General features: G+C 69.5%; 44 protein-coding genes and 1 pseudogene (1 of these 45 running past the window's edge). 22 read left to right on the forward strand and 23 right to left on the reverse strand.

Annotated features, from left to right (window positions below; all coding sequences use genetic code 11):
- Positions 1-357: hypothetical protein (locus tag VGL85_RS16620; RefSeq protein WP_331590095.1), on the forward strand; the 357-nt coding region annotated here is incomplete at its 5' end.
- 192 nt (positions 358-549) lie between these two features.
- On the opposite strand, the gene VGL85_RS16625 is transcribed toward VGL85_RS16620, so the two are convergent.
- On the reverse strand, positions 550-1,620 hold the full coding sequence (locus VGL85_RS16625) for a hypothetical protein (RefSeq protein ID WP_331590096.1): 1,071 nt from the start codon (positions 1,618-1,620) through the stop codon (positions 550-552).
- Positions 1,621-1,708: 88 nt separating this feature from the next.
- Here VGL85_RS16625 and VGL85_RS16630 point away from each other — a divergent pair, with 88 nt between their 5' ends.
- Positions 1,709-2,281 carry a TetR/AcrR family transcriptional regulator C-terminal domain-containing protein gene (locus VGL85_RS16630; protein ID WP_331590097.1) on the forward strand — a complete coding sequence of 191 codons (573 nt, stop codon included), beginning with the start codon at positions 1,709-1,711 and terminating at the stop codon, positions 2,279-2,281.
- On the opposite strand, the gene VGL85_RS16635 is transcribed toward VGL85_RS16630, so the two are convergent.
- The 3 genes from VGL85_RS16635 to VGL85_RS16645 are packed head-to-tail and all read right to left on the reverse strand — an operon-like array spanning position 2,278 to position 4,658.
- Entirely contained in the window at positions 2,278-2,709 is a 432-nt protein-coding gene (locus tag VGL85_RS16635) for a hypothetical protein (RefSeq protein WP_331590098.1), read from the reverse strand. The two genes, VGL85_RS16630 and VGL85_RS16635, sit on opposite strands and share 4 nt — an antisense overlap.
- A 53-nt stretch (positions 2,710-2,762) precedes the next feature.
- Entirely contained in the window at positions 2,763-3,242 is a 480-nt protein-coding gene (gene greA, locus VGL85_RS16640; protein WP_331590099.1) for a transcription elongation factor GreA, read from the reverse strand.
- 9 nt (positions 3,243-3,251) lie between these two features.
- Complete coding sequence (locus VGL85_RS16645; RefSeq protein ID WP_331590100.1) at positions 3,252-4,658, reverse strand: cytochrome P450; 1,407 nt, start codon at positions 4,656-4,658, stop codon at positions 3,252-3,254.
- A 69-nt stretch (positions 4,659-4,727) separates the two neighbouring features.
- On the opposite strand from VGL85_RS16645, the gene VGL85_RS16650 reads away from it, so the two are divergent.
- Together VGL85_RS16650 and VGL85_RS16655 are read left to right on the forward strand one after the other, a co-directional pair.
- The gene (locus VGL85_RS16650; RefSeq protein WP_331590101.1) at positions 4,728-5,336 is read left to right on the forward strand and encodes a TetR/AcrR family transcriptional regulator; all 609 of its coding nucleotides are present in this window, start codon (positions 4,728-4,730) and stop codon (positions 5,334-5,336) included.
- Positions 5,337-5,405: 69 nt separating this feature from the next.
- Complete coding sequence (locus VGL85_RS16655) at positions 5,406-6,911, forward strand: amidase (RefSeq protein ID WP_331590102.1); 1,506 nt, start codon at positions 5,406-5,408, stop codon at positions 6,909-6,911.
- Positions 6,912-6,920: 9 nt separating this feature from the next.
- Here the strand turns inward: VGL85_RS16655 and VGL85_RS16660 are convergent, their stop codons facing one another.
- On the reverse strand, positions 6,921-8,006 hold the full coding sequence (locus VGL85_RS16660; protein WP_331590103.1) for an acyl-CoA dehydrogenase family protein: 1,086 nt from the start codon (positions 8,004-8,006) through the stop codon (positions 6,921-6,923).
- 3 nt (positions 8,007-8,009) lie between these two features.
- A complete protein-coding gene (locus tag VGL85_RS16665; RefSeq protein ID WP_331590104.1) occupies positions 8,010-9,188 on the reverse strand; it encodes an acyl-CoA dehydrogenase family protein in 1,179 nt (392 codons plus the stop codon).
- A gap of 81 nt (positions 9,189-9,269) precedes the next feature.
- On the opposite strand from VGL85_RS16665, the gene VGL85_RS16670 reads away from it, so the two are divergent.
- From VGL85_RS16670 to VGL85_RS16680, 3 genes are all read left to right on the forward strand, one after another.
- Positions 9,270-10,616, forward strand: coding sequence for a sorbosone dehydrogenase family protein (locus VGL85_RS16670; RefSeq protein ID WP_331590105.1), 1,347 nt, complete (start codon positions 9,270-9,272; stop codon positions 10,614-10,616).
- A gap of 87 nt (positions 10,617-10,703) precedes the next feature.
- Positions 10,704-13,109: a penicillin acylase family protein gene (locus VGL85_RS16675; RefSeq protein ID WP_331590106.1), complete on the forward strand. Its 2,406-nt coding sequence runs from the start codon at positions 10,704-10,706 to the stop codon at positions 13,107-13,109.
- A gap of 162 nt (positions 13,110-13,271) precedes the next feature.
- The gene (locus VGL85_RS16680; protein WP_331590107.1) at positions 13,272-14,738 is read left to right on the forward strand and encodes a tetratricopeptide repeat protein; all 1,467 of its coding nucleotides are present in this window, start codon (positions 13,272-13,274) and stop codon (positions 14,736-14,738) included.
- 6 nt (positions 14,739-14,744) lie between these two features.
- On the opposite strand, the gene VGL85_RS16685 is transcribed toward VGL85_RS16680, so the two are convergent.
- Complete coding sequence (locus VGL85_RS16685) at positions 14,745-15,437, reverse strand: SDR family NAD(P)-dependent oxidoreductase (protein ID WP_331590108.1); 693 nt, start codon at positions 15,435-15,437, stop codon at positions 14,745-14,747.
- Between the two features lie 131 nt (positions 15,438-15,568).
- Positions 15,569-16,750, reverse strand: coding sequence for an acetyl-CoA C-acetyltransferase (locus VGL85_RS16690; RefSeq protein WP_331590109.1), 1,182 nt, complete (start codon positions 16,748-16,750; stop codon positions 15,569-15,571).
- 135 nt (positions 16,751-16,885) lie between these two features.
- On the opposite strand from VGL85_RS16690, the gene VGL85_RS16695 reads away from it, so the two are divergent.
- The gene (locus VGL85_RS16695; RefSeq protein ID WP_331590111.1) at positions 16,886-17,449 is read left to right on the forward strand and encodes a class I SAM-dependent methyltransferase; all 564 of its coding nucleotides are present in this window, start codon (positions 16,886-16,888) and stop codon (positions 17,447-17,449) included.
- On the opposite strand, the gene VGL85_RS16700 is transcribed toward VGL85_RS16695, so the two are convergent.
- Entirely contained in the window at positions 17,446-17,943 is a 498-nt protein-coding gene (locus tag VGL85_RS16700; protein WP_331590112.1) for a GAF domain-containing protein, read from the reverse strand. The two genes, VGL85_RS16695 and VGL85_RS16700, sit on opposite strands and share 4 nt — an antisense overlap.
- Positions 17,944-18,029: 86 nt before the next feature.
- Here VGL85_RS16700 and VGL85_RS16705 point away from each other — a divergent pair, with 86 nt between their 5' ends.
- Together VGL85_RS16705 and VGL85_RS16710 are read left to right on the forward strand one after the other, a co-directional pair.
- On the forward strand, positions 18,030-20,087 hold the full coding sequence (locus VGL85_RS16705; RefSeq protein WP_331590113.1) for a S9 family peptidase: 2,058 nt from the start codon (positions 18,030-18,032) through the stop codon (positions 20,085-20,087).
- Positions 20,084-21,643, forward strand: coding sequence for a M28 family peptidase (locus VGL85_RS16710; RefSeq protein WP_331590114.1), 1,560 nt, complete (start codon positions 20,084-20,086; stop codon positions 21,641-21,643). Before VGL85_RS16705 ends, VGL85_RS16710 begins: the two co-directional genes overlap by 4 nt.
- A 4-nt stretch (positions 21,644-21,647) precedes the next feature.
- On the opposite strand, the gene VGL85_RS16715 is transcribed toward VGL85_RS16710, so the two are convergent.
- The 5 genes from VGL85_RS16715 to VGL85_RS16735 form a co-directional block, all read right to left on the reverse strand.
- Positions 21,648-23,450, reverse strand: a complete 1,803-nt coding sequence (locus VGL85_RS16715; RefSeq protein WP_331590115.1) for an ATP-binding protein — start codon at positions 23,448-23,450, stop codon at positions 21,648-21,650.
- A gap of 78 nt (positions 23,451-23,528) precedes the next feature.
- Positions 23,529-24,731 carry a c-type cytochrome biogenesis protein CcmI gene (gene ccmI, locus VGL85_RS16720; RefSeq protein WP_331590116.1) on the reverse strand — a complete coding sequence of 401 codons (1,203 nt, stop codon included), beginning with the start codon at positions 24,729-24,731 and terminating at the stop codon, positions 23,529-23,531.
- Positions 24,731-25,201 (reverse strand): cytochrome c-type biogenesis protein, encoded by a 471-nt coding sequence (locus tag VGL85_RS16725; protein ID WP_331590117.1) that lies wholly within the window; start codon positions 25,199-25,201, stop codon positions 24,731-24,733. Before VGL85_RS16725 ends, ccmI begins: the two co-directional genes overlap by 1 nt.
- A gap of 8 nt (positions 25,202-25,209) precedes the next feature.
- Positions 25,210-25,743 (reverse strand): DsbE family thiol:disulfide interchange protein, encoded by a 534-nt coding sequence (locus tag VGL85_RS16730; RefSeq protein WP_331590118.1) that lies wholly within the window; start codon positions 25,741-25,743, stop codon positions 25,210-25,212.
- Positions 25,740-27,710: a heme lyase CcmF/NrfE family subunit gene (locus tag VGL85_RS16735; RefSeq protein WP_331590119.1), complete on the reverse strand. Its 1,971-nt coding sequence runs from the start codon at positions 27,708-27,710 to the stop codon at positions 25,740-25,742. Before VGL85_RS16735 ends, VGL85_RS16730 begins: the two co-directional genes overlap by 4 nt.
- 158 nt (positions 27,711-27,868) lie before the next feature.
- On the opposite strand from VGL85_RS16735, the gene VGL85_RS16740 reads away from it, so the two are divergent.
- From VGL85_RS16740 to VGL85_RS16750, 3 genes are read left to right on the forward strand one after another with little or no spacing between them, the layout of a single operon-like run.
- Complete coding sequence (locus VGL85_RS16740; protein ID WP_331590120.1) at positions 27,869-30,310, forward strand: cyclic nucleotide-binding domain-containing protein; 2,442 nt, start codon at positions 27,869-27,871, stop codon at positions 30,308-30,310.
- 9 nt (positions 30,311-30,319) lie between these two features.
- Positions 30,320-31,198: a hypothetical protein gene (locus tag VGL85_RS16745; RefSeq protein ID WP_331590121.1), complete on the forward strand. Its 879-nt coding sequence runs from the start codon at positions 30,320-30,322 to the stop codon at positions 31,196-31,198.
- Position 31,199: 1 nt separating this feature from the next.
- Positions 31,200-33,038, forward strand: coding sequence for a hypothetical protein (locus tag VGL85_RS16750; protein WP_331590122.1), 1,839 nt, complete (start codon positions 31,200-31,202; stop codon positions 33,036-33,038).
- A 196-nt stretch (positions 33,039-33,234) separates the two neighbouring features.
- Here VGL85_RS16750 and VGL85_RS16755 read toward each other — a convergent pair whose 3' ends face one another.
- Entirely contained in the window at positions 33,235-33,828 is a 594-nt protein-coding gene (locus VGL85_RS16755; RefSeq protein ID WP_331590123.1) for a hypothetical protein, read from the reverse strand.
- A 156-nt stretch (positions 33,829-33,984) separates the two neighbouring features.
- Here VGL85_RS16755 and VGL85_RS16760 point away from each other — a divergent pair, with 156 nt between their 5' ends.
- The 4 genes from VGL85_RS16760 (at position 33,985) to VGL85_RS16775 (ending at position 37,570) form a co-directional block, all read left to right on the forward strand.
- Positions 33,985-34,581, forward strand: coding sequence for a hypothetical protein (locus tag VGL85_RS16760; protein WP_331590124.1), 597 nt, complete (start codon positions 33,985-33,987; stop codon positions 34,579-34,581).
- A 137-nt stretch (positions 34,582-34,718) separates the two neighbouring features.
- Positions 34,719-35,750 carry an alpha/beta hydrolase gene (locus VGL85_RS16765; RefSeq protein ID WP_331590125.1) on the forward strand — a complete coding sequence of 344 codons (1,032 nt, stop codon included), beginning with the start codon at positions 34,719-34,721 and terminating at the stop codon, positions 35,748-35,750.
- Positions 35,751-36,066: 316 nt separating this feature from the next.
- Complete coding sequence (locus VGL85_RS16770) at positions 36,067-37,026, forward strand: hypothetical protein (RefSeq protein ID WP_331590126.1); 960 nt, start codon at positions 36,067-36,069, stop codon at positions 37,024-37,026.
- 112 nt (positions 37,027-37,138) lie between these two features.
- Entirely contained in the window at positions 37,139-37,570 is a 432-nt protein-coding gene (locus tag VGL85_RS16775) for a DUF1801 domain-containing protein (protein ID WP_331590127.1), read from the forward strand.
- A gap of 22 nt (positions 37,571-37,592) precedes the next feature.
- Here VGL85_RS16775 and VGL85_RS16780 read toward each other — a convergent pair whose 3' ends face one another.
- Entirely contained in the window at positions 37,593-38,330 is a 738-nt protein-coding gene (locus tag VGL85_RS16780) for a haloacid dehalogenase type II (RefSeq protein WP_414695294.1), read from the reverse strand.
- Complete coding sequence (gene gdhA, locus VGL85_RS16785; protein ID WP_331590128.1) at positions 38,327-39,685, reverse strand: NADP-specific glutamate dehydrogenase; 1,359 nt, start codon at positions 39,683-39,685, stop codon at positions 38,327-38,329. Before gdhA ends, VGL85_RS16780 begins: the two co-directional genes overlap by 4 nt.
- Before the next feature lie 214 nt (positions 39,686-39,899).
- Here gdhA and VGL85_RS16790 point away from each other — a divergent pair, with 214 nt between their 5' ends.
- The 5 genes from VGL85_RS16790 to VGL85_RS16810 all read left to right on the forward strand — a co-directional run bounded on the left by VGL85_RS16790 (position 39,900) and on the right by VGL85_RS16810 (position 48,052).
- On the forward strand, positions 39,900-41,546 hold the full coding sequence (locus tag VGL85_RS16790) for an acetolactate synthase large subunit (protein ID WP_331590129.1): 1,647 nt from the start codon (positions 39,900-39,902) through the stop codon (positions 41,544-41,546).
- 25 nt (positions 41,547-41,571) lie between these two features.
- Positions 41,572-43,020, forward strand: coding sequence for an aldehyde dehydrogenase family protein (locus tag VGL85_RS16795; protein ID WP_331590130.1), 1,449 nt, complete (start codon positions 41,572-41,574; stop codon positions 43,018-43,020).
- Between the two features lie 59 nt (positions 43,021-43,079).
- Positions 43,080-43,913: a metallophosphoesterase gene (locus VGL85_RS16800; RefSeq protein WP_331590132.1), complete on the forward strand. Its 834-nt coding sequence runs from the start codon at positions 43,080-43,082 to the stop codon at positions 43,911-43,913.
- A gap of 2 nt (positions 43,914-43,915) precedes the next feature.
- A complete protein-coding gene (locus VGL85_RS16805) occupies positions 43,916-45,757 on the forward strand; it encodes a CHASE2 domain-containing protein (protein WP_331590134.1) in 1,842 nt (613 codons plus the stop codon).
- A gap of 111 nt (positions 45,758-45,868) precedes the next feature.
- Positions 45,869-48,052 carry a TonB-dependent receptor domain-containing protein gene (locus VGL85_RS16810; protein WP_331590135.1) on the forward strand — a complete coding sequence of 728 codons (2,184 nt, stop codon included), beginning with the start codon at positions 45,869-45,871 and terminating at the stop codon, positions 48,050-48,052.
- Between the two features lie 21 nt (positions 48,053-48,073).
- Here the strand turns inward: VGL85_RS16810 and VGL85_RS16815 are convergent, their stop codons facing one another.
- The 6 genes and pseudogenes from VGL85_RS16815 to VGL85_RS16840 form a co-directional block, all read right to left on the reverse strand.
- On the reverse strand, positions 48,074-49,669 hold the full coding sequence (locus VGL85_RS16815; protein WP_331590136.1) for a carboxylesterase/lipase family protein: 1,596 nt from the start codon (positions 49,667-49,669) through the stop codon (positions 48,074-48,076).
- 81 nt (positions 49,670-49,750) lie between these two features.
- A pseudogene (locus VGL85_RS22190) lies at positions 49,751-49,852 on the reverse strand (hypothetical protein); the annotation flags it as partial.
- A complete protein-coding gene (locus tag VGL85_RS16825) occupies positions 49,836-50,963 on the reverse strand; it encodes an alpha/beta hydrolase (protein WP_331590137.1) in 1,128 nt (375 codons plus the stop codon). The gene VGL85_RS16825 and the pseudogene VGL85_RS22190, both read right to left, overlap by 17 nt.
- Positions 50,964-50,968: 5 nt before the next feature.
- The gene (locus tag VGL85_RS16830; RefSeq protein WP_331590138.1) at positions 50,969-54,883 is read right to left on the reverse strand and encodes a hypothetical protein; all 3,915 of its coding nucleotides are present in this window, start codon (positions 54,881-54,883) and stop codon (positions 50,969-50,971) included.
- Positions 54,884-54,890: 7 nt separating this feature from the next.
- Positions 54,891-56,759: a hypothetical protein gene (locus tag VGL85_RS16835; protein ID WP_331590139.1), complete on the reverse strand. Its 1,869-nt coding sequence runs from the start codon at positions 56,757-56,759 to the stop codon at positions 54,891-54,893.
- Positions 56,760-56,763: 4 nt separating this feature from the next.
- Positions 56,764-57,671, reverse strand: partial view of a heme-binding protein gene (locus VGL85_RS16840; RefSeq protein ID WP_331590140.1) — the 3' portion only. 1,069 nt of this gene lie beyond the right edge of the window; the window shows 908 of its 1,977 coding nt (coding positions 1,070-1,977); the start codon falls outside the window, past its right edge; its stop codon occupies positions 56,764-56,766.

The following is a 57,671-nucleotide window of genomic DNA, read 5'->3' on the forward strand; positions in this document are numbered from 1 at the left end:
CAGGCCCCGGCCCAGTTGGTCGTCTCCGACAAAGGGCCGGGCGCCGTGAAGACCAAGCTGCCCGACCCGATCATCGAGGAGGCGCGGGTGCTGGAAGCCTCGGCCCAGGCGATCGCCAAGGCCGCGCTGGCCAAGTTGAAGGCGCAGCACAAGACCAATCCCGACGCCGACGAGGAACAGGCCGAGCTGGAGAAGGGCCAGAAGGACTTCACCGCCGCGTCCAAGGAGATCTACGGCGACACCGGCATGCCCAGCAGCGGCTCTTCGGCGCCCGACAGCTCCGCCGGCTACGCCTCAGACGGCGCCGCTGCGCCGGCCGCCGCGCCCGCCCCGCCGCTGGTCTCGATCCAGGCCTAGGCTGAATACTCAATCAGAGGGTTGATTTTATTATCTTGCGTCATGGCCGGGCTTGTCCCGGCCACCCATACGCGCTGATCGCGCAGACCTAGGCGCAGCGTCGACATAGCCACCCCACCTGCAACCAGCGGTATTCATGGATGGCCGGGACAGGCCCGGCCATGACGGCTGAAAAATGATTGAGCATTCAGCCTAGGACTTCGCCCCGCTGATCTTGCCGCCCGGCGCGCTCACCATCAGCTTGACGATCGCCTCGGTGACATGCGGCTCCAGGCCTTCGGTGTGGCCCTTGTCGAGCCGTTCCACATCGGCCACCACGCGACCGCCCTTGCACTTGGGATAGATCCAGACGTGTGCCGTCCCCGGCCGCGCCTTCATGCCCCAGACCTTATAGCCCTGGCGCGCGTAGTCCCAGACGTAGCCCGGCTGCTCGTCGACCACGTCCTTCTCTTCCACCCGCGGCGCACAGCCGAACTCGTCGGCCAGGGGCGAGGTCGAAGGCAGGCTGACGATCTCATGCTCGCCGGTTTCGAAGATGTGGCTGAACTGGCAGGCCGGCAGGTTGGCGCCGCCCAGCAGGCCGCCGCCGGCGCCGGCCGGCCGCGGATCGGGCGGGCTGCCGTCGGCCTTCGGCGGGCCGAAGCGCGGATTGATCTCGGCGCGGCCGACCCGGCCGCCGGACAGGCTCAGGAGGCCGTCCACCTTGTCCTTGAAGAAGTCGGAGCAGACGATCCGGTGCGACGTCGCCCCGCCCTGGCTGTGGCCGGCCAGCCAGAAGGACTTGATGTTCTTGGCGCCGAAGGCGTCGACCACCTCGGTGGTGACGTTCTGCAGGAAGGCGTCGTCCTCGGCCGGGACCCAGACCCGCACGCCGGGCTGGCCCGCGACGCGGCTCGGCGAGGTCGCCGCGGTCGGCGTCGCCACCACCAGCTTGTATTTGTCCTTGTAGTCGAAGGCCGGGAAGTAGTGGCGCTGCCACTGGCCGATCGAGCCGGCGCCGTGGATGTTCAGGATGAACACCACCTTGTCGCCCGGCTTCAGGTCGCAGGGATAGTCCAGCCAGTACTTGCGCCCGGTCTTCGGATCGACCGCCGTTCCGGGATCGCCCAGCACCGCCTGGCAGGCCTCGCCCGAGCAGTGCTCCGGCGGCGGGCTCTTGCAGGCCACGCCCAGATAGTCCTTGGCGCTCGCCGCGCTGGCGGCGGCGAGACCTGCGACGGCCGCGATCCCGGCGGCCAAGATCAGTCCGAATCTGCGCTGCATTGTTGTCCCTCCCGGCCGCGTCCATCCTGACGCCTAGGCTGGCGAACCCTAGCAGTGCTAGACAAGGCTGGCGAGTAGGAGAGTCCCGATGGCGCTGGAGCGCCGCCAGATCGTCGAACGCGCGCTCGCCCTGCTGGACGAGGTCGGGATGGACGGGCTGTCGACCCGCAGGCTGGCCGCCGAATTGGGCGTGAAGGGCCCCTCGCTCTACTGGCACTTCCGCAACATGCGCGAGCTGTTCAACCACATGGCCGAGGCGCTGCTGGAGACCGCGCTTCCCGCGCCCGGGGCGTTCCCGCATGACTGGCAGGCCTGGCTGGCGGACGGCGCCCGAGGCATCCGCCGCGCGGCGCTGTCGCACCGCGACGGCGCGCGGTTGCTGGCGGGATCGGTCCCCACCGGCCAGAGCCTGATCCTCGACTTCGAGGCCATGCGCGGGCGGCTGGAGGCCGAGGGCTTCCGCCGCGGCGAGGCGCACGCCGCCCTGATGGTGCTGGGCCGCTACGCCATGGGCTGGGCGCTCTACGAGCAGCTCACGCCCACCTTGCCGCCCTATTCCGACAAGAGCTTTGAATACGGCCTGCAGGCGATGATCCAGGGCATCGCGGACAAGACGCCGGCGGCGAGCCGGCCCCGCGCCGAGCAGCTGCGGCCGGCCTAGAAGGCGAAGCTGAGTTTCGCGCCCACGAAACGGCCGTGCGGATCGACGCCATAGGCCGCCGCGCCGCCGGTGTCGCCGCCGCCCTGCTGGCGGCCGCAGAGGAAGCCGGCCGAAGCCGTGAGGCCGCTCTCGCTCTTGCCGAAATGGCGATCGACCGAGGTCTTGGCGAACACCGCGTCGCTCAGCGGATCCACCACCAGCTTGGGCCGCGCCTGCGGGGCGAGCGGATCGGCGATGTCGGGCGTCGGCTTGGCCGGCGCACCCGCCAGGGTCACCGGCGCTTGCGGAGCCTGGCCCGTGAAGCCCGGCAGGCTGAGATCGAGCCGGGGCGCTGTCTCGGCGCGCGCCGCGCCGGCCATGCCTACCGCGACGCTGGCCGCCAGGAACAGGGCGCCGGCGATCATCATCGGGCGGAACGGATGGTCCATGCGGCGTCTCCCCGGCTGATACTAACCTATTCGGTCCGCGAGCGGCGCCGGTTTCAGCGGACGCCGACGATCTCCACCTCGGCCCCGTTCACGACCGCCACATCGCCCAGGCGCTTGCCCAGCAGGCCGCGGGCCAGGGGCGAGACGTAGGAGACGCTGCCGTGGGTGGGGTCGGCCTCGTCCTCGCCGGTGATGCGGAAGATCTGATTGCGGCCGTCCTCGCGCTCGATCTCCACGGTGCGGCCGAACTGCACCCTGCCCGCTTCCGGCTCAGGCTCGGTGAGCTGGGCGCTTGCGCGGCGCGCGGACCAGTAGCGAAGGTCGCGGGTGGCCCGCGCCATGGCGGTGCGGTCGGCGGAAACCCCGCCTTCGACCTGGGCGGCGGCATAGGCGGCCCGCGCTTCGGCCAGGGCGTCCTCGATGGCGGCCAGGCCGCTGGCGGTCACCAGGTTCGCGTGCGGCGAGATCGGCCGGTCCGGCAGATCGGCGGCGCGGGACTCGTAGTCCTCCTCGCGGGTGAAGGCGACGGCCATCCCACAGAGTTAGGCGCCCGTGCTCCGATGCGCCAGCGTCATCTTCAACCCGCCGATGGGCGCCAGCGTGATCCGCGCCCTAAGTTTCACGTCCTGCGGCCGGTCCATGCTGAGGCTGACCTTCTGGGCCAGGGCCGCCAGGATCAGGGTCGCTTCGGTCATGGCGAAGTTGGCGCCGATACAGACCCTGGGCCCGCCGCCGAACGGCATATAGGCGAACCTGGGCCGCCCCTCGCTGCGCTCGGCCGAGAAGCGGTCGGGATCGAAGGTCTCCGGCTGGTCCCAATAGGCGCGATGGCGGTGCATCACCCAGGAGGAGATGAGGATCTGGTCGCCCTTCTTCACGGGATAGCCGCAGATTTCGTCGGGCCCCGCCGCGACCCGGCCGGTCACCGCCGGCGCCGGCGGATAGAGGCGCATCGCCTCCTCGACCACGCGGCGCGTGTAGACCAGCTTCGGCAGGTCGTCGGCCGTGGGCGCGCCGCCGCCCAGCACCGCGTCCAGCTCGGCGTGCAGCTTCGCCGCCTGCACCGGATGCGCCGACAACAGGTAGAAGGTGAAGGTCATGGCCACGGCCGTGGTCTCGTGGCCGGCCTCGAAGATGGTGATCACCTCGTCACGGATCTCCTGCGCCGACAGGCCGGAACCGTCGTCCGGATCGCGGGCGGCCAGCAGGCGGGTGAGCAGGTCGTTGGGCGCACGCTCGAGGTTCGCCCGGCGCGTCTCGATCATCCGGTAGATGGCGCCGTCCATGGCGCTGAAATCGGCCTGGATGCGCGCCTTCTTGGCCTTCATCCGCATCGGACCGATCACCGGCAGGATGTCGAGGATCGAGAAGTCCAGGGCGTCGCTGGTGAAACCCAGCGCCGTGCCGGCCAGGCCGATCAGCTCCTCCGCATCGTCTGAGAACATGGTCTGGCAGATGATCCGCAGCGTCAGCGCTTTCATCGCCTCGGCCACGTCGATCTCCGTACCGTCGGGCAGCTGCGCCCAGCGTTGGGCGTAGGCCTTGGCTTCGGCGGCCATGACGGGCGCATAGGCCGCCACGCTGCGCGGGTCGAAGGCGCCGGCCATGATCTTGCGGTGGCGCTTCCACTTCTCGGGCGCCGCGCTCAGCAGGCCCTCGCCGAACATGGCGGTGAAGAATTCGTCGGAGAGCTTCTCCTTCGGATAGTTGGCGACGTTGTCCAGCAGCACCCGGCGGATGCCGTCGGGATCATGCACGAACAGCAGCGGCGCCCGCCCCTTCCGATGGATCGGCTGCTCGAACACCACCCGCGGCAGCAGTTCGAAGACGTTGCCCTTCGAGGCGGCCAGCTGGGCGAAAACCGACGACGCCTTCTCCGGCGGCGGGTCCAGGCCCACGAGGCGCGCCGGCGGCGGAGCCTCGGCAGTCATTTGAGCGGTCGCGGACATCAGGCGTCTCTCTAGGTTTGCCCAAGAATATACTATAAGTATTTTCTACTGACGGTATATTCTCTGAATATGACCGATGCAAGCGCTGATTCAGATGCGGGCAAGCCGGGCGGCAAGCGGGAGCGCACCCGCGCCGCCCTGATCGCCGCCACCCTGGAGGTGGTGACCGAGCGGGGTTTCGCCGGCGCCAGCCTGGACGAGATCGCCGCCCGCGCGGGCATGACCAAGGGGGCGATCTATTCGAACTTCGGCGGCAAGGGCGACCTGATGCTGGCGGCCATGGTCTCCAAGGACCTGAGCGTGCCCGGGCCCACCGACCCCACCGCCCCGCTCGTGGACCAGTTCCGCGAGATCGGCCATCAGCTCGTCGCCATGCTGGACCGGGCTCTGGGCGACGCGGCCCTCCAGACCGAATTCCAGCTCTACGCCCTGACCGACCCTGACATGCGGCGCGCCCTGGCCGACCTCTACGCCCGGTCCTTCGACGGCAGCGCCGGCTTCCTGGCCCAGGCGCGCGACCTGCGGCCGGACTTCCCGCCGCGTGACCTGGCCATCGCCCTGCAGGCCGTGATGATGGGCTTCTTCGTGCAGTCGTTCCTGAGCCCCGACGAGATCAGCGAGGCCGTGATGGTCGAGGCCCTCGTCGCTTTGGCCAAGGGCGCCAGCATCCAAAACTGAAGCTCGGAGCCTCTCCATTGCAGAACCGGGCCGATGCATTCCAAGCTCGGCCCAGATGCGGAGGCGACCTTGACCGAGATCACCCGACGCGCGCTCGCAGCCGCGCCCTTGGCGCTCGCCGCCGCGCCCGCGCTCGCCGCGCCGAAGCCCGCGCCGCCGGCCGCTCCGGTCGCGCCGCCCTCGCCCTGGCCGGACGCCACCGGCCTGGCCGCCGCCATCAAGCGCGGCGACCTGTCGGCCGCGGAGGCGGTGGAGACTGCGATCCGCCGCTGCGAAGCCCTGCAAGGCACGCTGAACTTCATCGTCAATTCGGACTTCGACCGGGCGCTCAGCAAGGCCAAGGCCGGACCCACGGGCCCGTTCGCCGGGGTGCCGTTCCTCATCAAGGACCTGGTCGACTACCGGGGCCTGCCGACCCGCGCTGGCTCGCAATCGACCCGCCCATTGCCCCCGGCGACCGTGCAGGCCCCCAACTGCGACGCCTTCGACCGCGCCGGCCTGATCGTGCTCGGCAAGTCGGCGACGCCGGAAGGCGGCCTCCTGCCGAGCACGGAGCCGGTCGCCACCGGCCTGACGCACAATCCCTGGGACCTGACCCGCTCTCCCGGCGGCTCCTCAGGCGGCTCGTCGGTCGCGGTGGCGGCGGGCATCGTGCCGGCGGCCCACGCCACCGACGGCGGCGGCTCGATCCGTATCCCAGCCAGCCACTGCGGCCTGTTCGGGCTGAAGCCCTCGCGCGGCCGGGTGGACGACTTCGAGGGCAAGACCGGCATTACCGCCTTCGGTGTCGAGCACGTGGTGACCCGCAGCGTGCGCGACAGCGCCGCCCTGCTGGCCCTGACCGAGGACCACAAGCCCGACGCCAACTATCCGCCGGTGGGCCTGGTGAGCGGCCCGAATCCGAAGCGCCTGCGGATCGGCGTCATGCTGGCCAACGGCATGGGCCATTCGCCGACACCCGACGTGGTCGCCGCCACCGACCATGCGGCCAAGCTGGTCGCGAGCCTCGGCCACCACGTGGACTACGTCCGCCTGCCCTATGACGGCCGGCAGTTCATCGACGACTTCCTGCTGTTCTGGGCCAGCGGCGCCGCCCGCAGCGCCCAGAACGTGGCCAAGGCCTATGGCCGCAAGCCCGACGACACCCTGATGGAGCCCTTCACCCTGGGGCTGGTGGAGATGGCGGCCCGCGCCAAGCCACAGGATCTGGCCCAGGTCCTCAAGCGGCTGGAGGGCGACGTCGCGGCCTACGATACCTGGTTCGCCGCCTATCAGTTCGACGTGGTGCTCTCGCCGGTGCTCTCGTCCGGGCCGCCGAAGCTGGGCGAGATCGGCCCGCTGGTTCCCTTCGACACCCTGGTGGCGCGGCTGGTCGAGTATGTGGGCTACACGCCCATCCACAATCTCGCCGGCGCGCCGGCGATGAGCGTCCCGCTCTACTGGACAAGCGAAGGCCTGCCGATCGGGACCATGTTCGCCGCCCGCGCCGGCCAGGAGCGGATGCTGTTCGAACTGGCCTACGAACTGGAAGCCGCGTCTCCCTGGGCGCATCGCATCCCGCCGGTGCATGTCTAGGCAGCGCCCTCAAGCGGCGGACAGCCCCTGCATCCGCGCCGCCAGCTCGCGCACTCGTTCGGGGCCACCCAGCAGCTGGCGGTTCAGGCCCAGGCGCTTGAACCAGAAGTGCAGGCCGAGCAGGTCGGTGATGCCCATGCCGCCGTGCACCTCGGTGGCCGTGCGGGCCACAAAGCGGCCGACCTCGCTGGTCAGCGCCTTGGCGTGGGCGGCCATCAGCGAGGCCTCGGCCGGGGCGGCGTCGAAGGCGTAGGCCGCGTACCAGACCAGCGAGCGGCACGGCTCCAGCTCCGCCGCCATTTCGGCGCACAGGTGCTTCACCGCCTGGAACGAGCCGATCACCCGGTCGAACTGGCGGCGCTCCTTGGCGTAGGCCACCGCCTTGTCGAGCATCACCTGAGCCGCCCCCAGGCTGTCGGCCGCCACCAGCACCCAGCCGGCGTCGCGCAGGGCCGTTAGCAATTCCGGCCCGCCGCTCAGCGGTTCCGCTTCCACGCCGTCGAAGTCCAGCTCGGCCAGCCGCCGCGTCTCGTCGATCCCGGGCATCAGATGGCGTCTCAGCCCCGCCGCATCACCACGCACCAGGTGCAGGCCGCCTTCGGTGTCGGCGACGATCAGCAGGCCCGCCGCCATCCCGCCCGGCACGAACAGTCCCTTGCCGGCGAGTTTCCCGTTCGACGCCCTTATCCCAGCCCCGTCGCGCGCGCCGGCCACGCCTTCGGAGATCACCGCGGCCGCCATCACCTGCCCGGCCGCCAGCTTCGGCAGCCACTCGGCCTGCTGCTCGGCCGTTCCGCCGCGCAACAGGGCGATCGGCGCCAGCACCACGCCCATGAACGGCACGGGCGACACCGCCGCGCCCAGGGCTTCCGACGCCAGGGCGGCGTCCAGCAGGCCGAGGCCCAGGCCGCCATGCTCCTCCGGCACGCAGATCCCGGCCAGGCCGAACTCCACCAGCGCCTGCCAGACGTCGCCGCCCTTGTCGCTGAGGTCGCCGGCGAATTTCCGCACGCGGTCCAGCGACGAGGCTTCGGCGAGCGTGCGGACCAGGCTCTCCTGCATCAGGCGCTGGTCCTGGGTGAGGGCGAAATCCATCGCCTACGCCGCCGCCGGCTTGGGTTCGCGCGGCATGCCCAGGCCGCGCTCGGAGATGATGTTCTTCTGGATCTGGGCGGTGCCGCCGCCGATGATCAGGCCGAGATCGAACATGTAGCTGCGCTGCCAGCCGCCCTTGGCGCGCAGGTGCGGCCCGTCGGTGTAGAGCACGCCGAGCTCGCCCAGGGCGTCGATCGCCAGGGCCGCGATCTGGTGGTTCAGCTCACAGCCCTGCAGCTTGACGATCAGCCCGGCGATCCCCGCCGGCTCTCCGGTAAGCTGTGAGGTCAGCAGCCGAAGCCCGTTGAATTTCATGGCGAACACCCGGCCCTGCAACTGCATCAGCCGGTCGCGGAAGATGGGATTGTCGACGATCCGCTGGCCGTCCACGGTCTCGGTGGTCATCAGATGGACCAGGCTGTTCAGCCGCGCCTCGGCGGCGTTGGGGTCGCCCAGCATGCCGCGCTCGTGCTTAAGCGTGGTGTTGGCCACGAACCAGCCGCGCCCACGTCCGCCCACCACCTGATCCTGCGGCACCCGCACGTCGGTGAAGAACACCTCGTTGAACTCCGAGGCGCCGGTCATGGTCTTCAGCGGCCGCACTTCGATCCCCGGCGTGTCCATCGGGATCAGCACGTAAGAGATGCCTTCGTGCTTGGCGGCCTGCGGCTCCGTGCGGACCAGACAGAACATCATCTGGGCCAGGTGCGCCGTACTCGTCCAGATCTTCGACCCGGAGATTATGAAGTCTTTTCCATCTTCTACGGCCTTTGTTTGAAGGTTCGCGAGATCGGAGCCGGCGCCCGGTTCGGAGTAGCCCTGGCACCAGATGATGTCGCCGTTCAGCGTGGGCTCGATCCAGCGGGCCTTCTGCTCTTCCGAGCCCACTTCGAGCAGGGTCGGCACCAGCATGGAGATGCCCTGGCCGGCCATGCCGCGCGGGGCCGCGGCGGCGATGAACTCCTCGGCGATGATCCGCGACTTCAGGATGTCGGGCTCCGCGCCATAGCCGCCGTACGCCTTGGGAATGGTGCGCGCCGCGTAGCCGTTGGCGATCAGCAGCTTCTGCCAGGCTTTCAGGTCCTTGGCGGCGCCGGCCTCGAACTCGGCCTTGTGGGCGGCGAGGAAGCCCCTCACTTCGCCCCGGAACGCCGCCATTTCGGCCGTTTCGCTCAGGTCCATCGTCACACTCCCTGCCGCCAGCTTGGACGCCTTTCGCGGCGGCACGCAACACGGGTTATGGTGCCGCCAGGGAGACAGATCATGACCCGAGCCGCCCTCACCGCGACCGCCGGCCTGCTGGCCGCGCTCGGCCTTAGCGCCTGCATTCCCAAGGGCTCGGCGGACCATTGGGCCGGCTACGGCCCGAACCCGCCGCTGCCGGCGCCGCAGCACGCGATCATCCCCACGGTCGGTATCCCCAAGGTGGTGGGCTGGCCGGAAGGCGTGACGCCCAAGGCCCCGCCCGGCTTCACCGTCGTCCGCTACGCCGACGGTCTCGATCACCCGCGCTGGCTCTACGTCCTGCCGAACGGCGACGTGCTGGTCTCGGAGTCGTCGTCGGAGCCCAGCGCGGCCGATAAGACCAATCAGGGGATCAAGGGCTGGTTCCAGAAGCACCTGATGAAGAGCGTCGGGTCCTCCAAGCCCAGCCCCAACAAGATCTTCCTGTTGCGCGACGCCGACGGCGACGGGATCGCCGAGAGCCGCATGCTGTTCGCCCAGGGGCTGAAGCAGCCGTTCGGCATGACCCTGGTCGGCAATACGCTCTACGTCGCCAACAGCGACGGAGTGGTGAGCTTCCCCTACGCCGATGGCCAGACCAGCGCGAGCGGCGCCGGGCAGAAGGTGTTCGACCTGCCCGGCGGGCCGATCAACCACCACTGGACCAAGAACGTCGTCGCCAGCCCCGACAAGACCAAGCTCTACGCCACCGTCGGCTCCAACTCGAACGTCGGCGAGAACGGCATGGAGAACGAGACCGGCCGCGCGGCGATCTGGGAATACGACCTCGCCACCGGCAAGACCCGCATCTTCGCCAGCGGCATCCGCAATCCCAACGGCATCGACTTCGAGCCCGTCACCCACGTCATGTGGACGGTCTCCAACGAGCGCGACGAGATCGGCAACGACCTGCCGCCCGACTTCCTCACCAGCGTCAGGGACGGCGGCTTCTATGGCTGGCCCTACAGCTACTACGGGCCGCACGTGGACGATCGGATCAAGCCCGCGCGGCCGGACCTGGTGGCCAAGGCCATCGCGCCGGACTTCGGCCTGGGCGCGCACACCGCCTCGCTGGGCCTGACCTTCTACACCGGCGCGGCCTTTCCGATGGCCTACCGCGGCGGGGCGTTCATCGGGCAGCATGGCTCGTGGAACAGGAAGCCGCTGAACGGCTACCAGGTGGTGTTCATCCCCTTCGCGAACGGGCGGCCGCAGAACGCGCCGCAGGCCTTCCTGACCGGCTTCCTGGACAAGAACGACAAGATCCAGGGCCGCCCGGTCGGCGTCGCCGTCGACCGCACCGGCGCCCTGCTGGTCGCCGACGACGTGGGCGGCGTCGTCTGGCGGGTGACCCCGACGCCGGCGGGGGCCAAGGCCACGAAGTAGCACAGACCGGGAGGCGGCCAAGGCCGCGTGGACGAAAGCCGCGATCTGTCGTCAACTCCTCGCGGACACGGGCTGGGGAGCGGCGGAATGGGCAGGATCGGCATGGGCGTTTCGAGCGTCGTGGCGGCCATGGCCCTCGCAGGCGCGGCCACGGCGCAATCGACCGCGGTCAAGCACGAGGCCTGGAGCGTCTCGGGGCTCACCGCGCCGGCCAGGATGGTGGTCGACCACTGGGGAATCCCGCACATCTTCGCGGCTAACACCCACGACGCCTTCTTCCTCCAAGGCTACAACGCCGCGCGCGACCGGCTCTGGCAGATCGACCTGTGGCGCAAGCGGGGCCTGGGTCGCCTGTCCGCCAGTTTCGGCCCCGCCTATGTGGCCCAGGACCGGGCTGCGCGGCTCTTCCTCTACCGCGGCGACATGGCCGCCGAATGGGCGGCCTACGATCCGCAGTCGCGCCAGGCGGTGGAGGCGTTCGCGGCCGGGGTGAACGCCTATGTGGGCGAGGTGAAGGCCGGCAAGCGGCCGCTGCCCGTGGAGTTCAAGCTCACCGCCAGCCAGCCGGAAACCTGGGCGGCGGAAGACATCCTGCGGATCCGCAGCCACGCCCTGGTCTCCAACGTCACCTCGGAGGTCGCCCGCGCCCAGGTGGCCTGCAAGGGCGGGCTCGCCGCCGACGCCCTGCGCCGCAAGCTCGAGCCGCCGCATGAGACCGTGGTTCCGAAGGGCCTCGACCCCTGCATCGTGCCGGCCGACGTGCTGAAGGACTATCTGCTCGCCACCGAGGCCGTGAACTTCGAGGTGCTGGCGACCGGCGGGCGCCAGGCGCAGGCCGCGCCGCCCAAGCCGCCCCAGGTCCAGCTCGCCGAGGCCATGGAGGCCTATCAGGCCGAGGGCTCCAACAACTGGGTGATCGCGCCCTCGCGCACCGCGACCGGCCGCCCGATCCTGGCCAACGATCCGCACCGGACCGTGACCGTGCCCTCGCTGCGCTACATCGTCCACCTGAACGCGCCGGACCTGGACATCATCGGCGCGGGCGAGCCGGCGCTGCCCGGCGTCTCCTTCGGCCACAACGGCCAGGTCGCCTGGGGCCTGACTATCTTCTACATCGATCAGGAGGACCTCTACGTCTACGACACCCCAAACTCCGGCAAGGATGGGGGCGACGCCTATCGCTACAAGGGCAAGCTGGAGCCCATGAAGGTGGTCCACGAGTCCATCGCGGTGAAGGGCGAGGCGCCGCGCGAGGTGACCCTGAAGTTCACCCGCCACGGCCCGGTGATCGACGAAATACCCGGCCACGCCTTCGCCATGAAGACCGTCTGGGCCGAGCCGGGCGCCAGCGGCTATTTCGGCTCCTCGCGCCTGTGGCGGGCGAAGTCCTGGGCAGACTTCAAGGCCGGCCAGGAGCACTGGGGCGTGCCGCCGCTGAACCTGGTCTTCGCCGACGCCTCGGGCGACATCGGCTGGTCGGCGGCGGGCCTGACGCCGATCCGGCCCAACTGGGACGGGCTGATGCCGGTGCCGGGCGACGGCCGCTACGAGTGGGCGGGCCTGCGCCCCGAGGCCGAGCTGCCCAACCTCCACAACCCGGCCGAGGGCTTCTTCGCCACCGCCAACGAGATGAACCTGCCGCCCGGCGACAAGGCGCCCACCAGCTACGAATGGGCCGACCGCTCGCGGATCACCCGGATCAAGGAGGTGCTGGCCGGCCAGCCCAAGGCGACCATCGCCGACTCCATGGCCCTGCAGACCGACGCGCATGACACCCTGTCGCGCCGCACCATCGCGCTCCTGAAACCGCTCGCCTCACCCGACCCACAGGTCGCCCGGGCGCTGGCGCTGCTGAAGGCCTGGGACAACGACGAGACCACCGGCAGCACGGCGGCCGCCATCTACCAGGTCTGGGTGGCCAGCCACCTGGGCCATACGGTGGTGCAGGCGCAGACGCCCGAGGCCGCGCGCAGCCTGGTGGGCTCCGGCTCCCTCGACGCGGTGGTGACCTGGCTGGAGTCGCCGCAGGCGGCTGGCAAGCGCGACACCCTTCTGCTGGAGAGCCTCACCGCCGCGGTGCGCGACCTGGAGCGCGGCCTCGGCCCCGACATGGCGACCTGGAGCTGGGGCCGGCTGCATCACGCCGACTTCACGCCGGCCGCCGGCGTCCTGGCCGACCGCCAGCTCGCCCGGCAGATGGAGACCGGCCCGCTGGAGGTTCCGGGCTCCGCCTCGACCCCGCGCGCGGCCACCTATCGCCCGAGCGACTTCACCCAGACGGCCGGCGCATCGGTCCGGCTGGTGATGGACGTCGGCGCCTGGGACAATTCGGTGGCCATGAACACGCCGGGCCAGTCGGGCGACCCGTTCAACGTCCACTACCGCGACCTCTTCCCGCTGTGGGCCTCCGGGGCCTACGTCCCGCTCGATTTCAGTCGCGCCGCCATCGACCGCGACGCCGAGCTGGTCGTCAGCCTGACGCCCGCGCGGTGACGACCCTGCGCTCCTATGCCCCGTCGATCCTGGCCTGCGCCGCTGGACTTCCGCCGTGCGCCGGTAGACCGTAGGCGCGGGCTTTTTGGGGTGAAGCCGAACGTAGCGGACGTACGCCGGCCGCTTCCCCGGAGCTCGCGGAAGCCTAACCGGACAGGTCCGATGAGCCGTCGAATCCCCGTCGCCGTTGTCGCCACGAGCCTGAGCCTGCTTGCCGCCTCAGCCTTCGCCCAGGCTATGCAGGTCGCCTCGCCGCCCACCGAGGGCGGCGGCAACGCCGAGCGGGCCATGTGCGGTTCGGGCGGCTCCGACCGGGCCATCGCGGCCTGCCTGCGGCTCCTGCTGAACCCCGGTCTCAGCGACGACCAGCGGGCGGTGGCCCTGCGGAATGTCGGCTTCTACGACCAGGTGCGCGGCGACCTCGAGCACGCCATCGCCAACTACACCGCGGCGATCAACCTGGGGGCCGGGCCGATGGGCGGGCCGCAGGCGCTGGCCAAGACCTATGGCAATCGCGGCCAGGCGTTCGCCAGCCTGGGCGACGACGAGCACGCCATGGCCGACTACAACGCCGCCATCAAGCTCGACCCGAAGCTGAGCTCCGCCTACCTGAACCGGGCCGCGCTTTCCGCCCAGCACGGAAACCGCCAGCAGGCCCTGGCCGATCTCGACCTCGCCGCCAGCCTCGACCCGAAGGACGCCGCCAGCCTGGTGACCCGCGGCGCGCTCTACGCCCGCGGGGGCGACAACACCCGCGCGGTCCGCGACTTCACCGCCGCCATCGCGTTGGAGCCCACCGACGCCGTCGCCTGGCGCAACCGCGCCATCGCCTATCGCGCTCAGGGCGAAGAGGAAAAGGCCAAGGCCGACGACGCCGAGGCCGAGCGGCTGAACCCCCGTGGCGCGATCGACCACGAGGCCAAGGCCCGCCAGGCCCAGGCCAGCGGCCACGACGCCGAGGCCGTGGCGGAGTTCGACAGGGCCATCCAGGCCAACCCGATGAACGCCGGCCTGCTGAAGGCCCGGGGCGACAGCCACCTCTATCAGGGCGAATGGGACCTCGCGATCGCCGACTATTCGCGGGCCATCGCGCTGAACCCGGATTTCGGCGAGGCCTTCGTCAACCGCGGCGTGGCTTACATCTCGAAGGCCGACTGGCCCCGGGCCGGCGCGGACCTCGACCGGGCGATCGCGCTCAAGCCCGACGACGCCGTCGCCCTGTTGAACAGGGGCCAGACCTTCATCGCCCGGGGCGAGCACGCCAAGGCGGTCCATGATTTCGACAACCTGATCCGCGTCGCCCCGGCGCGCGAAGAGGCCTGGCGCGACCGCGGCTTCGCACGCCATGCCCTGGGCGACGACGCCGGTTCGGCGACGGACTACGCCAAGGCCATCGCCATGGACCCGAGCGACCAGGAGGCCTGGCGCGGCCGTGGCCTGGCCAGGATCGGGCTCGGCAAGCCGGACGACGCCATCGCCGACCTCACCCAGGCGATCGCCATGAACGCCAAGGACGGCATGGCCTATCATTTCCGCTCCCAGGCCTGGGCAGCCAAGAAGGACCTCGCCCGCGCCCAGCAGGACGACGCCATGGCGGTCCGGCTGGAGCCGAAGCTGGCGAAGCGCTGAGCCGGCCTAGACCCGACCGGTCACCGGGATCAGGGCGCCGGTCACGCCGCTGGCCTGTTCGGAGGCCAGGAACAGCATCACCGCCGCCAGCTCCGCCGGCCGCACCCAGGCGGTGAAATCGGCCTTGGGCATGTCGGCCCGGTTGGCCGGGGTGTCGATGATCGAGGGCAGCACGGCGTTGACCGTCACCCCGTCGGCCTTCAGCTCCTCGGCCAGGGCCTGGGTCAGGCTGTGAACGCCGGCCTTGGACGCCGCATAGGCGCCCATGCCCGCCGAGGCCTTCAGCGCCGCGTTGGCGCCGACGCTGACGATCCGCCCGGCCGCGGAGCGCTTCAGGTGCGGGATGGCCGCGCGGCAGGCGTTGGCCGCCGTCTGGACGTTGAGCCGGAACATCTTGCTCCAGGTCTCCGAGGCGCCGCCCTCGTGCTTCTCCCAGGCGAAGCCGCCGGCGATGTTCAACAGAGCGTCGATCCCGCCGAACGAAGTCGCGATTTGATCTATCGCCCGCGTCGCGGCATCTGGATCGGTGAGGTCGACGCCTCCCAGGGCGACCGACGTCATCACACCCTTCGGAAGATTGTCTGGATCAGCCTCAGCGAAGTCGATCAGGCCAAGGTTGATGCCTTGTACAGCCGCCGCTTGCGCGACCGCCGAGCCCAAGGCGCCGGACGCGCCGGTGATGACGAGGACGCGCGACATCCAACTTCTCCGACCGTCATGGCCGGGCTTGTCCCGGCCATCCATAGACCCGGGCGCCGCCGGCGTTCATCCGGAAGCCTTGGCGCGTATGGATCCCCGGGACAAGCCCGGGGATGACGATCAGGAGAGGATCAGAGCCGCTCGACGATGGTCACGTTGGCCAGGCCGCCGCCTTCGCACATGGTCTGCAGGCCCCAGGTCTTGCCCCTCGCCTTCAGCGCATGCAGCAGGGTGGTCATCAGCTTGGTGCCCGAGGCGCCCAGCGGGTGGCCCAGCGCGATGGCCCCGCCGTTGACGTTCATCTTGGCCGGATCCGCGCCCGTGGTCTTCAGCCAGGCCACCGGCACCGAGGCGAAGGCCTCGTTGACTTCGAACAGGTCGATGTCGTCGATCGACATGCCGGCCTTCTTCAGCGCCCGCTCGGTGGCCGGCAGCGGGGCTTCCAGCATGATCACCGGGTCGTGGCCGATGAGCGTCAGGTTGTGGATGCGGGCCATCGGCGTCAGGCCGTGCTCCTTCAGCGCCTTTTCCGAGACGATCATCACGCCCGAAGCGCCGTCGCAGATCTGGCTGGAGGTGGCCGCGGTGATGAAGCCGCCTTCGCGCAGCAGCTTCACGCCCTTGATGGCGTCAAGGCTGGAGTCGTAGCGGATGCCCTCGTCGCTGTCGTGGCGGACCTTGGAGCCTTCGTCGCCCTTGCCGTCCTTGCCGTCGATGGCGACGATCTCGTCCTTGAAGGCGCCGCCCTGCGTCGCGGCGATGGCGCGCTGGTGACTGCTGTAGGCGAACTCGTCCAGCTGGTCCTTCGTCAGGCCGTACTTCTGGGCCATCATCTCGGCGCCCATGAACTGGCTGAACTGGATGTTCGGATAGCGCTTCTGCTGGGCCGGGCTCATCGGGTTGCCGAAGCCTTCCTTGGCCGGCAGGGCCACCGACAGGCCCATGGGCACGCGGGTCATGCTCTCGACGCCCGAGGCGATCACCACGTCCATGGTGCCGCTCATCACCGCCTGGGCGGCGAAGTGCAGGGCCTGCTGGGACGAGCCGCACTGGCGGTCGACGCTGGTGGCCGGCACGCTTTCCGGCAGCTTGGAGGACAGCACGGCGCCGCGCGCGACGTTGGTGGCCTGCTCGCCCACCTGCATGACGCAGCCCATGACCACGTCCTCGATCACCGCCGGATCGATGCCGGTGCGCTCGACCAGGTCGTTCAGCACCACCCCGCCAAGGTCGGCCGGATGCCATTCGCGCAGTCGTCCGCCCTTGCGCCCGCCGGCGGTCCGCGTCGCGGCTACGATATAGGCTTCGGCCATGGCCGTGCTCCCTCTGTAAGTTCCTGGCGTCCTATAGGCGCGTCAAAACGACTGTATGAAGGCGCCGCAGCGTAAGACAAGCGTGTTGACGTTAACGGCAACCGACGCCCTGGGGCGTGGCGAAAGGCGGACGCGATGAAGCTCAACCTCGGCTGCGGCTTCGACAAGCGCGAGGGTTGGCTGAACCTCGACAAGTTCGCGGCCTGCGAGCCGGACCGGCTGCTCGACATCGAGGCCACGCCTTGGGACCTGCCGGCGAACGGCTTCGATCATGTCCTGATGAAGCATGTGCTGGAGCATGTCGGCGCGGAGTTCGCGGTCTTCGCCGCGGTGATGGGCGAGCTCTACCGCATCCTGGAGCCGGGCGGCCTGCTGGAGATCCATGTGCCGCATGTGCGCCACGACAGTTTCTGGGCGGACCCGACCCACGTGCGCGCCTTCACGCCGCTGACCTTCCAGATGATGTCCAAGGCCCGGAACCGCCAATGGATGGCGGCGGGCGAGAACTACACCATGCTGGCCTTCGTCATGGAGGTGGACTTCGAAATCGAGAGCGTCTCGCAGCATTACGAGGCCGGCTGGGCCGAGCGGGTCCGCAATGGCGAGCTCACCATCGAGACGCTACGCGACATCGCCAACGCCCAGTGGAACGTGGCGCAGGAACTCCAGGTGCGCCTGCGCGCGGTGAAGGAAACCTAGGCCGCGAAGGTGTCCTGCAGGATGCGCTCCAGCCACTGGGCGTCGGTGTCGTCGAAGGCCGCGGGAACCTCGGCGTCCACGTCGAAGACCGCCAGCAGGCGGCCGTCCGCGTCGACCACCGGGACGACGATCTCGCTCTTCGATCGGCTGTCGCAGGCGATGTGGCCGGGGAAGGCTTCGATGTCGGCGACGATCTGGGTCTTGCGCTCGCGCGCCGCGGTCCCACAGACGCCGCGGCCGAAGGCGATGCGCAGGCAGCCCAGCGTGCCCTGGTAGGGGCCGACCACCAGCTCCTCGCGCTTGTCCGGATCGACCACGTAGAACCCTGTCCAGAAGTAGGTCTCGAAGGTGGCGGCCAGCATCGAGGCCACCGTCGCCATGCGGGCGGTGAGGTTGGGCTCGCCGGCCAGCACCGCGGCGATCTCCTCAGCCACCGCGGCGTAGCGCTGGGCCTTTTCCGCGGGCAGGACCTTGTCGTTGAAAGCTTCGGCCATGGAAGGACCATGTAGCGATCCGCCGGCCGCTGGACAAACCTTCCTGGTATGGCGTTTGTAGGCGCCTTCAAGTTTCGGGGAATCTCATGCGCCTAGCCTTGTTCGTCTCCGCGCTGGCCGTCGCCAGCGTGACCTGCGCCGTCGCGCCGGCTTTCGCCCAGCAGGTGGCCGAGGGGCCGAACCGGCTGTTCACCGGCCGCGACATCTTCGGCCTGCGCGCGGCGGGCGATCCGCAGGTGCGGCCCGACGGCGGGGCGATCGCCTATGTGCGCACCACCCAGGACATCATGAGCGACAACGGCCACCCGTCGATCTGGCTGGTGGACCCGGCGACCGGCGCCCAGACGCCCATCGCCGACGACGAGCGGGCCAATGTGCGCCCGGTCTGGTCGCCGGACGGCTCCAAGCTGGCCTATGTCTCGGCCGGCCCCGGCGGCGCCCAGCTCTACGTGCGCTGGATGGCCACCGGCCGCTCGGCCAAGGTCGCCAACCTGTTGCAGGCGCCGAGCTCGGTGGCCTGGTCGCCCGACGGCAAGACGCTCGCCTTCATCATGCTGGTCCCCGCCCCGCCGCAGCCGCTGGGCCAGCCCATGGCCCCACCGCCGGGCGCCAAGTGGGCCGAGCCGCTGAAGGTCATCGACCGGGTGACCTACCGCCGCGACGGCGCGGGCTACATCCGCCCCGGCTACCGTCACATCTTCACCGTTTCGGCCGACGGCGGCACGCCGCGCGAGCTCACCTTCGGCAAGTTCGACGAGGGCGGCCAGCTCGCCTTCTCGCCCGACGGCAAGACGCTCTACTTCGCCTCCAACCGCCAGCCGAACTGGGAGCGCGAGGCGCAGGAGACCGACATCTATTCCATGTCGGTCGAGGGCGGGACGCTGACCCGGCTCACCACCCGCGACGGGCCCGACCAGGCGCCGACGCCTTCGCCGGACGGGGCCAGGATCGCCTACGTCGGTTTCGACAACCACGGCTACCGCGGCTACGAGAACGTCCGCCTCTATGTCATGGATCGCGACGGCAAGAACAGCCACGTGATCACCGGCGGGCTGGACCGCAGCGTGGGCGCGCCGACCTGGGCCGCCGACGGCAAGAGCCTCTACGTCGACTACGCCGACCACGGGATCACCAAGGTCGCCCGCGTGACCCTCGACGGCAAGCTGACCGATGTCGCCACCGGCCTGACCAGCGGGGCTGAGATGGACCGGCCCTACACCGGCGGCGAGTTCTCGGTCGGCAAGAACGGCCTGATCGCCTTCACCATGGGCGACGCCGACAATCCGCCGGACCTCGGCGTGGTCAAGGGCGGCAAGACCGAGAAACTGACCCACCTCAACGCCGACCTGTTCGCCGACAAGACGCTCGCCAAGACCGAGGCGCTGCCGGTGAAGTCCTCGTTCGATCAGAAGCCGATCGACGCCTGGATCGTCACCCCGCCGAACTTCGACCCGTCGCGGAAATATCCGCTGATCCTGGAGATCCACGGCGGGCCGTTCAGCGCCTATGGCCCGGTGTTCAACACCGACGACCAGCTCTATGCGGCCGGCGGCTATGTGGTCGTCTACGCCAACCCGCGCGGCTCGACCTCCTATGGCGACGCCTTCGCCAACACCATCGACAAGAACTATCCCAGCCACGACTACGACGACCTGATGAGCGTGGTCGACGCCGCCGTCGCCAAGGGCTTCGTCGACCCGCAGCATCTCTATGTGACCGGCGGCTCGGGCGGCGGCCTGCTCACCGCCTGGATCGTCGGCAAGACCGACCGCTTCCGCGCCGCGGCCGCCCAGAAGCCGGTGATCAACTGGACCAGCGAGGTGCTGACCACCGACGGCTACAACTTCATGGCCACCTCGTGGTTCGGGAAGATGCCGTGGGAGGACAACGAGTTTTACTGGAAGCGCTCGCCGCTCTCCCTGGTCGGAAACGTTCAGACGCCGACCCTGGTGATCGTCGGCACCGACGACCACCGCACCCCGCCCTCGGAAGCCGAGCAGTTCTTCGACGCGCTGGAGCTGCGCGGCGTGCCCACCACCATGATCCAGGTGCCGGGCGCCTCGCACGGCGGCCTGGCCGAGCGGCCCTCCCAGGCGGCGGCCAAGGCGTCGGCGATCATGGCCTGGTTCCACCGCTTCCAATGAGGCGCGCGCCCGCGGTCCTGGTCCTGGCGCTCGCCGGCCCCATCCTTGCCGGGATTTGGGCCGGCGCCGCCTCGGCGGCGGCCGCCTCCCGCGCCGACGCCGTCAAGGACCCCGACACCAAGGCCTGGTGGCATATCGCCGAGGCCCTGTCGGGCGACGCCATGGAGGGCCGCGACACCGGCTCGGCCGGCTTCGACCGCGCCGCCGACGTGGTGGTCCGGGATTTCCAGGCCGCGGGGCTCAAGCCGGCCGGCGATAGCGGCGGCTGGTTCCAGACCTTCAAGGTCCACGAGGCCAAGGTCGAGTCGGACGGAACCCAGGTCCGGGTCCGCAACGGCAATGCCTTCACCGACCTGCACTTCCTGAAGGACCTCACCGTCCGCGCCACGGACCGGCTGACGCCCGACGTCGATGCGCCGATGACTTTCCGCGGCTATTGCGCGGCGAAGGACCTCGACGGCGTCCAGGGCAAGGCGGTGGTCTGCTTCAACACCAAGCGAAAGGGCCTGCCCAGCGCCGGCCAGCGGACCGCCGCCGCCGCGCAGGCGGGCGCCGCGGCCCTGATCGAGGTCGACGATCCCTATTTCACCATCGAGCCGCCGCGCTGGCCCGCCGCCTATGCCCGCAGCGTCGCCATCGCCGGGACGCCGGAGCCGGCGGGCGCATCGCTTCCCGTCATCACCATGGCGGCCGACGTCTTCAAGGTCGTAGCCGGGGGCTCGGGCCAGGACATCGGCGCGGTGCTGAAGGCGGGCGGCGCGAAGCAGCCGCTGAAGCGCTTCGACCTCCCGAGCCGGCTGGTCGCCCACTTCAAGGTCACCACGCGCGACTTCACCGCCAAGAACGTGCTGGGCGTCCTGCCGGGCCGCGACCCGGCGCTGAAGGACCAGACCCTGGTGCTGTCGGCCCATCTCGACGGCTACGGCTATGGCGAGCCGGTGGCCGGCGACAACCTCTACAACGGCACGCTGGACGATGCGGCCTATGTCGGGACCCTGATCCGCTTCGCCGACAGGCACAAAGGCCGGCCGCTGCGCCGCACGGTGCTGTTCGCCGCCTTCACCGGCGAGGAGAAGGGCCTCCTGGGCGCGCGCTGGTTCGTGGGCCATCCGACCGTGCCCAAGGCCTCCATCGTGGCCGACATCAACCTCGACCAGCTGCGGCCGCTGTTCCCGCTCAACCTGCTCACCGAGCTGGCCGTCGATGACACCACGCTCGGCCAGAGCGCGCGGGCCGTGGCGCGCGGCATGGGCATCGCCATCCAGCCGGACCCGGAGCCGGAGCGCAGCCTGCTGACCCGCGCCGACCACTGGCCGTTCATGCAGGCCGGCATCCCGGGCACCGGCTTCATCTTCGGCTACAAGCCCGGGACCGAGGCCGAGCGGCGCTACCGGCAATGGTACCAGGTCCGCTACCACCGCCCGCAGGACGACCTGACCCAGCCGATGGACTTCGACGCGGCCGGCAAGTTCAATCGCTTCTTCTATGCGCTCGCCGAAAGCGTCGCCGACGCGGACGCCAAGCCCGCCTGGCTGAAACCGCCCCCGACCCGCTGAGCGGCTAGGCCACTTCGGCCGCCGCGCCGCCGCCGGGCTTCACCTCGTCGGGGACCGCGGCGCGGGTCAGCGCGCCGAACAGCTCTGCCGCCTGGATCGGCTTGGCCACATGGCTGTCCATGCCGGCGGCGACATATTGTTCGATCTGGTGGCTCATGGCGTTGGCTGTCAGCGCGACGATCGGCGTGCGCGCGCGATCTTGCGCCAGCTCCAGGGCGCGGATTTGGCCGGTGGCGGTCATCCCGTCCATCACCGGCATCTGGATATCCATCAGGATCACGTCGAAGTCGCCGGTCTTCCAGGCCTCGACGGCCTGCTCGCCGTTGTCGACCACCACCGGCTCGACGCCCATCTGATGCAGCAGGGTCTTGAGCACCAGTTGGTTGACCGCATTGTCCTCGGCCGCCAGCACCCGCAGGGCGATCGCCGGCGCCTCGCCGGCCACGGTCTCTGCGACAGTCGGCTGGACCTTCTCTTCGCCCATGTACTCGAGCGGCACGCGCAGGGTGAAGGTCGAGCCCAGGCCGAGTTCGCTGGTCACCCCGATCTCGCCGTCCATCAGCGAGGCGAGCTCGCGGCAGATGGCCAGGCCCAGGCCGGTGCCGCCAAACCGGCGCGTGGTCGAGGAGTCGAGTTGGTCGAACTTGGCGAACAGCTTGGTGACGTTCTCCGGCGCGATGCCGACGCCGGTGTCGCGCACCGACAGCACCAGCACGCCGTCCTCGCGGGTCGCGGTGACGCGGATCTCGCCCTGCTCGGTGAACTTCAGCGCGTTGGAGATCAGGTTGTAGAGGATCTGGCGCAGCCGGGTCGGATCGCCCAGGTAGCGGCCGCGGGCGCGCTCGATGTCCAGGGCGAAGGACAGGCCCTTCTTGTTGGCCAGCGCGGTGAAGGCGGAATAGGCGCCCCTGGCCACCTCGGCCAGTTCGAATTCCAACTGCTCCAACTCCAGCTTGCCGGCCTCGATCTTCGACAGGTCCAGCACGTCGTTGAGGATCGCCAGCAGGGCCTCGCCGGAGCGGTGGATCACCGACAGGCGGTCGCGCTGGCGGTCGGAAAGCTCGTCGCCCGCCATGGCCTGGGCCATGCCCAGCACCCCGTTCAGCGGCGTGCGGATCTCGTGGCTCATGGTCGCCAGGAAGGTGGACTTCGCCGCATTGGCGGACTCGGCGGAAAGCTCGCCGTCGCGCGCCCGCTGGCGGGCCTGGCGCAGGGCCGAGCGCGAACGGTCCAGCAGGCGGCGCGACAGGAAGAAGAAGTTGCCCATGCTGAGCGCCGCCGCCAGGCACGTCAGCACCGCGCCCACCCGCCAGCCGGCCTGCGAGGCCAGGTCGTAGGCGATGTAGAGATAGGTCGCCACGTAGGGCGCGAGCAGCAGCCGGAACCGCTTTAGGTCCGAATAGTACTGCAGCAGCACATAGGCCGAGCCCACGAAGGCCGCGAGGATCGCGAAGGCGTGGGCGAGGCTGTCGCCCCTGGCCCAGACGCCCGCCAGGATCGCCGCCTGCAGGACGGTCGAGACCGTGGTGTTGAGGCTGACCAGCAGCCCCAGGCGGGCCTGGGCCGCGGGTTCGGTTTCCTGCTCGGCCTTGGTGACCAGGTGCAGGCCGACCAGCAGGCCGATCCAGATCACCCCCAGCCAGCCCAGCGTCCACCACAGCCCGACCGACCGGGCGGCGACCATGGCGACCGCGATGGAAGCGACGATGCGGGGCCAGAGATTGCGTGCGGACGCGCCATAGAGGCGCATGCCCTGAGACAGGCGCTGGCGATTTGCCGACCCGGCGCTGCTGGCTCGTTCGCTCAACAGCTGTTCCCCCAAAATTTGTTGAGGGGATTGTCGCCGACCTAAGGTTAACCGCCCGTCAAACCCGAACGCTGTTTTTCAGGCGCCGGGCACCCCTGCCGACGTGGCCGTTTGGCGCAGGGTCGCAAGTTCCCCCGGCGAGCCCGCGAAGGTCTTGGCCGCGTCGCGATAGGCCTGGGCGGCGGCGGCGGCCTGGCCCAGCACCATGCGCGCCCGGATCAGCCGCTCCCAACCCTCAAGGTTGCGCGGATTGGCCTTCAACTCGACGGCCTGCTTCTCGACCATGCCGGCGATCATCGCCTGGCGGTCGGCGGCGCTCATCTGGCCGGCGGCGGCCACCTGGTCGGAGGTGGGTCCGGGCGCGCCGGAAGGCGATGGCGGTCCCTGCGTCTCCGCGGCCTGGGCCGCGGTCGCGGGCGGCAGGCGGCCGGCGAGGTCGATGTGGCGGTCGGCGGCGATCTTCTCGACGAAGGCGCGCACCTGCGGCGCCCAGGGCGCGTCCGGCGGCGCGGTCTTCAAGAGCGCGATCCAGTCGTCCATCGCCCCCTTGGCGTCGCCTTTCTGGTCCTTCTCCACGGCCAGGTAGTAGCGGGCGCGCGGATCAGCGGGGTCGAGCGAGACCGCCTTCCTGAACGCCTCCTCGGCCTGCGGCGTGATCTGGCCGCCGGCGGCCAGCACGGTCGCCTCACCCTCGGCCGAGCGATATTCGGCGTTGTGCGGGTCGAGGTCGGCGGCGCGGCCATAGGCGCTGGCCGCCTCCGCGTTGCGCCCCACCTGAAGGTAGGACCAGCCCAGCATCCGCCAGCCCTCCGGATCGTTCGGCTGGGCCTTCATCTTGGCCTCGAGCTGGCCGATCATGGCGCTGGTGTCGGCGCCCGGATGGCCGGGCGGCAAGGCGCCCTGCCCCTGGGCGAGCGTAGGCGAAGACGCCGCCGTCGGCTGGCCCAGTTTCAGATAGAGGCCGGTGGCCGCCAGCACGACCACCGCGACCAGGCCCAGCGCCAGGATCAGCAGCGTCCGCTCGCCGAGCGGGCGCGATGGCGCCTCGGTCTTGCGGCCCTCGGCCAGCACCCGGCGCTTGACGTCGGCCTTCAGCGCCTCGGCCTCGGCCGGTGGCAGGACGCCGGTCGCCGCCTGGGCCTCGATCTCGCCGAGCTGGCCCTTCAGCACCTCGGCGGTCGAGCCCCGCGCCACCCGCGCGGCGTCGTGACGGCGCACCAACGGAATGGCGAGGCCCACCGCGGCCAGGGCCGCCATCAGGGTCAGGATCATCCAGAGCATCAGGGCAGTTTCTCTTGAGTCGCCGGCTCAGGGGTGGCCATCAGCGCCGCGGCCTCGGCCTCCTCCTCGGCGCTGAGCGGCGCGTCGCTCGCCCGCGCGCGGCTGCGGATGTAGAGGGCCGCGCCCGCGCCGCCCGCCGCCAGCACCGCCAGCGGCCCCAGCCAGAGCGCCCAGGTGTCCGGCTGGAACGGCGGCCTGAGCAGCACGAAGTCGCCATAGCGGGCGACCAGGTAGGCCTTGGCCTGCTGGTCCGTGTCGCCGGCCGCCAGCCGCTCGCGCAGGATGACCCGCAGGTCGTGGGCGAGCGGGGCGGCGGAGTCGTCGATCGACTGGTTCTGGCAGACCACGCAGCGCAGCTCGCGGCTGACCGCCCGGGCGCGGGCCTCGAGCTTCGGGTCCTTGAGCTGCTCGTCAGGCGTGACGGCTAACGCCGGGGCTGCGAACGCCAGGGCCGCGAGCCCCGCCAGCATCAGGCGCTTCAAGACTCCGCCCTCAGCCTGGCCATCAGCGGACCGAGGGTCTGGCTCCAGACCTGCGGGGTGATCTCGCCCACCTGGCGGTAGCGGACGCGGCCTCGCTTATCGAGGACGAAGGTTTCCGGCGCGCCCGAGACGCCCATGTCGATGCCGATGCGGCCCGAGGCGTCATTGCCGGTCTTCGCGTAGGGGTCGCCGTTGGCGGCGAGCCAACGGGCGCCGGCGTCGGCGTCCTCGCGCCAGTCGAGGCCGACGATGTTCACACCCTGCTCGCGCAGCGCCATCAGCACCGGGTGCTCCTCCTTGCAGACCGTACACCAGGAGGCGAAGACATTGACCATCACCGGCTGGCCCACCAGCTCGGCCGAGGTGAACCCTTGCCCGCCCGGCCGCATGGGCGCGAGCGCGAAGGCCGGCAGGGGCTTGCCGATCAGCATCGACGGCAGGATCGACGGGTCGCGCTGCAGCCCGGCCATGAAGCCCACCAGCACCACCACGAACACCGCGATGGGCGCCAGGAACAGGAGCCGCTTCATTCCGCGGCCGCCGGAACCGGGCCGGCGGCCGGCGCGGCCGCCCGGACCGGCGCGCCGAGGCGCAGACGCCGGTCGCTGAGCGAGACCAACCCGCCGCCGGCCATGACGAAGCCGCCGACCCAGATCCACATGATGAACGGCTGGCTCCAGAGCCGCACCACGATGCCGCCGTCCGCCTCGTCCCCGCCGGAGATGTAGAGATTGCCGAGCGGGCTCACGTGGATCGCCGCCTCGGTGGTCTGGCTGGTGGCGTAGGCGCGGCGCTCAGCGACCAGGGTGTAGGGTCCGCCCGCGCCGGTGATCGCGAACCGCGCCTGGCGCGCCTGGTAGTTCGGCCCGTCGGCCAGGGCGACCGACTGCAGGGCGATAGTGCGCCCGGCGAAGGTGGTGCTCTGGCCCGGCTGCATGTTCAGCACCTTGTCGGTCTGCCAGGCGGTGACGCCGGTGACGCCCAGCACCAGCAGGCCCAGGCCCAGGTGGGCGATGGAAAGGCCGAGGATCCCCGGCGGCGTGGTGCGGATCGATCGGCCGAGGCTGGCGCGGCCCGCCCACCAGCGCCGGCCCGGGATCGCCGCGGCGCCAGCGATCAGCCAGGCGGCCAGCGCCAGGCCGGCGGCCGCCACCACGCCCTTCCAGCCCACGCTGACCAGGCCCAGCAGCAGCACGGCGGCCGCGACGGCGGCGGGAACGCGCACCCGCCGCAGCACGGTGGACAGCTTGTCGCGCTTCCAGTTCAGCATCGGCCCGAACACCACCAGGATCAGCAGCGGCACGGCGAACGGCGCGAAGATCCAGCTGTAGTAGGGCGGCCCGACCGAGATCTTGTCCTTGCCGGTGAGCTCGATGAACACCGGCGCGAAGGTGCCGGCGAAGACGGTGAAGCACAGCACCGACAGGAAGAGGTTGTTCAGGATGATCGCCCCTTCGCGCGAAACCGAGGCGAAGAGCGCGCCGGCCCGCAGGCTGGGCGCCCGCCAGGCGTAGAGCGCCAGCGCCGCCCCGGTCGCCACGCCGATCAGCCCCAGGATGTAGATGCCTCGCTGCGGATCGACGGCGAAGGCGTGGACGCTGGTCAGGATGCCCGAGCGCACCAGGAAGGTGCCGACCAGGGAGAGCGAGAAGGTCAGGATGGCCAGCAGGATGGTCCAGGAGGCCAGCGCGCCGCGCCGTTCCAGCACCAGGGCCGAATGCAGCAGGGCCGTGCCCAGCAGCCAGGGCATCAGGGAAGCATTCTCCACCGGGTCCCAGAACCACCAGCCGCCCCAGCCCAGCTCGCAATAGGCCCAGAGGCTGCCCAGGGTGATGCCGATGGTGAGCGGGATCCAGGCGGCCAGCACCCAGGGCCTGACCCAGCGCGCCCAGGCCGCGTCCACCCGGCCCTCCAGCAAGGCCGCCGCGGCGAAGGCGAAGGCCGCCGAGAAGCCCACGTAGCCGATGTAGAGCAGCGGCGGATGGGTCACCAGACCCGGGTCCTGCAACAGCGGATTGAGCTCGGTCCCCTCCAATGGCGCGGGGCTGAGCCGCAGGAACGGGTTGGAGGTGAAGATCAGGAAGCCCAGGAAGCCCAGCGCGATCAGCGCCTGAACCCCCAGCACCCGGGCCTGCAGGGTCTCGCGCAGGGTGCGGCCGAAGACGGCGATGCCAGCGCTGTAGATCCCCAGCACCAGCACCCAGAGCAGCATCGAGCCCTCGTGGCTGCCCCAGGTGGCGGCGATCCTGTAGGCCAGGGGCTGCTGGCTGTTGGAATGGGCCGCCACCAGCGCGACGGAGAAGTCGCAGACCGCGTAGCTGATCGCCAGGCAGGCGAAGGCCAGGGCCACGAAGCCGCCCTGCAGCACCGCCGCCGCGCGCCCCAGCGCCATCAGCACCGGCTCGCCACGCCTGGCGCCCCACAGGCCCGCCCCGGCCTGAACCGCGGCCAGAAGGAAGGCCAGAATGAGCGCAAATTGCCCGATCTCGGCCGTCATGGAATCGTAGAACCCCTCTGTTGCGCCGCCCGCGCTATCGGAGCGCATTGTCACGGCGCAGGAAATGCTAAAAGTGCCGATGCTCCACAGGGCGTTGAACTGGGGCGTGGAGCTATAGGCCGTACGTCGTATAGCTTGGGGGAAGTTGGGGCGGCTTCATGGCTGACAAGGTGCGGATTGCGATCATCGGATCGGGCCCCTCGGGCCTGAGCGCCGCCGCGCACGCCGCCGCCAAGGGCGTGAGCCACATCCTTCTGGAGAAGACCGACCACCTGTCGGACACCATCTTCCGCTACCAGAAGGGCAAGCATGTCATGGCGACGCCCTCGCAGCTGGTGCTGCGCTCGGACTGCGATTTCGAGGCCGGCAAGCGCGAGAAGGTCCTCGAACAGTGGAACCAAGACGCCAAGTCGGCCGGCGTCACCGTCCGCTACAAGGCCGAGGCCAAGGCGATCTCCGGCGCCATGGGCGACTTCCAAATCCAGCTGACCAACGGCGACGTGGTCGCCGCCGAGACCGTGGTCCTGGCCATCGGCACCCAAGGCAACCCCAACCTCATGCGCTGCGACGGCGCGGCCCTGCCGCATGTGCAGTACCAACTGGACGATCCGGCCGAGTACATCGACGAGCACATCTTCGTCTTCGGCGGCGGCGACGCGGGCATCGAGAACGCGCTGGGCCTGGCCGCCGACCCGGCCCAGGCCAACGTCGTCACCCTGGTCAACCGCTCGGCCGACTTCGCCCGCGCCAAGGACGCCAACGTCAAGGCGCTGACGGCGGCGCGCGACGCCGGCCGGATCACCATCCTGGCCGAGACCACGCCGCACCTGGTCGAGGCCGGCTGGATCACCGTCGACACGCCCCAGGGCCAGGCGCGGCACAAGTGCGACCGGATCATCGCGCGCATGGGCTCCTCGCCGCCGCGCAAGTTCGTGGAGGCCGCTGGCGTGGCCTTCACCTCCGACGCGGCCAGCGCCTTCCCGGCGCTCACGCCGACCTTCGAGACCACCACGCCCGGCATCTATGTGATCGGGGCGCTCGCCGGCTATCCGCTGATCAAGCACTGCATGAACCAGGGCCACGACGTCGTGGAATACATCTGCGGCGCCACCGACCTGAAGCCGGCGGACGAGCCGATCCTGGAGGAGAAGCTCGCCAGCCTGCCCGGCAAGCTCTCCGTCGCCCAGTGGCTGGAGTTCCTGCGCAGCCGGGTGGAGATCCTGTTCGGCCTCTCGCCCCTGCAGATGCGCGAATTCCTGCTCGACTCCGAGGTCCGCGCCTTCCGCACCGGCGAGGTGATCTTCCAGCGCAACGAGGTGGGCTCGTCCCTGTTCGGCATCGCCCAGGGCTCGGTGCTGGTGGAGGTGGACCCCAAGAACCCGGCGATCACCGTGCCGATCCCGCAGGGCTCGATCTTCGGCGAGGTGGGCCTGATCTCGGGCCGGCGGCGCGGCGCCACCATCCGCGCGGGCGAGAACTGCATCGTCATCGAAATCCCCCGCACCGCGGCGCTGAAGCTGATGGCCCAGGTGCAGGAGGCCCGCGAGGCGGTGAACCGCATCACCACCGAGCGGCAGATCCTGCAGATCTTCAAGTCGGGCCTGACGCCCGCCGACCTGACCGAAGTCCTGCCGCTGGCCGAGACCCTGGAGATCCGCGCCGGCCAGCCGATCATGACCGAGGGCGACGAAGGCCGCGACCTGTTCATCATCCGCTCCGGCTCGATGATCGTGGAGAAGCAGGTCGGCGGGAAGAACGTGTTCCTGTCCTATGTGCCGGCCGGCTCCTACTCCGGCGAGATGGCGCTGCTGGATGGCGGCCGGCGCACGGCGACCGTGAAGGCCGCCATCCGCTCGCAGGTGGTGAAGCTGCCCGCCGAGCCGTTCCGCCGCGTCCTGGAGAAGAAGCCGGAGCTGCTGTCGCGGATGCGCGACGAGATGGCCAACCGCCGCAAGGTCAACGCCTTCGTGGAGGAGCAGAAGGACAGCTTCGGCGGCGTGGTGGACATGTATTCCTCGGTCGCCAAGTTCCTGATCGACCAGGGGATCGGCGAGGCCACCGACGTGCTCCTGATCGACGAGAGCCTGTGCGTCGGCTGCGACAATTGCGAGAAGGCCTGCGCCGACAGCCACGACGGCCTGTCGCGGCTCAACCGCGAGGCCGGCAAGACCTACGCCATGATCCACGTGCCGACCTCGTGCCGGCACTGCGAGCACCCCTACTGCATGACCGACTGCCCGCCGAACGCCATCCAGCGCGGGCCGGACGGCGAGGTGTTCATCTCCGACGCCTGCATCGGCTGCGGCAACTGCCAGCGCAACTGTCCCTACAACGTGATCCAGATGGACAAGCCGCCGCCGGAGAAGCCGCCGCTGTGGAGCTGGATGCTGTTCGGCCGCGGCCCCGGCCCCGGCGAGCCGGACAAGGCCTGGCGCGAGAAGCAGCCGAAGCCCAAGGTCGAGAAGGGCAAGGTCGCCATCAAGTGCGACATGTGCATCGGCAAACCCGGCGGCCCGGCCTGCGTGCGGGCCTGCCCCACCGGCGCGGCGATCCGGGTGTCGCCGGAGGAATTCCTCTCCGTGGCGCTCTTGGAACGATAGGGGCGGCGCTTGGCGGGGGTCAGAACGCAAACCCAGAGACGCAAGACCTCGACGCACGAGAGTTTCTGGCGCCACCGCAGCTTCCTCTGGGCCAAGCTGGCCGCCCTGATGTGCGTCGGGATCGCCGCCGCCTATCTGATCGACGCGCGGCACCTGCGGCCCGGCCCCAGCGGCGGCACGGCCATGGGCTATGTGCTGGGGACCATCGCCGCCCTGCTGATCCTGTGGCTGGCGGCGCTGGGCATCCGCAAGCGGGTGATCACCGACGGCCACTATTCGTTGAAGGCCTGGGTCTCGGCCCACGTCTACCTGGGCCTGTCGCTGATCGTCATCGCCACCCTGCACACCGGCTTCCACTTCGGCTGGAACGTCCACACCCTGGCCTACGCCCTGATGCTGCTGGTGATCGCCTCCGGCGCGGTGGGCGTCTGGGCCTACGCCACCCTGCCCAATGCGCTCAGCGGCAACCGCGGCGAGACCACCCGCAAGCAGATGCTGGCGCAGATCGAGTCCCTGGATGGGCAGATCCACGAAGCCGCCCAGCCCCTGTCGCGCGACCAGGCGCAGGTCGTGCGCCTGTCCCTGGAGCACACCGACATCGGCGGCGGCTTCTGGCGCCGGCTGTTCGAGCGCTACGACGACTGCGCCAACGCCGAGGCGATCGCGCGCATGAACATCCTGTTGCGGGAGTCCGAGGGCGAAGGCGCCGCGCCCCTGGTGAAGATCGAGGAGCTGATGCGGCGCAAGGCCGAGGTGCTGGCCCGCGCGCGCCGCCAGATGCACATCACCGCCCTTCTGGAAGCCTGGCTGTTCGTGCACATTCCCGCCACCTTCGCCCTGCTGGCGGCGCTCACCGTGCATATCGTCAGCGTCTTCCTCTACTGGTGACATGACCCAGACGATCACCCTTCGCCTGATCACGCGCCAGGCCGGCGGCGGCGAGATCGTCCGCACCCGCACGATCGACTGGGGCGAGGCGGTGATCGGCCGCGGCCAGCAGTGCGACATCTGCCTGGACGACCTGGCGGTGGAGATCGAGCACGCCGTCCTGCAGGTGGTCGGCGAGGACCGCATCCTGGTCCAGGCCTATGGCGACGACCCGTTCCTGGCGGACGGCAAGTCCACGACGCGGGTCGAGCTCGACATCACCGGCAGCCACACCGTCGTGATCGGCGACTATGTGCTGGTGGTCAGCCGCGGCGACGAGGGCGACATCGCCGTCACCGTGGTCAAGAAGGACGCCGAGGAACACCATCCGACGTCCGGCCTGTTCTCGCTCCGGGCCACGATGTTCGGCCGCCGGCGGATGGCCTGGACCCTGGGCGTGGCGATCGTCCTCCTCTGCCTGATCGTCCCGCTGGCCGGGCGCGGCCTGATGGGCCAGGCCCGCATCCATCCCGACCAGCAATGGTCCACCGGCCCGCTCTCCAAGGCCCACGCCTTCCTGGAGAAGGACTGCAAGGCCTGCCACGTCAGCGCCTTCGTGGCGGTGCGCGATTCCGCCTGCCTGTCCTGCCACCAGCAGGGCGCGGACACCGCGAAGATCGACGCGCGGGTCGAGGCCAAGGGCAGCCCCTTCCTGCCGCTGCTGATCGCCGACCACGCGCCGCACCAGCGGCTGGTCCGCGCCATGCCGCCGCCGCCGACCCTGCACGGCAAGGTGGCCGCGGTCTTCGAGACGGTGGTCGACCATCCGCGCGACCGCTGCGCCAGCTGCCACCGCGAGCACACCACCGCCGCGCCCGATCCGGCGGCGCCCAAGACCGCCGACATCCTGCGGCCCGGCAAGCCGGCGCTGGTGGTGATCAACGACTGCGCCGCCTGCCACAGCCGGCTGAAGATGCGGCTCTCCGACACCCAGCTGATCGACACGCCGGACTGGAACCGCCACCCCGACTTCCGCCCGCTGATGACCGTGGGCTTCGACGGCGCCCAGCCCAGGCTGCAGCGGGTGGCGCTCACCAGCCATCCGGTGGAGCAGAACGGCCTCACCTTCTCGCACCGCATCCACATGAACCCGCTGGGCGGCGCGGCGCGCCAGGCGATCGTGCTGGGCGCCGCGCGCGGCTATGGGACCGCACTGACCTGCCAGTCCTGCCACCGGCCGGACGGCGGCGGCTTCAAGCCGATCGCCATGGAGCGCGACTGCGGCGCCTGCCACTCCCTGGCCTTCGCCGGCGGCCCGGGCGGGCTGCAGGCCCTGAAGCACCACGACATGCGCGAGGTCCCCGGCCTGCTGGCGGGCGCGCCGGCCGCGGCGGCCGGCGGGCCGAAGGTCGATCCGGGCGTGCTGCGCCGCGCCATGGCGCCGGGCGGCCTCTGCGTCGACTGCCACACGATCCGCACGGGCTCGGGCCCGCTGGGCGCGCAGATCGCGCCTGTGCACATCGCCGAGCGCATGCTGCCCTGGGGCGACTTCAACCACGGGATCTCCGCCCACGCGGGCGTCGGCGCGGGCGCCGCGGCCTGCGCCGACTGCCACAAGGCCGCCGCCTCCGACCGCAGCCAGGATTTCCTGATCGAGGGGATCGCCACCTGCAAGGCGTGCCACGGCAAGACCGAGCACGACACGCCCGCCTTCGCCGGCGCCCAGTGCAGCGAATGCCACAGCTACCATGCGCCCGGCGAGGCGCCGCGCACCGGCCAGGACCGGCTGTTCACGGCGCTGGGCCTGCCCGCAGGCGTGAAGCCGCGCGGCCTGCCGACCCTCGGGCCCCAGGCGCCTTAGGGCGCTTACGGGAACCCCGGAATACACGGACCACACGGACGGATTCCTCCGCCCGCCTTCCGCGTGGGTTCGTGGCTTTGATTTCCGCTCATCCCGGCGAAAGCCGGGACCCATGGGGCGCGCGGGGCCTCGGCGCCGTCCGCACGAGCGCATCAATTCAGCTTGGGTCCCGGCTTTCGCCGGGATGAGCGGGAGTTTAGCCGGTGTCGGCGAGTGGTGGCTGGGCGCTGGTGTTGGCCGGGACGAGGGTCTCTGCGGTGGTGATGACCAACTCACCAGTAAGCCGCATGTCGCGGGCGAGCGTCTCGGCCAGGACCGCGATGGGCATCTCGGCGAAGCCTGGGGCGTCGCAGGCTTCGTAGAGGCGCGCGTCCAGGTCTTCGCGGAGAACCTCGTATTCCTCGCTGTCGCCTTCGGCCTCGGTCCAGAGCAGGCGGTTGAGGATGTTCCGCACCCGGCGCTTCTGGTTTTCCTCAGGGGTTATGCGGCCAGGCGCCGGCTTGATGATCCGGCTCTCGCGCCGCTCAGCCTCGGCCGCCAGGGCCTCGGCCTCCCTCGCCGCCTCGCGGGCGTCACGCGAAGCATCCCGATCCAGCTTGAAGCTCAGCGCCAGCGTCAGGCGCACGGTGCGCGAGGTCTTGTGGAAGGCTTCGGTGAGCACCGCCCGCTCTTCCGGCGTCTCGGCTTCGCGGGCCTGCACCGCCAGGTCACGGGCCAGCATCAGGCCGAGCTCTGCGAGCTCGCCCAGGATCTGCTCGGCTCTCTCGTGCTTGGCCACTGCATCCGACATGAACAAAACGAGAACATAGATCGGGCCGCGAGTCAAGGATTTTCGCACATCGACCGGCCTTCACGCGCGACGGCCCATGGCGGCGCCTGCGAGGTCGCCGAAGGCTGGAAGCTGGGCATTGGCGCGGCGGTGGGGCCGGATGGTAGCCTCGCCCGGATGGCCAAGGTCCACCTGCGCAAAGATCCACTCTGGGGCCGGCCGTGCCTCGGCTACAGCGTCCAAGGCCGGTTCGACGACCGGAGCCTCGCGCGCCTCGCGGCGTTCCAAAGCGAGGTCCTGCGCGGCCGCTCGGCCGGGCTGCACCGGACGCCGGCGGGCGCCATGCACATATCCGTCTTCTCCATCGTCCCGGTGAGATGGCCCGACGCCGGCAAGGACGACCTCTGGACCGGCTTGAAAGCCGGGGTCCTGGAGGCGATCGCCTCGGCCGACCCCGCGGAAGGCCTCGCGATCCGGTTCGAGGAGACTCGGGTCACCGAGACCGCGGTCATATTGTCCACGCCCGAGCAACCCGCGCCCATTCGACGCCTGCGCGACAGCTTGAATGCGCTGGTCGTCGCGGCCGGTTTGCCGGCGCAGGCCTTCGACCGGACGCATCTCACCCTCGCCCGCCCGGCGCGCGACCGCCTTCTGGACGCGGCCTCGGTCGCCGAACTGGAGCGGACCCGCGCCAAGGTCGAGGTGCGGTTGCACGCGATGAAACTCATCCGGGAGCGGGTCTACCCAAGCCTGGAGATCGAGGTGCTCAGCTAGGCCCTCATGGCGGCCGCCCCGATTGTCAGGGACAGGTTGGAGAGCGAACCTCGACGGCGCACGCCGCCGCGTGGAAGAACCGCGGGACAGCGAGGCCGGGCCGGGCCATCCTGCGGCCGGCGGATGAGGGGATCGGCTTGAAAAGCATCTTCAAATGGGCCGCGATCGCGATCGTGGCGAGCCTCGCGCTCCTGCTGGCGACCGGCGCGGTCTGGGAGCAGGTCGAACGCCGGCAGGTCGCGGCCGCCTACCCGGCCCCCGGCCGTCTCGTCGACATCGGCGGCGGGCGGCGGATGCAGATCGAGTGCCGGGGCGCGGGAAGCCCGACGGTGGTCTTCGAAACCGGGCTCGACTACTTCGGCGCGCTGGCCTGGTCCAAGGTGATGAGCCCCGTGGCGCAGATCACCCGCGCCTGCGCCTACAGCCGCGCCGGGATCGTCTGGAGCGACGACAAGCCCGGTCCCCATGACGCCCTGGGCGCCGCGCACGACCTCCACGCCACCCTGGCCGCGGCCGGCGAGACGGGACCGTTCGTGCTGGTCGGCCTTTCGATGGGCGGCCCGCTGATCACCACCTATTCGGGGCTCTACGGCGACCAGGTCGCGGGCCTGGTCTATGTGGACGCCTCGCACCCCGATCAACTGAAGCGTTTCGAGGCGGTGCTCGGAAAGAAGTCGGGCGGCGGAATGACCGCCTTCGTGCAGGACCTCGGCGGGAACCTCGCCTGGACAGGCGGGCCACGCCTAGTGGCGATGGCGGCCCGCAACAACCACGCCGAATCGACGGCGACCATGCCGCCTCGAGCCAAGGAGATCGCCCTGGCCTTCTTCGCCACCTCGCTCCGGCCGCTAGCGGCGGAACGCGATGCGCTGCCCGAGACCTTTGCCGAGGCCGGCGCCTATCGCAACCTGGGCGCAAGGCCGGTGGTCGTCCTGACGCGTGGAAAGCCGGCGCCGGCCGGCGAGCTGTCCCCGGCGCAGGCCGCGGCGTGGGACAAGGCCTGGCCCGCGATGCAGCAGGACATGGCGCGGTGGTCCTCCCGCGGCGTGCAGCGGACCGTCAGCGACGCCAGCCACTACATCCCCAACGACGACCCCGACGCGGTCATCGCCGCGGTCCGCGAGGTGGTAGGCGAGGTGCGCGCGGGGCCCGGCCCCCGGGCGCCCTAGGCTGGAAACTCAACCAATACATTGATTTTCTTATATAACGTCATAGCCGGGCTTGTCCCGGCTACCCATACGCACCGATGGCGCCGGATGAAGAGCGGCGTAGATGCGGTGATCTCGCTTGCGAATGGCAGTGTCTATGGGTGGCCGGGACAAGCCCGGCCATGACGGTTGAAGAATGATTGAGTCATCAACCTAGAGCCTGGGTTCGCGGAGTTCCACCAAGACTCCGCCGCATTGTCACGAACGCCGTTCGGTGACCACTCTGTCGGCTGGGCCGCGCGCGGGGCGTGGGCCGGCCGGCGGGAGGGGATCGGCGATGAGACGGAAACTGGCCGGGAGCCTCCTCGCCTGCGCTCTCTGCGCCGCCGCCGCCAGCGCCGCCGCCGGGCCGCGCGCCGCCGTCGCGCCCAGCCAGGCCCGCGCGACGATCGAAGGGACCTGGTCGCACAACTACGTCCTGGTGTTCGAGTCGCCGGCCAAGTGGCCCGCCCTGGTGGTCAGCGAGCACGACGCGCCGGCGGTGGCCGCCATCGAAGCCAAGCAGATCTCCGACTTCTTCGCGCAGGGGCTCGATCCGGAAGTGCCGGCGCTCATGACCCAGATCGACGGCCTGCCGCTCGTGCGCGGCCAGCGGCGCACCCGCATCCTGGTCGACCCGGCCGACGGCAAGCTGCCCTACCGCCCGGAGATCCTGAAGGCGATGCACGGGCCGCCGCCGCCCGAAAGCTTCGACAACCCGGAAGATCGCCCCGCGCCCGAGCGCTGCCTGACCGGCGTGGGCCAGCCGCCGCTGGTCAGCCTGACCTTCGCGATCGTGTTGCAGATCGTCCGCACCAAGGCCGCCGTCGCCATCCACACCGAATACGGCGACGAGGTGCGCGTCGTGCCGATCACCGACACGCACGGCCCCAGGACCAGCTACAGCCGCATGGGCGACTCCATCGGCCATTGGGAAGGCGACACCCTGGTCGTCGAGACCATCGGCCTGCCCGACGACGACAGCTTCCGGATCGGGCCGATCTTCATCGTCTCCGGCGCCGCCAAGGTGACCGAGCGGTTCACCGCGGTGTCCGACAAGGAGCTGCTCTACCAGTTCACCGTCGACGATCCGAAGACCTACACCGCCCCCTGGCGCGGCGAGTTCTCGTGGTACCGGACGGACAAGCTGATGTACGAGCACGCCTGCCACGAGGGGAACTATTCGCTCCCCAACATCCTGGCCGGCGCCCGCCACGAGGAAGCGACCGCCAAGGCCGCCGCGGCGGCCGGGAAATAGGGCGCCCAGCGCCGGCGACGTCGGGAAAATCCGCCCAACCCTGTCGAATTCCGCCGGGCTCGTTCGTCGTTCCGGTAAGACGCCGGAAGACCGGCTCGGGGAGGATCCTGGCATGACCGTGCAGGCGCAGATCGATGGCTATATCGCCGACCAGGCGCCGCCGAAACGCGACGACATGCAGGCCTTGCATCAACTCGTCCTCAAGTCGGCGCCAGGCTGCAGGCTCTGGTTCCTCGATGGACGAAACGACCAAGGGAAGGTCGTCTCCAATCCGAATATTGGATACGGGTCCCAGACGCTGACCTACGCCGGCGGCGACAGCCGGGAATTCTACCGGGTGGGCCTGAGCGCAAACACGGCCGGGATTTCCGTTTACATCGTGGGCCTGGACGACAAGACCTACCTGTCCGAGACCTATGGAAAGCGGCTCGGAAAGGCCAGCGTCACCGGCTACTGCGTCAGGTTCAGGAGCCTGAAGGACGTGGATATCGACGTCGTCGAAGAGATGATCGCCAGCCACATGGGCGCGGCGCCGGCGCGCTGAGGATCGGGAGCGGTCCGCGCGCTCACGCCCCCAGCTGAGCCGCCAGGTCGACGAAGTCGCTGGCCGTCAGGTCGACGAAGCGGTCGGCTTCGAGGTCCGCACCCCCGGCCGGGCCATACTCCAGGGGGCGGGCCACGAAGGCGGTCGACAGGCCCACGGCCTTGGCCGCCTGCAGGTCGCCCAGGTGGGCGGCGACCATCATCACCTCGGCGGGCGCAAGGTCGAGGAACGCGGCGGCGCCGAGATAGACTTCGGGGTCCGGCTTGTAGTGGCGCACCAGCTCCGCGCCCAGGATGCAGTCCCACGGCAGGCCCGCGAACCGCGCCAGATCGATCATCAGGGAGATATTGCCGTTGGAGAGCGGCGCGATGGTGAACCCGCGCCGCAGCCGGGTGAGGCCGGGCACGGCGTCCGGCCAGGGCGTCAAGCGGCGCCAGGCGCGGTTGAGCTCCGCCAACTCCGGCTCCGGAACGCCGCCCACCCCGAAATCGGCCAGCACCTGGTCGAGGATCAGGCGGTGGAGGCGGTCGAGCTTGGTCCAGGGCAGCTCGCCGCTCCGCACGCGCTGCATGGCCGGCAGGTAGCCGGCCCGCCAGGCGTCGGCGAACCTTTCCGGATCGAGCCGCAGGCCATGCCGCACGGCGAAGGCCCGCACCGCCGCGGCGACGCTGGTGCGCCAATCCACGACGGTGCCGAAGACGTCGAAGACCAGGGCCTTCGGCGCGAACGCGGACGCGTCCTGTCGGTGCGTCGGCGTCAGACCACCCCGTAGGCCAGCATGGCGTCGGCGACCTTCTTGAAGCCGGCGATGTTGGCGCCGCGGACGTAGTCGATGACCTTGGAGCCCTTCTTGCCGCCGTATTCGGCGCAGCGCTCGTGGATGCCGCTCATGATGTCCTGCAGCAGGCGCTGGAGCTCTTCTTCCTTCCAGGAGATGCGGGCCGAGTTCTGGCTCATCTCCAGCCCCGAGACCGCCACGCCGCCGGCGTTGGCCGCCTTGCCCGGCGCATAGAGGATGCCGGCCGCCTTGAACTTGTGCACGGCGTCGAGGTTGGACGGCATGTTGGCGCCCTCGGAGACGGCGATGCAGCCGTTCTTCAGCAGGGTGTCGGCGTCGGGCCCCAGCAGTTCGTTCTGGGTCGCACACGGCAGCGCCAGGTCGCATTTCACGCCCCACGGCGTCTTGCCGGCGTGGAATTCGGAGCCCTTGAACTCCTTGGCGTATTCGCTGATCCGGCCGCGGCGCTTGTTCTTCAGCTCCTTCACCCAGTCGATCTTGGCCTGGGTCATGCCCGCCGGGTCGTGGATGAAGCCCTCGGAGTCGGAAAGCGTCACCACCTTGCCGCCCAGGGCGTGGCACTTTTCGGCGGCGTGGGTGGCCACGTTGCCGGAGCCGGAAATGACGATCGTGTGGCCGTCGATGTCCTTGCCCTGGGTCTTCAGCATGTTCTGCAGGAAGTAGGTGGCGCCATAGCCGGTGGCCTCGGTGCGGATCAGGCTGCCGCCGTACTCCAGGCCCTTGCCGGTGAGCACGCCCTCGAAGGTGTTGGTCAGGCGCTTGTACTGGCCGAACATGTAGCCGATCTCGCGCCCGCCCACGCCGATGTCGCCGGCCGGCACGTCCACGTCGGCGCCGATGTGCCGATAGAGCTCGGTCATCAGGCTCTGGCAGAAGCGCATGACCTCGTTGTCGGACTTGCCCTTGGGGTTGAAGTTCGACCCGCCCTTGCCGCCGCCCATGGGCAGGCCGGTGAGCGCGTTCTTGAAGGTCTGTTCGAAGGCCAGGAACTTCAGCACGCTCTCGGTCACCGTCGGGTGGAACCGCAGGCCGCCCTTGTAGGGGCCGATGGCGTTGTTGTTCTGCACCCGCCAGGCGCGCTGGACGCGGATGGCGCCATTGTCGTCCTGCCAGCAGACGCGGAAGGAGAGCACCCGGTCGGGCTCGGCGATGCGGCGCAGGATCTGGGCCTTGTGGTAGGCCTCCTTGTCCTGGATGAAGTCGTAGATGTCCTCGGCGACCTCGGTCACCGCCTGGACGAACTCCGGCTGGCCCGGATTGCGCTTCTTCACGCCCTCGATGAAGGTCGAAAGGTCGACGTGGTCTGATACAGCCATTTCTCGTTTCCCCAGATGCCTGGCCCGCGCGCAGGACGCCCCTAGCGCGCCTCAGCCAGTCCCCGGCCGCTAGATAACAACGTATTTGGGCCGAGCTTAAGCCCCCAAGGCCAAGGTTCTTTACGCCGAACGCCGATCCCTCTTCACAAACTGGCGCAAATGGACGCCAATCGCGGGATCGGTCCAAGAGCTGGCCGAGTGGGGGCGCACGCACATGACCAAGGCTTCTGACCTGTTTGTCGCTTGCCTGGAGGAAGAAGGCGTCGAGTACGTCTTCGGGGTTCCCGGCGAAGAGAACCTGGACTTCCTGGACAGCCTGTCGCGCTCCAAGAAGATCAGGCTGATCCTGACCCGCCACGAGCAGGGGGCCGGCTTCATGGCCGCCACCTATGGCCGCCACACCGGCAAGGCCGGGGTCTGCGTCGCCACCCTGGGCCCCGGCGCCACCAACTTCGTGACCGCCGCGGCCTATGCCCAGCTGGGCGGCATGCCGATGATGATGATCACCGGCCAGAAGCCGATCAAAAGCTCCAAGCAGGGCCGCTTCCAGATCCTCGACGTGGTCTCGATGATGGGGCCGCTGACCAAATACACCCACCAGCTGGCCAGCGCCGACAACATCCCCTCGCGCATCCGCGAGGCCTTCCGCCTGGGCCAGGAGGAGAAGCCCGGCGCGGTCCACCTGGAGTTCCCGGAGGACATCGCCCACGAGCAGACCGACTCCACGCCGTTTGCGAAGAGCAACGCGCGCCGGCCGATCGCCGACGAGAAGTGCATCAAGGCCGCGGCCCGGCGGATCGAGAAGGCCAAGTCGCCGATCCTGGTGATCGGGGCCGGCGCCAACCGCACCATGACCAGCCGGATGCTGACCCAGTTCATCGAGAAGACCGGCATCCCCTTCGTCTCGACCCAGCTCGGCAAGGGGGTGGTCGACGAGACCAGCCCGAAGTTCCTGGGCTGCGCGGCGCTGTCGGCCGGCGACTTCGTGCACCGCGCGCTGGGCGCGGCGGACCTGATCATCAACGTCGGCCACGACGTGATCGAGAAGCCGCCGTTCTTCATGCAGAAGGGCGGCGCGGAGGTGATCCACATCAACTTCCGCTCGGCCGAGGTCGATCCGGTCTACTTCCCGCAGTACGAGGTGATCGGCGACATCGGCAACGCCATCTGGCAGATCAAGGAAGACATCCTGCCCCAGGGCGGATGGGACTTCTCCAAGATGATGAAGGCGCGCGAAGCCGAGGTGGCTCATACCGCCGGCCAGGTCGACGACGCCCGCTTCCCGATCTATCCGCAGCACCTGGTGGCCCAGATCCGCAAGGCCATGCCGGCCAACGGCATCATCTGCCTGGACAACGGGGTCTATAAGATCTGGTTCGCGCGCAACTATCCGGCGCGGATGGCCAACACCGTGCTGCTGGACAATGCGCTGGCCACCATGGGCGCGGGCCTGCCCAGCGCCATGGCGTCCTCGATGGTCTATCCGGACCGCAAGGTGATGGCGATCTGCGGCGACGGCGGCTTCATGATGAACAGCCAGGAGATGGAGACCGCCGTCCGCCTGGGCCTCAACATCACCGTGCTGATCCTCAACGACAGCTCCTACGGCATGATCCGCTGGAAACAGGCCAACATGGGGTTCAAGGACTGGGGCCTGACCTATGGCAATCCGGACTTCGTGAAGTACGCCGAGAGCTATGGCGCGAACGGCCATCGGGTCGGCTCGGCGGCCGAGCTGCCGAAGATCCTCGAGAAATGCCTGAACACGCCGGGGGTGAACCTGATCGACTGCCCGGTGGACTATTCCGACAACGACCCGATCCTCAACAAGCAGATCAAGGAGCTGAGCGCCAAGGTCTGAGCGACCGAAGCGCGCCCATCCGCCCATGTCCGCCCCTGCCCTCAAATCCTCCTATCCGCTCTACCTGGCCAACGCGGCGAAGACCCCGAACCAGGACCTGGTCGTCACCGACAAATACACCGGTAAGGAAGCGACCCGGGTCGCCCAGGCCGACGCCGCCACCATCGACGCCGGCATCGCCGCGGCGGTGGCGGCGACCGAGCCGATGGCGGAGATGGCCGCCTATGAGCGCCAGGCGGTGCTGAACCACTGCGTTTCCCGCTTCACCGAGCGGTTCGACGAGCTGGCGCTGGCGCTCTGCGTCGAGGCCGGCAAGCCGATCCGCGACGCCAAGGGCGAGGTCACGCGCCTGATCGACACCTTCCGCATCGCCGCCGAGGAGAGCGTGCGGATCACCGGCGAGGTGCAGCCGCTGGACATCTCGCCGCGCGCCAAGGGCTATCAGGGCATGTGGAAGCGGGTCCCGATCGGCCCCTGCTCGTTCGTCTCGCCGTTCAACTTCCCGCTGAACCTGGCGGCCCACAAGATCGCGCCGGCGCTGGCGGTCGGCTGCCCCTTCGTGATGAAGCCCGCCAGCCGCACGCCACTGGGCGCGCTGATCATCGGCGAGGTGCTGGCCGAGACCAACCTGCCCAAGGGCGCGTTCTCGATCCTGCCGGCGCACCGCGAGGGCGCGGACCTGTTCACCACCGACGAGCGGCTGAAGCTGCTGTCCTTCACCGGCTCGCCGGACGTGGGCTGGGACCTGAAGGCCCGGGCCGGCAAGAAGAAGGTGGTCCTCGAGCTGGGCGGCAACGCCGCGGTGATCGTCGACGAGACCATCTCCGGCGCCGACCTGGAGGACGCGGTCGAGCGGATCATCTTCGGCGCCTTCTACCAGTCGGGCCAGTCCTGCATCGGCGTGCAGCGGATCATCATCCACGCGGCGGTCTACGACGAACTGCGCGAGCGGCTGGTGGCCAAGACCAGGACCCTGATCGCCGGGGACCCGAAGGACGAGAAGACCTTCATCGGGCCGATGATCGACGTGAAGGAGGCCACGCGCCTGGACAACTGGATCCAGGCCGCCCAGGCCGCCGGCGCCAAGGTCCTCTGCGGCGGCAAGCGCGACGGGGCCATGCTGGAGGCGACCCTGGTCGAGGGCGTCGGCCACGACGCCAAGCTCTATGCCGAGGAGGCGTTCGGCCCGGTCGCCATCCTGTCGAAATTCACCGACTTCGAGGCCGCCCTGGACGAGGTGAACGACTCCAAGTTCGGCCTGCAGGCCGGGCTGTTCACCCGCGACCTGTTCCGGACCATGCGCGCCTGGGACCGGCTCGACGTCGGCGGCGTGGTGGTGGGCGACGTGCCCAGCTACCGGGTCGACAACATGCCCTACGGCGGGGTCAAGGACTCCGGCCTGGGCCGCGAAGGCGTGAAATTCGCGATGGAAGACATGACCGAAATCCGCAACCTGGTCATCCGCCGGCGCTGAAGCCACGTACTGAGTTAAATCGAGCCCGTTTCAGTTCGCGTGCGCCCGGGGAGGCTTTCGTGTTGACGATCGCGCAGATCACGGACCTGCACGTCACGACGGCCGCAGACCCGCTGAGCCAGATGCGCAACGAACAGCGCCTGCGCCAGGTGCTGGCCTCGATCCACGCGCTGAAGCCGCGGCCCGTGGCCATCATCGCCTCCGGCGACCTGGTCGACCATGGCAAGCCCGAGGAATACGCCGCGCTGAAAGCGATCCTCGCCGAGGCGGAGATCCCGATCTATTTCGCGCTCGGCAACCACGATCGCCGCGCGCCCTTCCTGGAGGTGTTCGGCGGGCCCTTCGCGCCGCTCGACGAGACCGGCCTCGTCCAGTACGCGGTCGACTTCGACGGCCTGCGCATGGTGGTCTGCGACACCCTGAGCGAGGGTCACCAGTTCTCCGGGTTCGACGAAGCCCGCGCGGCGTGGCTGGCCCGGACCCTTGACGCGGACCGGTCCACGCCCACCATCGTGGTCATGCACCACCCGCCGATCCTCTCCGGCGTCCGCTGGATGGACCCCGACCCCGACGCGCCCTGGATCGGCCTGCTGGCCGAGACCCTGCGCGAGCGCGAGCAGGTGCGCGTGGTGCTGTGCGGTCACGTTCATCGCGCCTTCCACGGCCTGCTGGCCGGCCGGCCGGTGGCCACCGCGCCGGCCAGTTCCATCCAGGTGACGCTCGACCTGAGGCCGGTGGACATGGGCCGGCCCGACGGCCGTGAGCTGCTGACCGCCGAGCCGCCGGGCTATGTGCTGGTGGCGGCCGAGAACGGCCGGGTGACCACCCACATCTGCGTCGCCGGCGCGTTCGAGCCGGCCGTCGCCTACACCCGCCCCTTCGGTTTCACCTGACGATGGCGGACCGGCCGAGCGGACTGTTCGCCTTCCTCTCCCGACGCCTTTCGGCGCTGCGCGAGTCGGGCGGCCGCTGGGCCGACATCCAGATCTTCGCCGGCGTGGCGCTGGCCGCCACCGTCGTCGCCCTGGCGCTGAACGTCACCTCGCCGTTCCGCTTCGTGGAGAACCAGACCTACGACTTCCGGGTCTCCTACACCGCCCGGCCCGCCCAGCCCGACTTCGTGATCGTCAAGATGGACGACGCGGCCGACCAGGCGATGAGCGACGCCTCGCCCTGCCATTGCCTGGCGCCGATCAACAAGGCCTGGCTGGGCGACCTTTTGGCGACGCTCGACAAGAAGGGCGCGCGGGCGATCGCCGTCGACTACCTGCTCGACACCTGGACCCCGAACTCCGGCGAGTTCGAGGACTTCTCCAAGCGCATCGCAGGCATCAAGGCCCCGATCGTGGTGGGGGCCGATCCGGCCCGCAAGCCGGGTGTCGACTACCCCGTCGATCCCAAGCTGCACTACGCCGACAGCCGCGCCCTGGTGCACATGGACTACGACAACGTCATCCGCCACTACGACCCCCTGCCCAGCCGGATGCGCGCGCTTTCCGCCGAGGTCGCCGCCGTGCTCGGCGTGACGCCGCCCACCAAGCCGTTCGCCATCCGCTATCGGGCGCCCTACCCCGGCGCGACGGCGGAGAACCGCGGCGCCGTCGCGCCGTCCTATTCCGCGGCCTATGCGGCGGTGCTGCCGGACGCCTTCTTCAAGAACAAGATCGTGTTCATCGGCGCGGTGGCGCGCTCGGCCCACGCCGACGCCGACAACCTGCCGGAGGACATGCACGCCACGCCGCTGCGCCTGCTGCCCGGCAATGGCGCCGGCACCCCGGGGGTCGAGGTCCACGTCCATGCGCTGAGCCAGATGCTGGCCGGCGACCAGATCAAGACCGCGACGCCGCTGGCGGTGGGGCTGATCGTCTTCGCCGCCGCCCTGGGCGGGGCGGGCCTGGGCCGCGGCGCGGTGCGCTGGTGGATGGCGATCGGCATCGTCCTGGGCGGGGTGACCGTGGCGGTGATGGTGGCGTTCGCGGCGTTCTACGCCCTGGCCTTCGTCATGCCGATGACCGCCCCGGGGGTCAGCTTCGCCGTCGCCTTCTTCATCATGAGCCGCCTGACCGCCGCCGAACTGCAGACCCAGCGCGCCTTCTATTCCTCGACGCTGGAGCGCTATCTGGCGCCGCAGGTGATCGACAACATCGTCGAGGGCAAGGAGGCGGTGAAGATCGGCGCCGAGGCGCGCGAGATCACGGTGATGATCTCCGACCTGGAGAACTTCTCGAACCTGGTGGCGACCCTGCCGCTCGACACCTTCCAGCATGTGATCAACGGCTACCTCGACGGCATCCTGGAGATCCTGTGGAACCACGGGGCGATGATCGACAAGATGACCGGCGACGGGGTGATCGTGATGTTCGGCGCGCCGGTGGCCTATCCCGACCACGCCGACCGGGCGCTGGCCTGCGCCCGCGAGATCGACGCCTTCGCCGAGGACTACCGCGCCAGGATGATCGCCGAGCACGGGGTGTTCGGCGCCACCCGCATGGGCCTGGATTCCGGCACGGGCCTGGTGGGCAACTTCGGCGGCGAACGGCGCTTCAACTACACGGCCTATGGCGAGGTGGTGGTGATCGCCGCGCGACTGGAGGCGGCCAACAAGACCTTCGGCACCCGCATCCTGTTCTCCAACGAGACCCTGCGCCGGGCGACCGCCACCGAGGGCGCCAGGCCGGTGGGCGAAATCGAGCTGAAGGGCGTGCCGGTCCCGGTCTCGGCTTTCACCCTGACCTAGGCGCGCGCGATCGGCGGGCGCGGAGCACGCCGCCAGTTCACCTACCCAGCGTTGCCGTTGGGCCGATGGCCGTCCAGAGTCGCCGCATGGCCCTCCGGTCCGGGAGAAGACATGATAATTGCGGCCTACCTGTTGGCGTGGTCGCTGGACGGCGCCCAGCCGCAGGACCCCGCTCCGCCGGCGAAGCCGGCGGCCAACGCGCCTCCATCCGGTACGGTGGTGCAGGGCGTCACGGTCAACGGGAAGACGCCCGACCTCGAGGTTTCGATTGATCGCCGCAGCTACTCCATCCTGAACGATCTGCAGGGCCAGGCGGGCAGCATCTCCGACGCGCTGCGGAATATCCCATCCATCCAGATCGATATGTCCGGCGGCGTCAGCCTGCGGGGGGACAGCCACGTCGTGGTCCTCATCGATGGAAAGCCGTCGATGCAGTTCAGCGGGTCAAACCTGGCCCAGGCGATCCAGAGCACGCCCGCCAATCAATTCGAGCGCGTCGAGGTCATGACGAACCCGTCCGCCGAGTTCAGGGTCTATGGCTCGGGCGGCATCATCAATCTGATCACCAGGAAAGCGCGGGGGGCTGGCCGGACCGGGACGTTTCGCGCACAGCTTGGCAGCCAGGAGCGTGGATCGCTGGCAGGCACGTTCGGGTACAATTCAAACAGGCTGAGCGTCGTGGGCGACCTCAACTATCGCAAGGACCCGCAGACGACCCACTCGGTGGACGACCTGTCGTTCCCCGGCTCTCCAGCCGCGGGCGCCGGCAACGAGACGGATCGAACCATAACCGGCGTCCATCAGAGCGGGGCGCAGGGCCATGTCGGCCTCGACTACGACCTGAGCGACAAGACCCATTTCAGCGGCGCCGTCCGCAGCCTCTATCACGACGCCAGCACCTCCACGGCCGAGGGACTGACGGCCTTCGCTGCGGACGGCCCGCTGCAATCCCAACTGGAGCGCCAGGGGCGCGATCACGTCACCCAAGCCGCCGGCGAAGTGACCCTCGATCTGCGCCACAAATTCTCAGCCGACCGCACCCTGGAGTTCAACGTCTTTGCCGGCGACCTGGAAATATCCGACGCTCAGAGCAACCAGACTGTTCCATCGTTTCCATCAGCCGGCGCGCCGAGTCAGTCCGAGGCCACGGGGCAAGACATTTCCACGAAGGCCGTTGATCTTACGGTGAACTACCAGCAATCGCTCTCTGGAAGAGCCAAGCTCAAGCTGGGCTACGACTTCTCGGACTATCTGACCCACGACACCGACACAGCGGCCTTGGGGACGACGTTCGGCGACTTCGCGCCGGATCCGGGACTGTTCCATCGGTTTGAAGACGACACGGTGTCCAACGACGCCTTCGTCACCTACGAGAATACGATCGGCAGCCTGAACTATCTCGCAGGCCTGCGATACGAGTACACGTCCCTGCGCCTTACGGAGACCTTGGCGGGGTTCCGGCTCGATCCCAACTATCCGGAACTCTATCCGACGCTCCATGTGAGTTACGATCTCGGCGGCGGAGCGCGGGTGACAGGGAGCTATTCCCGAAAATCCAGCGTGCCGAGCTATGTGCAGCTGGCGCCTTTTCAACTCCAGGAGTCTTCCAAGCTGATCGCTGTCGGCGACCCTGATTTGAGGCCGCAGGTCACGAATTCCTACGAGCTGGGCTATGAACACCGCGGCGAGGGCGGCGCCAACGTCCAGGCGACGCTCTACTACCGGCAGATCGACGATGCGTTCGGCTTCGTGGAGTCCGACCTCGGCAACGACGTCATCCTGCAGAAAACGGCGAACGTCGGGAAGCAGAGCAACGGCGGTCTGGAGGTGGTGGTCGGCCGGCCCATCTCGTCCAAGATCAGCGTCAATGTCAGCGGCGACGTCTACGAGACGAGCCTGGACACCGCCAATGTGGGCCTGCAGCGACGGCGGACGGTGGTTACCGGGTTCGGCCACGCCAATGTGGACTGGCAGGTGACCCCGAAGGACCTGGCCCAGTTCAACCTGTTCGTGAATGGCGAGCGGCTGCTGCCACAGGGATATGTGCTGCCGACCTATGGCGCGAACATCGGCTACAGGCACATCATCGACAACAGGCTGTCGTGGACCTTTGTCGTCCAGGATCCCTTCCACACCCTGCGCAACAGGACCGTGCTCAGCCTGCCCGGCGGCGAGACCATTCGCTCCCTGGATATTCGCGACACAAGATCGGTTTCGCTGACCCTGGTCTGGAACTTCGGGGGAAAGCCAACGGGGCCCAACTTCGATTTCGTGTCCGGCGAAACCGGGGGATAGGCGCCCTCGCGCCTTCGGACCCTAGGGCTGGATCGCCGCGGTGAGGTCCATGCGGGCCTTCAGCGGGTCGGGCTGGGCCTTCGCCGTCCCGTCGCGCTGAAAGATCATCAGCTCGTCCTTCGCCGCCGAATAGCGCGGCCAGGGCGGCAGGCCCGGGCCGTTGGGGTCGCCGGTCTTGGCGAAGTTGACCCAGTAGCCGTGGGCGGTCCTGGCCACCTGGCTGTCCAGCGCGGTGGGCGAGCCGGAGTGGGTCGGCGAGACGATGCCGATGTAGATCTGGCCGTACTTGTCGAAGACGAAGGGGATTTCCGAGGCGTGCGGCGCGCCGTTGGGGGCGCGGGCGTGCAGGGCGTCGCCCACATAGTCGAAGCGGAACTCCCAGGCCGGCAGGCCCTGGGCGGCGAAGGTCCGCACGTCGAACCGCGCCGGCTCCAGCATCAGCTGGTCCATGCCGACCTTGGCGCGGGCGGCCGGGAGCGCGCCGGTCCCCTGCGGGTCGTAGGCGGCGAGCGCGGCCGCCTTCTTCGCCCCGAACGGCGCGATCAGCTCATCCATGGTCTTGGCGGCGTTGAAGCCGAGATCGGCCCCATTGGCCCCGGCGATCAGGGCGACCTTGTTCTGCCGGCCGGCGCGATAGGCCTGCTCCGGCGTCTCCACCACCAGCTTCCCGTCGGTGATCGGGCCCGAATAGATCGGGGCGTTGGCGGCGGCGGTGTACATGGTGAGGTTGCCGGTGACCTTGTCGGCCGGCAGGGCCCGAAGCTTGGCGAGCGCCGCCGCGTCGGCGCCGTCCACGCCCACCGACCTGGCGAAGGCGAGCCCTTGCGTCTCGGCCGAGGCCAGCGCGGGCGCCGGGCCCTCGGCGGTGCGTCCCCCGCCGCTCTCGACGATGGCGCGTTCGAACAGGCCCTTGGCCAGCGGCGAGGCCACCAGGGTGTGCACCGAGAAGCCGCCGGCGGATTCGCCGAAGATGGTCACCTGCCTGGGATCGCCGCCGAAAGCCGCGATGTTGCGCTGGACCCACTTCAGCGCCGCGAGCTGGTCCATGTAGCCGTAGTTGCCCTTGAGCTCGTCCGGGCGTTCGGCGGAGAGCGCCGGGAAGGCGAAGAAGCCGAAGCGGCCCAACCGATAGCTGACCGAGACGAACACCACCCCGTCGCGGGCGAAGTTGTCGCCCTGGTAGATCTCCGGCTGGGTGCCGCCGTTGACCAGGCCGCCGCCATAGAACCAGACCATCACCGGCAGCTTCTTGGGCGACACCGCGGCCGGCCGCCAGACGTTGACGTTCAGGCAGTCCTCGCCGAGGTCCGTGCCCATTCCGGGGTCGTTCCTGACGATGCCCTGCAGGCAGTCGTGGCCGAAGGCCGTGGCGGCCTTGACCCCGCTCCAGCGCGGCGCGGGCTGCGGCGGCCGCCAGCGCAGGTCGCCCACCGGCTGGGCGGCGAAGGGGATGCCCTTGAAGGACAGGACGCCGGCCTTCACCGCGCCCTGGACCTTTCCGGTGTCGATGGCGACCACCGTGGGGGCGTCTGCGGCGCGCGCGGCGTTCGTCGCAAACAAGGCGGCGGCGATCGCCAAAGTCATGGGCAGGGTGATCGGCAGCAGACGCCTCAGCATCGGACTTCCCCCTCGGTGGCGGCTCTCATACGGCCGCATCGCGCCGAGGATGCGGCTCCGACGCTGGGTAAGACAAGGCCTGTCATCCCGGACGGCCCGCAAGGCCGATCCGGGACCTCGGGCGAGTGGCAGTGCGGCCGCCCCTGGGTCCCGGCTCTCCGCTTCGCTACGGCTGGGATGACACTAGAAATTCCAGCAGGCGTTCGCCCACCGCCCCGGGCTGTTCCTGCTGCACCCAGTGGCCGGCGCCTTGGATCAGATGGCGGCCGCGGAAATCGGCGCAGGCCTCGGCTTGCATCGCCTCCAGCGCGCCCGGCGCCTGGTAGACGCCCCAGTCCTGGGCGCCGGCCACGAACAGCGCCGGGACCTCGATGCGGCGGCCTGAGAACAGCGCGGTCTCGCGGGCGTTCAGCCCGCTTGTGCCGCAGCGGTACCAGTTCAGCCCGCCCTGGAAGCCGGTGCGGGCGAATTCGCTGACGTAGACGGCCAGTTCGGCGTCCGGCAGCCAGCCGCAGGCGGCGACCTCAGCCTTCGACGGCCCGTGCGGCGCGACGGTGGCGGCCATGTCCTGGTCCAGGGCCATGACGTAGTAGGTCGGCATCCTGGCCAGGTCCTCGGCCGCCCAGCCGGCCAGCCGGAACGGGGCGTTCCCCGCCCAGTCGGCGCTCTTCACGTGGTAGTAGGCGCGCAGGAAGTCGCTGAGGCCCTGCGCGCAGCCCCGCATGTCCGCGCCGGCCTCGGGGCTCGAATAGTACCACTGGTAGAGCTTGCGCGGCGGGTCCAGGGCGGCCAGGGCCTTCAGCAGATCTGGCCCGGCGGCCGGCGGCGGCAGGGCTGGCGGCCCGGCGAAGGGGGCGCTCATCAGGGCCACGGCGCGGAAGACGTCGGGGCGGATCAGGGCGCAGTGGGCGGCGACCGGCGAGCCGAAATCGTGGCCGATCACCGCGGCCACCTCGGATCGGCCGAGCGCGGCCACCAGCGCCAGGGCGTCGCGAACCAGACTGAGCAGCCCAAACTGGCCGATGGAGGCCTCGTAGCGGGTGTCCGCCCCGGTGGTGCGGCCGTAGCCCCGCTGGTCCGGCGCGACCACATGATAGCCCGCCGCCGCCAGCGCCGGCATGACCTTGCGCCAGCTATAGGCCAGCTCCGGGAACCCGTGCAGCAACAGCACCAGGGGTCGATCGGGCGTCTCGAACCCCGCCTCCAGGACATGCATGGTGAGGCCGTTGATGGGCTCGACGTAGCGGCTGCGAAGGCCCGCCGGCAGTCCCGAAAGCGGCGGCAGGCCGGCCATGGCCGCTAGCGGCCCGCGGCCACCCAGGCGGCGAGGTCGGGGTCGTCGGTCACCCGGTAGGGGCGGTCCCAGGCGTCGAGGAAGAACCGTTCCATCTCCTTGCGGTTGAACGGCCGCGAGCCGAGGCGGCCGAACACCGCGATCTGGTCGCCCGTCTCGTCCACCGCCCGGTCGCGGTCCAGGCCCTTGGACAGCGCCAGCGCAGGCGTGCGGGTCCTGGCCCAGGCGATGAGTTCCGGCTTGGGGGCCGGCGAGAAGCCGTAGAAGTTGGGCTGGCTGGCCGGGCTGGTGAGCTGGATCACCTTCATGCCGTTCCTGCCGTCGGCCACATAGGCGAACATCGAGGCGTTGGTGGAGGCCACGATCACGTCCTCGGCGTCGTTCATCTTCCCGCCGAAATCGACCTTCTGGTAGATCGTCGGATGTTCCGGCCGCTTCACGTCGACGATGACCAGGCCATCCTTCTTGGCCGCCACATAGGCGTAGGTGCGCGCCACATAGACCCGGCGCGCATCGGCCAGCGGCACGGTCGCGCCCGCGACCAGCGCCGGCTTCTCGAAATTGGTGACGTCCACCACCTCCAGCCCGCGGGCGTCGGTGACGAACAGGTAGCGGAACTGCAGCGCGCTCGCGCGGACATCCGGCAGGTTCAGCGTCGCCACATGGCGCGGCTTCAACGGGTCGTTGAGGTCGACCACCACCAGGCCGGCGTCGGCGGCGATGTAGGCGTAGTGGCCGCCCAGCGTGATGTGCCGCGCGCCCTTCAGCAGGCCGTTCGGGTTCCAGGTCAGCGCCCGATGCAGGCTGTTGTTGCGCGGGTCGCCGTCGCTCAGGGTGTCGACGTTGACGGCGATCAGGCCTTCCTCGGCGTCGGTGACGAAGGCGTAGTGGTAGATCGGGTGGAACGCCTGTTCCTGGTTGTCCTTGCGGATCTGCGGCGTGTTGCGCCCGGGCGCGATCGACTGGTTGGTGGGCAGCGCCATGCAGGTGGCGTTCTTCGATGCGATGTGGGTGTCGTCGCCGAGCGGCGAGAAGGGCGCCGAGACGATCTTCTGCGAGACGTCCTTGTTGCCGATCTGCGAGACGTCATAGACGCGGAAGCCGCCCTTGCCCTCGGCCACATACATATATTCGCCGCGCAGCTGCAGGCAGCGGGCCGCCCCGCCGGTGCCGTGGGTGACGTTGACGATGTCTTCCGCCGCGTCGGCTTCGCCGCCCTTCAGCCCCTTGGCGAACGGCTTGCCGCGGCGCCAGGAGATCAGCTCGCGATGGTTCCGCTCGACGTGCAGCTTGTAGAAGTCGGGATAGGCGTACTTCTGCAGGTAGGAGCCGAACACCGCCTGCGGCTCGTTCCATTCGGTGACCCGCACCGCCTCGATGCCGTTGTCCAGGCCGACCCAGGCGTGCATGCCCACGAAGTTGATGGTGTTGGTGCCGAGCAGCAGCAGCTGGGCCATGATCGCGTTGTTGTCGTTCGCCGCCGAGACGTGACAGTCGTCGCAGGTCTTGGTCTCGGTCGTGCGCACCGTGTGCGCGAAGTGCGGCGCGAAGGCCTGGTTGGAGAAGCCGCTGGCCGCGATCGACGGCTGCTGGGTGTAGATCCGGTCGCGGTTGATGTTGGTCGAACTGAGGATCAGCGCCGAGGACGAGCGCACCGGGGCGATGGTGTTGCCCTTCACCGTCGAGTGGCGGCCGAGCTGGAACATGTCGTCGCGCGCCACCTGGGGATTGTAGGTGGCGTAGTTGCGGGTGACGTCGCCCTCGTACTTGTGGCTGGCGGTCTTCCAGTTGGCCTCGATCGGCAGGTGGCAGCCGCCACAGGACGTCGTCCAGGAGGTGTGGCAGGCGTAGCATTCCATCTCGCCGTCCTTGTGGGCGAGGTTCTGGGGCGCGACGCCGGGGCCCCACTGGAACGGCTTTCCGTCCTGGCTGATCTTGGCCATCAGCTTGGCGCGGGCCGCCTTGGCGTTGAAGTCGGGGCTCGAGCGGTCGACCGAGTCCTTCACCAGGTGGATCCGCCACTCCAGCTTGGGATCGATGATCGAGCGCTGCATCAAGACGCGGCGGCCGTCCTGCTCCACCCATTCGAAGCGCGGCTTGCCGTCGGGATTGCGCAGCAGCGTCAGGTCGGTGCCCTGCGGGCTGGCGGCGACGTTGGAGGTTCTGAGCGTCGGATAGGCCGAGATGGTGCCGTGGCAGTCCTTGCAGCTGATCTCCACGGCGTTGGCGACCTCGCCCATGATCAGGCCCGAGCCGTGGGCGTCCTGGGCGAAGTGGCAGTCGGCGCACTGCATGCCCTTCTCGGCGTGGATGTCCATCATGTGGACCGCCTTGCCGGACTGGCCGCCGACCGCCTCGAACTTGCCGGCCCCGGCCTTGCGCCACTTCTCCGGGTCGTCGTTGGCGACGATCTTGCCATCGGCGTCCAGCAGGTTGCCGTCGCGGTCGCGCTTGTAGACCCCGCGGAAGTCCCAGCCGTGGCCGTGGTAGTCGGCGAACTGGGTGTCGTGCAGCTTGGGGTTCAGGTCGAAGACGTTGCGCAGGAAGTCGAGGCTGGCCCACAGGCCGCGCGGGGCGGCGCCTTCCGGGTTGCGGTCCAGGACCTTGCGCATCTCGGCGGCGGTCGGATAGCGCTGCCGTTCCGGCCACATGAAGGGCGCGTCGGACTCGTAGTCCCACATGGTGTAGCCGAGGTAGGTGTTCAGGAACATGTTCGGCTGGTGCATGTGGCAGGTCATGCACTGCGAGGTCGGGATCGAGCGGGTGAAGGCGTGCTCGATCGGGTGGCCGCTCTCGGTCTTGCTGATCGTCGGGTCCTTGCTGGCCGACTGGCCGTCGCGGCCGAACTTGGCCCAGGTCAGGCCGTGCATCGGTTCGCGGTCGTTGGCGTAGACCACGTGGCAACCGGCGCAGCCGGAGGTGCGGTAGTCGCCCGGCTGGTCGTTGGTGCCCAGGAACCACATGAAGGGGTCGTTCAGGCGCGTCTTGTGGACGTTGAGCACCGGGATCGCCACGCGCAGGCCGGTGCCGGGGCCGCGGTTCGACTGGCGGATGTCGGGCCGGCCCGGCTCCTCCAGCTTCTGCGGGTCGCCGGTTTCGTCGGGGATGCCGAGCTCGGTGAACCCGGAGCCGATGGTGCGCCCGCCGCGCTCGAAGACCCGGAAGATGTCGCTGGGCGGGGTCACCTGCCAGGTGGGCAGCGGATAGAGCGTGCCGATCGCGCCCTTGGCCTTCTCGGCCGGCGTCACCGTCCCGGGCGGATCGCCCGGCGAGACCACCTTCGCCGGCTCGCCGTTGCGGGTGTAGGCCTCGCCCAGGATCCCGGTCTTGTTGGGCAGGACGCCGTTGTTGTAGAGCGCGCCCTCGAAGAACATGGCCCCGTTGGCCATCAGCGAACGCTCGGCCTTCTGGATCACGTCGAGGTGGCAGGCGCCGCAGGATTCGCGGGCGACCCGATAGTCCGAGGGGTTCACGAAGCGCACGAACTCCGGCGCCTCGCGGTTCAACAGGGTGTAGCTTTCCTTCGGCTTGGCCGAGCCCGGATAGCCCCAGGCCTTGGGATAGCGCGGCAGCACATGGGCCTTGTCGCGCAGGGTCGCGTACTCCGCCGAGGTCTTGGCCAACCCTGGCCGCGCGGTCACGGTCGCATCGCCCCCGTGGCAGTCGGCGCAGCCCAGCACCACGGCGGCGGACTTGTGCATCGACGGCGCGTCGGTCTCGGTGTGGCAGCTCTCGCAGCCGGCGCTGGCGGCGTGCGCCGCCTCCGGCGTCTCGCCCTGCCTGGCCGGCGGGGCGGTGTGATAGACGCGGGCGACCGGCTTTTCCTCATCGCCGGCGGCCAGCAGGGTCGCAGGCGCGACGACGAGGACGAGCGCCGCCAGCGCTCCCCACAGTCCGCCCTTCTTGCCCAGCCGCCCCATGCCGCCCCTAGAAGTTGAGAATCGCGTTCAGCAGCACCGAATAGTACCGGTTGTCGCCGCTGGAGTTGGTGAAGAGATCGTGGAAGCCCGAACTCGGGTCGAACACCGCCACCGAGCCGCGCAGCACCAGGTTCTGCGTCATCTTCGGACGATAGATCATCGAAACCGAATAATCCCAGCCCAGGTCGCGCGGGATGGTGCCCTCGTTGCGCAGGGTCTGCAGCACCGCGGTGTCGTCGAACCAGATGTGGTTGATGTTGGTGGTCAGCCGCAGCCTGGGCGTCACGTCGAAGTCGGCCCCGCCGCCCAGGAACACCGTCCCGGGATTGTTGAAGTTCGACTGGCCCTCGTCCTTCGACGAGCGCAGGTCGGCCAGGACGCCATTGCGCCCGTTCAGGAAGATCGCGCGGCCGCCGCCGACGAACGGGATCGACTGGCGGATCCAGTAGCTGGTGTCGGCGCCGCCGAACTGCGGGTTCTCGTAAATGGCGTCGAAGCCGGTTTCCTTGTTGTCGAACGGATTCTTGTCGCCTGAGGCCCACAGCGCCGAGCCGCGCACCCGGATCCAGTCGAAGTCGTAGGAGGGCTCGACCGCGGCGAACCAGGCGTCGATGTCGGCCGGCCGGTTGGTGAAGACCGAATTCTTGTCCTTGCCCGTGGCGTTGTAGATCGAGCCGGTCAGGTTCAGCCGGCCGATATGGCCATCGGCATTATAGCCAAGATAAACAACGTCGTAGTCGCGTGTCCTCTGATCCCCTATCAAGGCGGGACGGACCGGGAAGCCGTTGTCGTCGAAGTGGATCTGCCCGGCCTCGCGGTTCTTGTTGTAGACCACGGTCAGCTGCGAGGTGATGCCCGGGAACGGCAGGTCCTGGCGGTAGAGGTTGGCCACGAACACGTCGTCGTTGCGGATCCGCTGGGTGACGTCGTTGAGGCCGGAGTTGGTGTCCTTCTCCAGCCGCCGGAACCAGGCCAGATTATATTGCCAGCGGTTGTTGTCGCGGTCGCCGAACAGCCGGATTCCCAGTTGATTGTCCTGGAAAAGAAATCCGCGGAAGTCCGCGGAAAAAGGCTGGATTCCGACCCTGACGGAGTCGAAGTCATAGCGGTCCGATACGTTGCGCAGGTGGTAGTCGACGAAGGCTTCCTGCACGCCCACGAACTCGTCCGAGCGCCGCCCGGGATTGCTGGGGCTGATCGACAGGATCCGCTTCTCGGGGACCGAGGCGTAGTTGTAGTTGAAGTCCAGCGTCAGCCGGAACTCGATCTCCGGCGGCTTGTAGGCCGTCGAGCCCTTGGTCAGTTCCAGACCGGCGATGATGCTCTGCGATCCGGCGAAGCTGTTGGCGCGGCCGAAATTGTCGTTGCTGCCCGGCCGCGTGGTGGTCTGCGAGCCGACCGGCAGGGGGAAGCTGCGCGGCTCCAGCACCGTGTCGGAGACGCCGGTCAGGGTGAAGAACCAGTCCTGGGTCCCGGCGATCGGCCGGTCGCCCTTGATGGTGTTCTGGTCGTAGGGGTCGAACCAGCGCGAGTGGACGCCCACCGCCTCGATCACCCGCCAGCGGTCGGGGATCGGGACCTGGTCGGCGGGGAAGGCCTCCGGCGGCGGGGCCTCGATTCCCCTGGGATTGACCTGCGGCGCCTCGGCCGGCGGCAGCTGTTCGTGCTGGCCGGGCCGGCGGCGGCGCGGCGCCTCGGGCGGCGCGGCGGGCGGCGGCGCAGCCTGGGGAGCGGGCTGTGCGGCGGACGGCGACTGGTCGGCCTCTGGAGCGCCCATGGTCGCCGCCAGCAGGTCGCCAATGACGTCAGCCGCCCGCGCCCGCTGCGCGAGCGGGAGCGTCGCGATCAGGAGCGCAAAGAGGAGGCCGCCCCGCATCCCATCATTTTCCCTGGCAGACGTTCTGGTCCGAGGTGTCGAGGAAGGGTGCGAAAGGACAGTTAACGTAAAGCAACCGTTGTGCGGGCGCCGGCCCCACAATCAGTTGATCCGCGCGGATCGCGGGGTCGGCGTTGCCGATGGCGACCCGGCCCGCGGCGTTCGCCAGACCGAGGAAGGCCACCATGTCGTCCTGGTCGATGCCGTCGCCGGAAACCCCGATGCCGCCGATCAGCTTGCCGGCCCGGTAGATCGGCATCCCGCCCGGGAAGATCTGCAGGCCGTTCTGCAGCCGGTTCTGGCCGGGCGCCACGTCCGGCAGCGCGGTGCAGCGCGGCGCGGTGTCGGTGGGGCTGGCGCCGGTGACGAAGGCCAGGTGCTGGCCGATGTTGCCGATGATCAGCGCGCTCTGCAGGCCGGTGGAGAAGATGCTCCACTGGCTGATCGGGCGCGACAGCGGCCCGTTCGGCCGCCCCTGCTGGCCGTCGGGGAAGAACGGCCGCGCCAGGTTGCCGATCGAGCGCGCGCCGAACGCGGTCTTGCCGGTGAGCGCGTTGGGATCGGGGAAGAAGCTCCGCACGTTGGTGACGAAGCTCTTCACGTCGGCGCTCGGATTGCCCTGCAGGTCCGAGGCCGCATTGGGTCCCGACATGAAGGCGACCGTGCGCGCCTTCTGCACCGAGACGTCGGTGCCGAACAGCGAGGCGTCCGGCGCGCGCACCACGCCCAGGATCACGCCGCGGGTGTCGACCACCGAGATCGACATCTGGGCGACGCTGTTGGCGGGCTGGCGGATGGCGCCGCGCGCGTGCTGCATCACCTTGAAGGCTTCTTCCAGAAGGGCGGTGACCTCGGCGGCGCTGAGCGCCTGGCCCACATCGGCCCCATCGGTGCCGGCGCGCGGCGGATAGC

The organism is Phenylobacterium sp., assembly GCF_036501465.1.
Classification (GTDB): Bacteria; Pseudomonadota; Alphaproteobacteria; order Caulobacterales; family Caulobacteraceae; genus Phenylobacterium.

Coding starts and splice junctions, on each gene's coding strand:
- VGL85_RS16690 (WP_331590109.1), bottom strand. CDS start 16,750: ATGGCCGAAGCCTATATCGTAGCCGCGACGCGGACCGCCGGCGGGCGC.
- VGL85_RS16645 (WP_331590100.1), bottom strand. CDS start 4,658: ATGTCCGCGACCGCTCAAATGACTGCCGAGGCTCCGCCGCCGGCGCGC.
- VGL85_RS16790 (WP_331590129.1), top strand. CDS start 39,900: ATGACCAAGGCTTCTGACCTGTTTGTCGCTTGCCTGGAGGAAGAAGGC.
- VGL85_RS16660 (WP_331590103.1), bottom strand. CDS start 8,006: ATGGATTTCGCCCTCACCCAGGACCAGCGCCTGATGCAGGAGAGCCTG.
- VGL85_RS16735 (WP_331590119.1), bottom strand. CDS start 27,710: ATGACGGCCGAGATCGGGCAATTTGCGCTCATTCTGGCCTTCCTTCTG.
- VGL85_RS16700 (WP_331590112.1), bottom strand. CDS start 17,943: ATGGCCGAAGCTTTCAACGACAAGGTCCTGCCCGCGGAAAAGGCCCAG.
- VGL85_RS16630 (WP_331590097.1), top strand. CDS start 1,709: ATGGCGCTGGAGCGCCGCCAGATCGTCGAACGCGCGCTCGCCCTGCTG.
- VGL85_RS16710 (WP_331590114.1), top strand. CDS start 20,084: ATGAGGCGCGCGCCCGCGGTCCTGGTCCTGGCGCTCGCCGGCCCCATC.
- VGL85_RS16750 (WP_331590122.1), top strand. CDS start 31,200: ATGACCCAGACGATCACCCTTCGCCTGATCACGCGCCAGGCCGGCGGC.
- VGL85_RS16670 (WP_331590105.1), top strand. CDS start 9,270: ATGACCCGAGCCGCCCTCACCGCGACCGCCGGCCTGCTGGCCGCGCTC.
- VGL85_RS16740 (WP_331590120.1), top strand. CDS start 27,869: ATGGCTGACAAGGTGCGGATTGCGATCATCGGATCGGGCCCCTCGGGC.
- gdhA (WP_331590128.1), bottom strand. CDS start 39,685: ATGGCTGTATCAGACCACGTCGACCTTTCGACCTTCATCGAGGGCGTG.
- VGL85_RS16770 (WP_331590126.1), top strand. CDS start 36,067: ATGAGACGGAAACTGGCCGGGAGCCTCCTCGCCTGCGCTCTCTGCGCC.
- VGL85_RS16680 (WP_331590107.1), top strand. CDS start 13,272: ATGAGCCGTCGAATCCCCGTCGCCGTTGTCGCCACGAGCCTGAGCCTG.
- VGL85_RS16815 (WP_331590136.1), bottom strand. CDS start 49,669: ATGCTGAGGCGTCTGCTGCCGATCACCCTGCCCATGACTTTGGCGATC.
- VGL85_RS16795 (WP_331590130.1), top strand. CDS start 41,572: ATGTCCGCCCCTGCCCTCAAATCCTCCTATCCGCTCTACCTGGCCAAC.
- VGL85_RS16730 (WP_331590118.1), bottom strand. CDS start 25,743: ATGAAGCGGCTCCTGTTCCTGGCGCCCATCGCGGTGTTCGTGGTGGTG.
- VGL85_RS16760 (WP_331590124.1), top strand. CDS start 33,985: ATGGCCAAGGTCCACCTGCGCAAAGATCCACTCTGGGGCCGGCCGTGC.
- VGL85_RS16825 (WP_331590137.1), bottom strand. CDS start 50,963: ATGGCCGGCCTGCCGCCGCTTTCGGGACTGCCGGCGGGCCTTCGCAGC.
- VGL85_RS16830 (WP_331590138.1), bottom strand. CDS start 54,883: ATGGGGCGGCTGGGCAAGAAGGGCGGACTGTGGGGAGCGCTGGCGGCG.
- VGL85_RS16775 (WP_331590127.1), top strand. CDS start 37,139: ATGACCGTGCAGGCGCAGATCGATGGCTATATCGCCGACCAGGCGCCG.
- greA (WP_331590099.1), bottom strand. CDS start 3,242: ATGGCCGTCGCCTTCACCCGCGAGGAGGACTACGAGTCCCGCGCCGCC.
- VGL85_RS16705 (WP_331590113.1), top strand. CDS start 18,030: ATGCGCCTAGCCTTGTTCGTCTCCGCGCTGGCCGTCGCCAGCGTGACC.
- VGL85_RS16685 (WP_331590108.1), bottom strand. CDS start 15,437: ATGTCGCGCGTCCTCGTCATCACCGGCGCGTCCGGCGCCTTGGGCTCG.
- VGL85_RS16835 (WP_331590139.1), bottom strand. CDS start 56,759: ATGCGGGGCGGCCTCCTCTTTGCGCTCCTGATCGCGACGCTCCCGCTC.
- VGL85_RS16755 (WP_331590123.1), bottom strand. CDS start 33,828: ATGTCGGATGCAGTGGCCAAGCACGAGAGAGCCGAGCAGATCCTGGGC.
- VGL85_RS16695 (WP_331590111.1), top strand. CDS start 16,886: ATGAAGCTCAACCTCGGCTGCGGCTTCGACAAGCGCGAGGGTTGGCTG.
- VGL85_RS16635 (WP_331590098.1), bottom strand. CDS start 2,709: ATGGACCATCCGTTCCGCCCGATGATGATCGCCGGCGCCCTGTTCCTG.
- VGL85_RS16805 (WP_331590134.1), top strand. CDS start 43,916: ATGGCGGACCGGCCGAGCGGACTGTTCGCCTTCCTCTCCCGACGCCTT.
- VGL85_RS16650 (WP_331590101.1), top strand. CDS start 4,728: ATGACCGATGCAAGCGCTGATTCAGATGCGGGCAAGCCGGGCGGCAAG.
- VGL85_RS16675 (WP_331590106.1), top strand. CDS start 10,704: ATGGGCAGGATCGGCATGGGCGTTTCGAGCGTCGTGGCGGCCATGGCC.
- VGL85_RS16810 (WP_331590135.1), top strand. CDS start 45,869: ATGATAATTGCGGCCTACCTGTTGGCGTGGTCGCTGGACGGCGCCCAG.
- ccmI (WP_331590116.1), bottom strand. CDS start 24,731: ATGCTCTGGATGATCCTGACCCTGATGGCGGCCCTGGCCGCGGTGGGC.
- VGL85_RS16725 (WP_331590117.1), bottom strand. CDS start 25,201: ATGCTGGCGGGGCTCGCGGCCCTGGCGTTCGCAGCCCCGGCGTTAGCC.
- VGL85_RS16665 (WP_331590104.1), bottom strand. CDS start 9,188: ATGGACCTGAGCGAAACGGCCGAAATGGCGGCGTTCCGGGGCGAAGTG.
- VGL85_RS16625 (WP_331590096.1), bottom strand. CDS start 1,620: ATGCAGCGCAGATTCGGACTGATCTTGGCCGCCGGGATCGCGGCCGTC.